This window comes from Streptomyces albidus (ex Kaewkla and Franco 2022) (genome assembly GCF_013870515.1).
GTDB classification, from domain to species: Bacteria; Actinomycetota; Actinomycetes; order Streptomycetales; family Streptomycetaceae; genus Streptomyces; species Streptomyces albidus.
Genome location: NZ_JACBXA010000010.1, coordinates 1 through 56,462 on the forward strand (window position 1 = coordinate 1; position 56,462 = coordinate 56,462).

55 protein-coding genes and 1 pseudogene (1 of these 56 running past the window's edge) are annotated in these 56,462 nt (G+C 66.7%); 29 read left to right on the forward strand and 27 right to left on the reverse strand.

Annotation, left to right across the window (positions count from 1 at the left end; translation table 11 throughout):
* The 3 genes from H5J26_RS03465 to H5J26_RS03475 form a co-directional block, all read left to right on the forward strand.
* The coding region (locus tag H5J26_RS03465) for a dihydrolipoamide acetyltransferase family protein (RefSeq protein ID WP_181764172.1) at positions 1–750 on the forward strand (750 nt) is incomplete at its 5' end.
* Between the two features lie 152 nt (positions 751–902).
* Positions 903–1,580: a GntR family transcriptional regulator gene (locus tag H5J26_RS03470; protein ID WP_181764173.1), complete on the forward strand. Its 678-nt coding sequence runs from the start codon at positions 903–905 to the stop codon at positions 1,578–1,580.
* Positions 1,577–2,884 (forward strand): MFS transporter, encoded by a 1,308-nt coding sequence (locus H5J26_RS03475; RefSeq protein ID WP_309237758.1) that lies wholly within the window; start codon positions 1,577–1,579, stop codon positions 2,882–2,884. The genes H5J26_RS03470 and H5J26_RS03475 overlap by 4 nt, the downstream gene beginning before the upstream one ends.
* A gap of 109 nt (positions 2,885–2,993) precedes the next feature.
* On the opposite strand, the gene H5J26_RS03480 is transcribed toward H5J26_RS03475, so the two are convergent.
* Together H5J26_RS03480 and H5J26_RS03485 are read right to left on the reverse strand one after the other, a co-directional pair.
* Positions 2,994–3,824: a maleylpyruvate isomerase family mycothiol-dependent enzyme gene (locus tag H5J26_RS03480; RefSeq protein ID WP_181764174.1), complete on the reverse strand. Its 831-nt coding sequence runs from the start codon at positions 3,822–3,824 to the stop codon at positions 2,994–2,996.
* 242 nt (positions 3,825–4,066) lie between these two features.
* Complete coding sequence (locus tag H5J26_RS03485; protein ID WP_181764175.1) at positions 4,067–4,549, reverse strand: LURP-one-related/scramblase family protein; 483 nt, start codon at positions 4,547–4,549, stop codon at positions 4,067–4,069.
* 63 nt (positions 4,550–4,612) lie between these two features.
* On the opposite strand from H5J26_RS03485, the gene H5J26_RS03490 reads away from it, so the two are divergent.
* A complete protein-coding gene (locus H5J26_RS03490; RefSeq protein WP_181764176.1) occupies positions 4,613–6,553 on the forward strand; it encodes an NHL domain-containing thioredoxin family protein in 1,941 nt (646 codons plus the stop codon).
* Positions 6,554–6,662: 109 nt separating this feature from the next.
* Here the strand turns inward: H5J26_RS03490 and H5J26_RS03495 are convergent, their stop codons facing one another.
* From H5J26_RS03495 to H5J26_RS03505, 3 genes are all read right to left on the reverse strand, one after another.
* Positions 6,663–6,887, reverse strand: coding sequence for a hypothetical protein (locus tag H5J26_RS03495; protein WP_181764177.1), 225 nt, complete (start codon positions 6,885–6,887; stop codon positions 6,663–6,665).
* A 113-nt stretch (positions 6,888–7,000) separates the two neighbouring features.
* Complete coding sequence (locus H5J26_RS03500) at positions 7,001–8,326, reverse strand: M18 family aminopeptidase (RefSeq protein WP_181764178.1); 1,326 nt, start codon at positions 8,324–8,326, stop codon at positions 7,001–7,003.
* 101 nt (positions 8,327–8,427) lie between these two features.
* Positions 8,428–10,269: an acyl-CoA dehydrogenase gene (locus H5J26_RS03505; RefSeq protein ID WP_181764179.1), complete on the reverse strand. Its 1,842-nt coding sequence runs from the start codon at positions 10,267–10,269 to the stop codon at positions 8,428–8,430.
* Between the two features lie 126 nt (positions 10,270–10,395).
* Here H5J26_RS03505 and H5J26_RS03510 point away from each other — a divergent pair, with 126 nt between their 5' ends.
* Positions 10,396–10,926 (forward strand): SseB family protein, encoded by a 531-nt coding sequence (locus H5J26_RS03510; RefSeq protein WP_181764180.1) that lies wholly within the window; start codon positions 10,396–10,398, stop codon positions 10,924–10,926.
* Between the two features lie 46 nt (positions 10,927–10,972).
* Here the strand turns inward: H5J26_RS03510 and H5J26_RS03515 are convergent, their stop codons facing one another.
* Positions 10,973–13,267 (reverse strand): ATP-binding SpoIIE family protein phosphatase, encoded by a 2,295-nt coding sequence (locus tag H5J26_RS03515; RefSeq protein WP_235980374.1) that lies wholly within the window; start codon positions 13,265–13,267, stop codon positions 10,973–10,975.
* Between the two features lie 138 nt (positions 13,268–13,405).
* On the opposite strand from H5J26_RS03515, the gene aspS reads away from it, so the two are divergent.
* A complete protein-coding gene (gene aspS / locus H5J26_RS03520) occupies positions 13,406–15,169 on the forward strand; it encodes an aspartate--tRNA ligase (RefSeq protein WP_181764226.1) in 1,764 nt (587 codons plus the stop codon).
* Positions 15,170–15,255: 86 nt separating this feature from the next.
* On the opposite strand, the gene metG is transcribed toward aspS, so the two are convergent.
* On the reverse strand, positions 15,256–16,863 hold the full coding sequence (gene metG / locus H5J26_RS03525) for a methionine--tRNA ligase (protein WP_181764181.1): 1,608 nt from the start codon (positions 16,861–16,863) through the stop codon (positions 15,256–15,258).
* Between the two features lie 131 nt (positions 16,864–16,994).
* Between metG and H5J26_RS03530 the strand changes: the two genes are divergently transcribed.
* Both H5J26_RS03530 and H5J26_RS03535 read left to right on the forward strand, forming a co-directional pair.
* Positions 16,995–17,975 (forward strand): endonuclease/exonuclease/phosphatase family protein, encoded by a 981-nt coding sequence (locus H5J26_RS03530; protein ID WP_181764182.1) that lies wholly within the window; start codon positions 16,995–16,997, stop codon positions 17,973–17,975.
* A 304-nt stretch (positions 17,976–18,279) separates the two neighbouring features.
* A complete protein-coding gene (locus tag H5J26_RS03535; RefSeq protein WP_181764183.1) occupies positions 18,280–18,504 on the forward strand; it encodes a type A2 lantipeptide in 225 nt (74 codons plus the stop codon).
* 98 nt (positions 18,505–18,602) lie between these two features.
* On the opposite strand, the gene H5J26_RS03540 is transcribed toward H5J26_RS03535, so the two are convergent.
* The 6 genes from H5J26_RS03540 to H5J26_RS03565 all read right to left on the reverse strand — a co-directional run bounded on the left by H5J26_RS03540 (position 18,603) and on the right by H5J26_RS03565 (position 25,670).
* Positions 18,603–20,672 carry a recombinase family protein gene (locus H5J26_RS03540; RefSeq protein ID WP_181764184.1) on the reverse strand — a complete coding sequence of 690 codons (2,070 nt, stop codon included), beginning with the start codon at positions 20,670–20,672 and terminating at the stop codon, positions 18,603–18,605.
* A 221-nt stretch (positions 20,673–20,893) separates the two neighbouring features.
* Positions 20,894–22,207: a replication initiator gene (locus tag H5J26_RS03545; RefSeq protein WP_235980375.1), complete on the reverse strand. Its 1,314-nt coding sequence runs from the start codon at positions 22,205–22,207 to the stop codon at positions 20,894–20,896.
* 263 nt (positions 22,208–22,470) lie between these two features.
* On the reverse strand, positions 22,471–22,842 hold the full coding sequence (locus tag H5J26_RS03550) for a hypothetical protein (protein ID WP_181764186.1): 372 nt from the start codon (positions 22,840–22,842) through the stop codon (positions 22,471–22,473).
* A 232-nt stretch (positions 22,843–23,074) separates the two neighbouring features.
* Positions 23,075–23,266: a hypothetical protein gene (locus H5J26_RS03555; protein ID WP_181764187.1), complete on the reverse strand. Its 192-nt coding sequence runs from the start codon at positions 23,264–23,266 to the stop codon at positions 23,075–23,077.
* The gene (locus H5J26_RS03560; RefSeq protein ID WP_181764188.1) at positions 23,263–24,594 is read right to left on the reverse strand and encodes an FtsK/SpoIIIE domain-containing protein; all 1,332 of its coding nucleotides are present in this window, start codon (positions 24,592–24,594) and stop codon (positions 23,263–23,265) included. The genes H5J26_RS03555 and H5J26_RS03560 overlap by 4 nt, the downstream gene beginning before the upstream one ends.
* Positions 24,595–25,253: 659 nt before the next feature.
* The gene (locus H5J26_RS03565) at positions 25,254–25,670 is read right to left on the reverse strand and encodes a hypothetical protein (RefSeq protein WP_181764189.1); all 417 of its coding nucleotides are present in this window, start codon (positions 25,668–25,670) and stop codon (positions 25,254–25,256) included.
* A 205-nt stretch (positions 25,671–25,875) separates the two neighbouring features.
* Here H5J26_RS03565 and H5J26_RS03570 point away from each other — a divergent pair, with 205 nt between their 5' ends.
* The 4 genes from H5J26_RS03570 (at position 25,876) to H5J26_RS03585 (ending at position 28,487) form a co-directional block, all read left to right on the forward strand.
* Positions 25,876–26,646, forward strand: a complete 771-nt coding sequence (locus H5J26_RS03570) for a GntR family transcriptional regulator (RefSeq protein ID WP_181764190.1) — start codon at positions 25,876–25,878, stop codon at positions 26,644–26,646.
* 130 nt (positions 26,647–26,776) lie between these two features.
* A complete protein-coding gene (locus H5J26_RS03575; protein WP_181764191.1) occupies positions 26,777–27,139 on the forward strand; it encodes a hypothetical protein in 363 nt (120 codons plus the stop codon).
* A 61-nt stretch (positions 27,140–27,200) separates the two neighbouring features.
* A complete protein-coding gene (locus tag H5J26_RS03580; protein WP_181764192.1) occupies positions 27,201–27,764 on the forward strand; it encodes a hypothetical protein in 564 nt (187 codons plus the stop codon).
* Positions 27,765–27,995: 231 nt separating this feature from the next.
* Complete coding sequence (locus H5J26_RS03585) at positions 27,996–28,487, forward strand: hypothetical protein (protein ID WP_181764193.1); 492 nt, start codon at positions 27,996–27,998, stop codon at positions 28,485–28,487.
* Between the two features lie 12 nt (positions 28,488–28,499).
* On the opposite strand, the gene H5J26_RS03590 is transcribed toward H5J26_RS03585, so the two are convergent.
* The gene (locus tag H5J26_RS03590; RefSeq protein WP_181764194.1) at positions 28,500–28,883 is read right to left on the reverse strand and encodes a hypothetical protein; all 384 of its coding nucleotides are present in this window, start codon (positions 28,881–28,883) and stop codon (positions 28,500–28,502) included.
* Positions 28,884–29,279: 396 nt separating this feature from the next.
* Entirely contained in the window at positions 29,280–29,531 is a 252-nt protein-coding gene (locus H5J26_RS31855; RefSeq protein ID WP_309237759.1) for an ANTAR domain-containing protein, read from the reverse strand.
* Between the two features lie 305 nt (positions 29,532–29,836).
* Between H5J26_RS31855 and H5J26_RS03600 the strand changes: the two genes are divergently transcribed.
* The 4 genes from H5J26_RS03600 to H5J26_RS03615 all read left to right on the forward strand — a co-directional run bounded on the left by H5J26_RS03600 (position 29,837) and on the right by H5J26_RS03615 (position 32,711).
* Positions 29,837–30,145 (forward strand): hypothetical protein, encoded by a 309-nt coding sequence (locus H5J26_RS03600; RefSeq protein WP_181764195.1) that lies wholly within the window; start codon positions 29,837–29,839, stop codon positions 30,143–30,145.
* Between the two features lie 837 nt (positions 30,146–30,982).
* The gene (locus tag H5J26_RS03605; protein ID WP_181764196.1) at positions 30,983–31,363 is read left to right on the forward strand and encodes a glycine cleavage system protein H; all 381 of its coding nucleotides are present in this window, start codon (positions 30,983–30,985) and stop codon (positions 31,361–31,363) included.
* Positions 31,364–31,576: 213 nt separating this feature from the next.
* Entirely contained in the window at positions 31,577–31,792 is a 216-nt protein-coding gene (locus H5J26_RS03610) for a Nif11-like leader peptide family natural product precursor (RefSeq protein ID WP_181764197.1), read from the forward strand.
* Positions 31,793–32,318: 526 nt separating this feature from the next.
* Positions 32,319–32,711: a glycine cleavage system protein H gene (locus H5J26_RS03615; RefSeq protein ID WP_181764198.1), complete on the forward strand. Its 393-nt coding sequence runs from the start codon at positions 32,319–32,321 to the stop codon at positions 32,709–32,711.
* 331 nt (positions 32,712–33,042) lie between these two features.
* On the opposite strand, the gene H5J26_RS03620 is transcribed toward H5J26_RS03615, so the two are convergent.
* From H5J26_RS03620 to H5J26_RS03630, 3 genes are all read right to left on the reverse strand, one after another.
* Positions 33,043–33,219, reverse strand: a complete 177-nt coding sequence (locus tag H5J26_RS03620; RefSeq protein WP_181764199.1) for a hypothetical protein — start codon at positions 33,217–33,219, stop codon at positions 33,043–33,045.
* Positions 33,220–34,667: 1,448 nt separating this feature from the next.
* Complete coding sequence (locus tag H5J26_RS03625; RefSeq protein ID WP_181764200.1) at positions 34,668–34,970, reverse strand: hypothetical protein; 303 nt, start codon at positions 34,968–34,970, stop codon at positions 34,668–34,670.
* Positions 34,971–35,201: 231 nt separating this feature from the next.
* Complete coding sequence (locus H5J26_RS03630; protein WP_181764201.1) at positions 35,202–35,510, reverse strand: hypothetical protein; 309 nt, start codon at positions 35,508–35,510, stop codon at positions 35,202–35,204.
* A 663-nt stretch (positions 35,511–36,173) separates the two neighbouring features.
* Between H5J26_RS03630 and H5J26_RS03635 the strand changes: the two genes are divergently transcribed.
* Positions 36,174–37,415, forward strand: a complete 1,242-nt coding sequence (locus tag H5J26_RS03635) for a right-handed parallel beta-helix repeat-containing protein (protein WP_181764202.1) — start codon at positions 36,174–36,176, stop codon at positions 37,413–37,415.
* A gap of 447 nt (positions 37,416–37,862) precedes the next feature.
* Here the strand turns inward: H5J26_RS03635 and H5J26_RS03640 are convergent, their stop codons facing one another.
* A complete protein-coding gene (locus tag H5J26_RS03640) occupies positions 37,863–38,168 on the reverse strand; it encodes a hypothetical protein (protein ID WP_181764203.1) in 306 nt (101 codons plus the stop codon).
* A 298-nt stretch (positions 38,169–38,466) separates the two neighbouring features.
* Between H5J26_RS03640 and H5J26_RS31860 the strand changes: the two genes are divergently transcribed.
* Positions 38,467–38,718: an ANTAR domain-containing protein gene (locus H5J26_RS31860; RefSeq protein ID WP_309237760.1), complete on the forward strand. Its 252-nt coding sequence runs from the start codon at positions 38,467–38,469 to the stop codon at positions 38,716–38,718.
* Positions 38,719–38,757: 39 nt separating this feature from the next.
* Here H5J26_RS31860 and H5J26_RS32375 read toward each other — a convergent pair whose 3' ends face one another.
* From H5J26_RS32375 to H5J26_RS03670, 5 genes are all read right to left on the reverse strand, one after another.
* A complete protein-coding gene (locus tag H5J26_RS32375) occupies positions 38,758–39,114 on the reverse strand; it encodes a helix-turn-helix domain-containing protein (protein WP_419183749.1) in 357 nt (118 codons plus the stop codon).
* Between the two features lie 247 nt (positions 39,115–39,361).
* Positions 39,362–39,721 carry an STAS domain-containing protein gene (locus tag H5J26_RS03655; protein ID WP_181764206.1) on the reverse strand — a complete coding sequence of 120 codons (360 nt, stop codon included), beginning with the start codon at positions 39,719–39,721 and terminating at the stop codon, positions 39,362–39,364.
* The gene (locus H5J26_RS03660; protein WP_181764207.1) at positions 39,718–40,989 is read right to left on the reverse strand and encodes a PP2C family protein-serine/threonine phosphatase; all 1,272 of its coding nucleotides are present in this window, start codon (positions 40,987–40,989) and stop codon (positions 39,718–39,720) included. Before H5J26_RS03660 ends, H5J26_RS03655 begins: the two co-directional genes overlap by 4 nt.
* Positions 40,989–41,798, reverse strand: a complete 810-nt coding sequence (locus H5J26_RS03665) for an alpha/beta fold hydrolase (RefSeq protein ID WP_181764208.1) — start codon at positions 41,796–41,798, stop codon at positions 40,989–40,991. Before H5J26_RS03665 ends, H5J26_RS03660 begins: the two co-directional genes overlap by 1 nt.
* Positions 41,799–41,937: 139 nt before the next feature.
* Positions 41,938–43,152 (reverse strand): phospholipase D-like domain-containing protein, encoded by a 1,215-nt coding sequence (locus H5J26_RS03670; protein ID WP_181764209.1) that lies wholly within the window; start codon positions 43,150–43,152, stop codon positions 41,938–41,940.
* Between the two features lie 218 nt (positions 43,153–43,370).
* On the opposite strand from H5J26_RS03670, the gene H5J26_RS03675 reads away from it, so the two are divergent.
* From H5J26_RS03675 to H5J26_RS31870, 4 genes and pseudogenes are all read left to right on the forward strand, one after another.
* Complete coding sequence (locus H5J26_RS03675) at positions 43,371–43,610, forward strand: DUF6411 family protein (RefSeq protein ID WP_181764210.1); 240 nt, start codon at positions 43,371–43,373, stop codon at positions 43,608–43,610.
* Positions 43,611–44,592: 982 nt separating this feature from the next.
* Positions 44,593–44,895 (forward strand): annotated as a pseudogene (gene gvpJ, locus H5J26_RS03680) (gas vesicle protein GvpJ); the annotation flags it as partial.
* A gap of 316 nt (positions 44,896–45,211) precedes the next feature.
* Positions 45,212–45,340, forward strand: coding sequence for an LPFR motif small protein (locus tag H5J26_RS31865; protein WP_268932977.1), 129 nt, complete (start codon positions 45,212–45,214; stop codon positions 45,338–45,340).
* A 496-nt stretch (positions 45,341–45,836) separates the two neighbouring features.
* Entirely contained in the window at positions 45,837–46,115 is a 279-nt protein-coding gene (locus H5J26_RS31870) for an ANTAR domain-containing protein (protein WP_309237761.1), read from the forward strand.
* A gap of 365 nt (positions 46,116–46,480) precedes the next feature.
* On the opposite strand, the gene H5J26_RS03690 is transcribed toward H5J26_RS31870, so the two are convergent.
* On the reverse strand, positions 46,481–48,280 hold the full coding sequence (locus H5J26_RS03690) for a hypothetical protein (RefSeq protein ID WP_181764213.1): 1,800 nt from the start codon (positions 48,278–48,280) through the stop codon (positions 46,481–46,483).
* A gap of 949 nt (positions 48,281–49,229) precedes the next feature.
* Positions 49,230–49,769 (reverse strand): flavoprotein, encoded by a 540-nt coding sequence (locus tag H5J26_RS03695; RefSeq protein ID WP_181764214.1) that lies wholly within the window; start codon positions 49,767–49,769, stop codon positions 49,230–49,232.
* A gap of 118 nt (positions 49,770–49,887) precedes the next feature.
* Between H5J26_RS03695 and H5J26_RS03700 the strand changes: the two genes are divergently transcribed.
* From H5J26_RS03700 to H5J26_RS03720, 5 genes are all read left to right on the forward strand, one after another.
* Positions 49,888–51,072: a helix-turn-helix domain-containing protein gene (locus tag H5J26_RS03700; RefSeq protein ID WP_181764215.1), complete on the forward strand. Its 1,185-nt coding sequence runs from the start codon at positions 49,888–49,890 to the stop codon at positions 51,070–51,072.
* A 90-nt stretch (positions 51,073–51,162) separates the two neighbouring features.
* Positions 51,163–51,567, forward strand: a complete 405-nt coding sequence (locus H5J26_RS03705; RefSeq protein WP_309237762.1) for a hypothetical protein — start codon at positions 51,163–51,165, stop codon at positions 51,565–51,567.
* A gap of 17 nt (positions 51,568–51,584) precedes the next feature.
* Positions 51,585–51,908: a hypothetical protein gene (locus H5J26_RS03710; RefSeq protein WP_181764216.1), complete on the forward strand. Its 324-nt coding sequence runs from the start codon at positions 51,585–51,587 to the stop codon at positions 51,906–51,908.
* 59 nt (positions 51,909–51,967) lie between these two features.
* Positions 51,968–52,123, forward strand: coding sequence for a hypothetical protein (locus H5J26_RS03715; RefSeq protein ID WP_181764217.1), 156 nt, complete (start codon positions 51,968–51,970; stop codon positions 52,121–52,123).
* A gap of 454 nt (positions 52,124–52,577) precedes the next feature.
* Complete coding sequence (locus H5J26_RS03720) at positions 52,578–53,690, forward strand: methyltransferase domain-containing protein (RefSeq protein ID WP_181764218.1); 1,113 nt, start codon at positions 52,578–52,580, stop codon at positions 53,688–53,690.
* Positions 53,691–53,806: 116 nt separating this feature from the next.
* Here the strand turns inward: H5J26_RS03720 and H5J26_RS03725 are convergent, their stop codons facing one another.
* A complete protein-coding gene (locus tag H5J26_RS03725; protein ID WP_181764219.1) occupies positions 53,807–54,241 on the reverse strand; it encodes a VOC family protein in 435 nt (144 codons plus the stop codon).
* Positions 54,242–54,482: 241 nt separating this feature from the next.
* On the opposite strand from H5J26_RS03725, the gene H5J26_RS03730 reads away from it, so the two are divergent.
* Entirely contained in the window at positions 54,483–55,151 is a 669-nt protein-coding gene (locus H5J26_RS03730) for a class I SAM-dependent methyltransferase (protein WP_181764220.1), read from the forward strand.
* Positions 55,152–55,243: 92 nt separating this feature from the next.
* On the forward strand, positions 55,244–56,462 hold the 5' portion of the coding sequence (locus H5J26_RS03735) for a PhoX family protein (protein WP_181764221.1). It continues 860 nt past the right edge of the window; 1,219 of the gene's 2,079 nt are visible here — the first part of the coding sequence; the start codon lies at positions 55,244–55,246; its stop codon lies off the right edge, out of view.

A 56,462-nucleotide genomic window follows, 5' to 3' on the forward strand; every position in this document is an offset into this window, starting at 1 on the left:
GAGAATCGGAGTCAGACTGCGGTTCTCGTGACGACCGGCGTCGCGGGAGCACGCGAGACCAGGATCCCGGTGCGCGGTGTCCGCAAGGCCACCGCGCAGGCCATGGTGAACAGTGCCTTCACGGCGCCGCACGTCACGGAGTTCGTGACCGTCGACGTGACGCGGACCATGAGGCTCGTACGGGAGCTGAAGCAGGACCCGGACATGCAGGGGCTGCGCGTCAACCCGCTGCTGCTGGTCGCCAAGGCGTTCCTGGTCGCGCTGCGACGTCACCCGGAGGCCAACGCCGCCTGGGACGAGGCGAATCAGGAGATCGTCCAGAAGCACTACGTCAACCTGGGCATCGCGGCGGCGACGCCGCGCGGCCTGATCGTCCCGAACATCAAGGACGCCCAGGCCAAGACCCTGCCCGAACTCGCCGCATCACTCGGCGAGTTGGTGGCCACCGCCCGCGAGGGCAGGAGCAGCCCGGCAGCGATGCAGGGCGGCACGGTGACGATCACCAACGTCGGCGTCTTCGGCGTCGACACCGGTACGCCCATCCTCAACCCCGGTGAATCCGCGATCCTCGCCTTCGGGCAGGTGCGGCAGCAGCCGTGGGTGCACAAGGGCAAGGTCAAGCCGCGTGACGTCACGACTCTTGCGCTCTCCTTCGACCACCGCCTGGTGGACGGGGAGTTGGGCTCGAGGCTGCTGGCGGACATCGCGGCGGTGCTGGAGCAGCCGAAGCGTCTGATGACCTGGACGTGATCTGACCCGGCTGCCCCGTCGGGCAGCCGGTCGAGCGCGTACGCAGCCGGGCACCTCCTCAGCGGAGGTGCCCGGTTCGCGTCTGCGGGGGTGACTCGTCCGTATCGCGGACAGCACAGCACACGCATCTTTGTTGTATCTAAGCTGTGCACATGTCCGTTTCCACCGACCTCGCAACAACCACTCCACTCCGGCAGCCGCCGGCCGCCGAGCGGGTCTACACGCACGTCAAGCAGGCTGTGCTGGACCGCCGTTACGAAGGCGGGATGCTGCTCACCGAGGGCGAACTCGCGGAGGCCGTCGGCGTCTCGCGTACGCCGGTGCGGGAAGCGCTGCTCCGTCTCGAGGTCGAAGGGCTGATCAAGCTCTACCCGAAGAAGGGCGCGCTCGTCCTGCCCGTGTCGGCGCAGGAGATCACGGACGTCGTGGAGACGCGGCTCCTGGTCGAGCAGCACGCGGTGCGCAAGTCCTCAGATCCCGTACGGGCAGGGCTGATCGCACGCCTGGAGGAGCTGCTGGCCGAGCAGCGGGCGCACGCCGACGCCGGGGACCTGACGGCGTTCGCGGTCAGCGACCGCTGCTTCCACGCGGAGATCGTCAGGAGCACCGGCAACGAGATCCTCACCCGGCTCTACGACCAACTCCGGGACAGGCAGCTGCGGATGGGCGTCGCGATGATGCACGCACAGCCCGACAGGATCGCCAAGAGCATCGCCGAGCACGCCGAGATCATGGAGACGGTGCGGGCCGGCGACGCCGACGCGGCAGCCGCAGCCGTACGCCGCCATGTCACGTGGGTGCGGGACCTGGTCCACGGTGAAGTGCGGTGAACGCAGCTCCCTCAGCGAGCGCCCCGATCCACAGCGATCCGCCCGGCGGTGCACGAGCCGCCGCGGTCTGGGGTCTGGGCGTCACCGTCTACTTCGTCGCCATCACCTACCGCACGAGCCTCGGGGTGGCCGCTCTCGACGCGACCGAGCGCTTCGACATCAACGCCTCGGCCCTGTCGACCTTCTCCATCCTCCAACTGCTCGTCTACGCGGGCATGCAGATACCGGTCGGGCTGCTGGTCGACAGGCTGGGCACGAAGAAGGTGCTGACGCTGGGCGTGGTGCTCTTCACCGCCGGCCAGTTCGGCTTCGCCTTCTCGGACTCCTACGTCGCCGCCCTGGCCTCCCGCGCGTTGCTGGGCTGCGGCGACGCCATGACGTTCATCAGCGTGCTGAGGCTGGGTTCGCGCTGGTTCCCGGCCAAGCGCGGCCCGATCATCGCCCAGGTCGCCGGTCTCATCGGCATGGCGGGCAACCTGGTGACCACGCTGGTGCTGGCCCGCGTGCTGGGCACCTTCGGCTGGACTCCGACGTTCGCGGGCAGTGCGCTGGGCGGCGTGCTGATCCTCGTGCTGGTCGTGATCTTCCTCAAGGACCACCCCGAGGGCTTCGAGGTCGGTACCTCGCCGCACATGGGGCGCACCTACGTACGCCATCAGATCCAGCGGGCCTGGCGTGAGCCGGGCACCCGGCTGGGGATGTGGGTGCACTTCACCACCCAGTTCCCCGGGATGGTCTTCCTGCTGCTGTGGGGGATGCCCTTCCTCGTCCAGGGGCAGGGTCTGAGCCGTTCGACCGCGGGTGAACTGCTCACGCTCGTCGTGCTGTCGAACATGGCCGTGGGCATGGTCTACGGGCAGGTCATAGCCAGGCACCACGCCGCTCGCGCGCCGCTGGCGCTCGGCACGGTGGCGGTCACAGCCGGCGTGTGGGCCACGGTTCTGCTCTGGCAGGGCCAGGCGCCGATGTGGCTGCTGGTGCTGCTGTGCTCGGTGCTCGGCGCCTGCGGGCCGGCGTCCATGATCGGCTTCGACTTCGCCCGTCCCGCCAACCCGCCCGAGCGCCAGGGGACGGCAGCGGGGATCGTCAACATGGGCGGCTTCACGGCCTCGATGACGACCCTGCTGGCGGTCGGAGTGCTGCTCGACGCGACCGGGGGCAGCTTCAGGATCGCCTTCGTCTGCATCTTCGTGCTGGAGGCGGTGGGCGTTCTGCAGATCCTGCGGCTGCGCCCGCGCGCGCACCGCCGCGAGCGTGAGCGAGTGGTGGCAAGCCGCGTGGAGGCGGTGCACGTACCGGTGTGACGCGCCGCCGGCGCGCCCCGTGAGGGCGCCGCGACGCGGGGCAGGCCACCGGCTGAGCCGTCACGGGGCGGCCCGAGGCCACCCCGTGACGGGTGGCTCGGGCGCCGCGTCACGGGGTGACGGTGAAGGACTCCAGGATCTTCTTGGCCAGCTTCGCGTCGCCCTCGACCTTCACCTGGTCCGAGACGGCCTCGGGCCGCACGCGCCCGGCTGCGAGCCGCACGTACGTCTCCCAGTCCAGGGACAGGGTGACCGCGGGGCCCAGGGACGGGCTGCCGTCGACGGTGCCCCTGCCGTCCGCGTCGACCCGGACCGTGCGCATGAACTCGAGCGGGCCGCTGACGTCGAAGACGACCGCGGTGTGGGGGCGGGCACCCGCCTTCTTGGCGACGACCTTCGGCAGCCCCAGGACCATCAGATCGCGCGCGACGTACGCCCCCGCCGAGTCGAGGTTCCCCGGCTTGCCCAGCGCCCGGCGGAGATCCTGCTCGTGCACCCAGACGTCGAACGCCCGCATCCGCAGCTGGTGTTCGAGCGTGACCTTCGAACCGCCCGGCATGATGTCCCGCACCTCGGCGTCCGGCTGGCGCTTCTCGTTCCGCAACTGCCGCGAGCGCCGGATGATCGTGTACTCCAGCTCGCCCGTCATCTCCGGGCCGGTGTGGTGCCGCCGCACGTCGACCTGGATCTCCATGTGACGGCTCGGCTCGTCGACGACGTGGTAGAGGTCGCGGGGCAGGGTGTGGATCGGCCGCGGGTCGCCCAGGAGCTCGCATTCCATGCCGATGATGTGCGAGACGACGTCCCTGACCGACCAGCCGGGGCAGGCGCTCCGCCGGTTCCACTCCCCCTCGACGAGGGGCCTCACCAGCTCGGATATGGCTTCGATGGATTCGGTCCAGGCGTCGACGTATGGCTGAAGGCTTGGGTGGTCGGTCACGAGACCCCTCGGGCGGTACGGACGTTCGCGGTCTGGGTGCGGTGCTCTCAAGTTACGCTGCGCGAGGGCACCCCGGCAGTGCTTTCGGGTGACGATGCTAGGCCCATTCGACCCGCTCCAAAGCATCGCCGGTGGTACGGTGCGCGGCTGTTCGAGTCGGATGCGGATGAACCCGGCAAACGTCCCGATTCGCCCCGTGTGCGAGTGCCCTCGTCCGTACGTCCGCGACCGGTGCGCGTATGTCAGTCGTCACCCGTCAGCGCATCGATGCACACCGCCACCGAGAGCAGCAACGGCACGTCCGCGTCCGGCTGTTCGATGTCCACGGCGTAGGTGTCCCGCACCCGGAACCACTTGCGCGAGATGCGCGCGGTGCGCCTGCCGCCGTGCTCGATGTCGTACTCCTTGTCGAGCACGTTCCCGTGCACCGACAGCGTCCCGCCGTCTGCCAGCCGCGCCCGGAACCGGTTGCGCAGCGGCGTGAACCGCTTCTTGCGCACGGTCACGAGCGGCTGCCCTCCGCGCTCCACCTCGATCGTCTGCCAGAAGCTGATCATCTTCCGGCGGATGACGGCGACGACCTCGCCCTGCACGTCCTTGAGCTGGAAGGTCTGCCGGACCCGCAGGGCCTTGCCGTCCACGAGGAAGGCGTGCCGACCGTGTTCGTCGTCGATCCAGAAGTCGTCGCCGATGCCGAAGATCCGTTCCCGCACGAGATACCTCATGCGGACACGTCTTCCCAGTCGGCGGAGGAATGCTCACCCGGGCCTCGGCTGTTGGTGCTGAACATGGCTGGAAATGCGCGCGTGCGGGCCCCCGAGCTGATCGGCGAGGGCGGCTGGCTGAACACCGGTGGAACAGACCTCGCCCTCGCCGACCTGCGAGGGCGGATCGTCCTGCTGGATTTTTGGACCTTCTGCTGTGTCAACTGCCTGCACGTGCTCGACGAGCTGCGTGAGCTGGAGGAGCGGCACCGCGACACCCTGGTGATCGTCGGTGTGCACTCGCCGAAGTTCGCGCACGAGGCGGAGCACCGTGCCGTCGTGGACGCCGTCGAGCGCTATCAGGTCGAGCACCCGGTGCTGGACGATCCGCAGCTGGCGACCTGGAAGCAGTACGCGGTACGTGCCTGGCCCACTCTCGTCGTCGTGGACCCCGAGGGGTACGTCGTCGCTCAGCACGCGGGTGAGGGGCACGGTCACGCCATCGCGACGCTCGTGGAGGAGTTGGAGCGCGAGCACGCGCGGAAGGGCACGCTGCGGCGCGGAGACGCCCCGTACGTGCCCCCGGAGCCCGTCCCCACCGATCTGCGCTTCCCGGGGAAGGCCCTGCGGCTGCCCGGTGGGGGCGCAGGCTCCGGGGGAGGCAACTTCCTCGTCTCGGACACCACCCGGCACCAGCTGGTCGAGCTGGCCCCGGACGGCGAGACGGTCCTGCGCCGCGTGGGCACCGGTGAGCGCGGGCTGACGGACGGGGCTTCCGAGCAGGCGCGGTTCAGCGAGCCGCAGGGTCTCGCCCTGCTTCCCGGCACGGGGACGGTCGTCGTGGCGGACACCGTCAATCACGCGCTGCGCGGGTTCGACCCCGTCAGCGGCGAGGTCGTCACGCTGGCCGGGACCGGAGCGCAGTGGTGGCAGGGCGCCGCGTCAGAGGGCCCCGCGCGGGAGGTCTCCCTCTCCTCGCCCTGGGACGTCGAGTGGTTCGACGGGCGGCTGTGGATCGCGATGGCCGGGGTGCACCAGCTGTGGACGTACGAGCCGCCCGAGGACGGCGCCCCGCACGGCACGGTGCGGGTCGAGGCGGGGACGACGAACGAGGGTCTGGTGGACGGGCCCGTCGCGCAGGCGTGGTTCGCGCAGCCGTCGGGCCTGTCGGCCTCGGACGACGGACAGCGGCTGTGGATCGCCGACTCGGAGACCAGCGCGGTCCGCTGGATCGAGAGGGCCGGCGAGGAGTCCGGCGGAGCCGGGGAGCTCGTCGTACGCACAGCTGTGGGCACGGGCCTCTTCGACTTCGGGCACCGCGACGGGAAGGCCGGAGAGGCCCTGCTCCAGCACCCGTTGGGCGTCACCGCGCTCCCCGGAGGGAGGGTCGCCGTCAGCGACACCTACAACCACGCGCTGCGCTGCTACGACCCGCAGACCGACGAAGTGACCACCCTCGCAACGGACTTGCGCGAGCCCTCCGACGCGGTGCTCGTGGACGACGCCGACGGGGCGGGACCCGCGATCGTGGTCGTGGAGTCGGCCCGGCACCGGCTGACCCGGCTGCGGCTGCCGGAGGAGGCGGTACGGGTGGAGCCCGTCGCGCACCGCACGCAGCGGTCGGCGACCGAAGTGGCCCCGGGCGAGCTGCTGTTGGACGTCGTCTTCCAGGCGCCCAAGGGCCAGAAGCTCGACGACCGCTACGGGCCCCCGACACGGCTGCTGGTCAGCTCGACGCCTCCGGAACTGCTGGCGGACGGCGCGGGAGGGGGCACGGACCTCGGCCGCACCCTGCGGCTCGCCGGCGGGGTGAGTGAGGGCGTGCTGCACGTGTCGGCGATGGCGGCGTCGTGCGACGAACCGGGCGCGGCCGGGGAGTCGAACGAGTTCCCGGCGTGCCACGTGCACCAGCAGGACTGGGGCGTGCCGGTGAGGGTCACGGATTCGGGCACGGCCCGCCTCGCGTTGGTACTCGCGGGCATGGACGACGGCAGCGCGGCCGGCACCGACGCGTCGCAGGCCTGAACGCACGAACGGCCTGCGGCGTCCGGGGACGCCGCAGGCCGTGGCCGGCTCGGGGTTTCTCGCTACCGGTTCACACCGGCCGGGCCGGTGCGTGCCGTCCGGCCGGAGGTCACCACTGGTGGCGCTCCTCCTCGACGACCACCGGCGCCGCCGGGTGCGGCGGCTGCGTCTTGCGGCGCTTGAAGATGCTCACGTAGACGGAGAGGCCGATCAGCCCGGCCGCGATCAGGACGAGACCCACCACATCCAGGTTGACGACGTCGGTGTTCACGTCGACGGCCAACGTGAGGATGGCCCCCACGGCCAGCATGCCGATGCAGATGACGATGCCCATGGATTCCCTGCCTCTGTTTGGCGTTTGTCCTGCTCTCCTACGCAGGGCCGGGTACCCGTGGTCGTGAACATCAATCAACTGCGGCCTTCGGGAGGGCCGTTCGGCGGGGCCGTTCAGCCCGCGAAGAAGCCGCCCATGCTCTCGGTGAGCAGGTACGGGTCCTCCACGCCGCACAGCTCCCGCGCGGAGTGCATGGACAGGATCGCCACACCGATGTCGACCGTGGAGATGCCGTGGCGGGCCGCGGTGATGGGGCCGATCGTCGTACCGCACGGCATCGCGTTGTTCGACACGAAGGACTGCCAGGGCACGCCGGCCCGCTCGCAGGCGGCGGCGAACACGGCACGTCCTGAACCGTCCGTGGCGTAGCGCTGGTTGACGTTGACCTTGAGGATCGGGCCGCCGTTGGGCATCGGGTGGTGGTCCGGGTCGTGCCGCTCGGTGTAGTTGGGGTGCACCGCGTGGCCCGTGTCGGAGGAGAGGCAGTAGCTTCCCGCGTACGCCCGTGCCCGGTCCTCGTACGAGCCGCCGCGCGCGAACACCGAGCGCTCCAGCACCGATCCGAGCAGCGGACCGTCCGCGCCGGTGTCCGACTGGCTGCCGTTCTCCTCGTGGTCGAACGCCGCCAGCACGGGGATCGAGCCGAGGCCGTCCTGCCCGGCCGCCGAAGCGAGGGCGACCGCCCCGGCGTGGACGGAGAGGAGGTTGTCCATGCGCGGCCCCGCCAACAGCTCCTGGTCCCGGCCCAGATACGCGGGCGGCTCCACGCTGTGCGCCATCAGGTCCCAGCCGGTGATCTCCTCGGCGCGCACGCCGGCCTCCTGGCCGACGAAGCGCATCAGGTCGCCCTCGTCCGGGGTGCCCAGCCCCCACACGGGGGTCATGTGGCGTTGACGGTCCAGCTTGAGGCCGTCGTTGGCCTCGCGGTCCAGGTGGATGGCGAGCTGGGGTACGCGCAGCAGCGGGCGGCTGATGTTCACCAGCCGCGTCGAGCCGTCGCGCAGGGTCAGCCGCCCGGCGAGACCGAGGTCCCGGTCGAGCCAGGTGTTGAGCAGCGTGCCGCCGTAGATCTCCATGGCGATCTGGCGCCAGCCGCCGCGGCCCGTGTCGGGCGTGGGCTTGACCCGCAGATTGGGGGAGTCGGTGTGGGCGCCGACGATGCGGTACGGCGTCTCCGGACCGGCGCCCTCGGGCACGTACCAGGCGATCAACGCGCCGCCGCGCAGCACGTAGTGGCCCTGTCCGCCGCCGCCCTGCCGGGCGTGCGCCGCGTCCCAGGAGTCCGTCTCAGCCAGCTGGCGGAAGCCTGCCTTCTCCAGCAACTCGGCGGCGTTGCGCACCGCGTGGTACGGCGTGGGCGAATCCGCGAGGAAGCCGATGAGGCTGTCGGCGTGTGCCCTGCCTGGCTGGTCCGCGGGGCGCTGGGAGCTAGGGGTCATGAGGCTCAGCATACGAACGCGGAACGTCCCTCTTCTCCCCGACGGGGGAGGAGAGGGACGTTCCGCATGGGTGGATCATCTCTGGGTGTTGCGGCCGGGCCTCAGAAGGCCGCTTCGTCCAGCTCCATCACGGACGCGTCCACGTTCTCGGCCAGTCCGCGTTCCACGGCGAGCGAAGGCAGCACCGTGGAGGTGAAGAACTTCGCGGCCGCGATCTTGCCCTGGTAGAACGCCGTGTCCTTGGCGGACAACGCCTTGCCGGAGGCGCCGTTCAGCTTCTCCGCGGCGACCGTCGCGCCGCGCAGCAGCAGGTAGCCGATGACGACGTCGCCGGAGGCGAGCAGGAAGCGGGTGGTGTTGAGGCCGACCTTGTAGATCGACTTCACGTCCTTCTCGGTGGCCGCGAGGTCGGTCAGCATGGCGCCGACGATGGCCTCCAGGTCCACGGCCGCCCGGGAGAGCTCCTCGCGGGCACCGGCCAGCTCCTCGCCGCCCTTCGCCTCGGCCAGGAACTTCTTGATCTCCTCCGACAGGGTCGTGAGTGCCTGACCCTGGTCGCGGACGACCTTGCGGAAGAAGAAGTCCTGACCCTGGATCGCGGTCGTGCCCTCGTAGAGGGTGTCGATCTTGGCGTCCCGGATGTACTGCTCGATCGGGTACTCCTGCAGGTACCCGGAGCCGCCGAGGGTCTGGAGCGACTGTGCGAGCTGCTCGTAGGACTTCTCCGAGCCGTAGCCCTTCACGATCGGCAGGAGCAGGTCGTTCAGGCGCTGGGCGGCGGAGGCGTCCTCACCGCGGAACTCCTTGACCAGGATCTCGTCCTGGACGGAAGCGGTGTAGAGGACGAGCGCGCGCATGCCCTCCGCGTACGCCTTCTGCGTCATCAGCGAGCGGCGCACGTCGGGGTGGTGCGTGATGGTGACGCGCGGCGCGCTCTTGTCGGTGAACTGGGCCAGGTCGGCGCCCTGTACGCGCTCCTTGGCGTACTCGAGTGCGTTCAGGTAGCCCGTGGAGAGCGTCGCGATGGCCTTCGTGCCGACCATCATCCGCGCGAACTCGATGATCTTGAACATCTGGCGGATGCCGTCGTGCTTCTCACCCAGCAGCCAGCCCTTCGCGGGCCGGTTGGCGCCGAAGGTCATCTCGCAGGTGTTGGAGACCCGCAGGCCCATCTTGTGCTCGACGTTGGTGGCGTAGACGCCGTTGCGCTCGCCCAGCTCGCCGGTGTCCCAGTCGAACTCGTACTTGGGGACGATGAAGAGCGAGAGGCCCTTCGTGCCGGGGCCGTGGCCCTCGGGGCGGGCGAGGACGAAGTGCACGATGTTCTCGGACATGTCGTGCTCACCGGAGGTGATGAAGCGCTTCACGCCGTCGATGTGCCAGGTGCCGTCGTCCTGCTGCACGGCCTTGGTGCGGCCGGCGCCGACGTCCGAGCCGGCGTCCGGCTCGGTGAGCACCATGGTGGAGCCCCACTGCTTGTCCGCCATCAACTTGGCGATCTTCAGCTGCTCTTCGGTGCCCTCGTCGTGGATGACGCCGGCGAAGGCCGGGCCCGAGGCGTACATCCAGACGGCCGGGTTGGCGCCCAGGATGCTCTCGGCGAAGCCCCAAAGGAGCGAGCGCGGCGCGGTGGTGCCGCCGATCTCCTCGGGGATGCCCAGACGCCACCACTCGGCGTCCATGTAGGCCTGGTAGCTCTTCTTGAACGACGCGGGAACAGGCGCGGTGTTGGTCTCGGGATCGAACACCGGCGGGTTGCGGTCGCTGTCCTCGTAGGACTCGGCGAGCTCGTTCTCGGCGAGACGCGAGATCTCCGCCAGAACGCTCTTCGCGGTGTCCACATCCATCTCCGCGAACGGTCCGGTGCCGTACACCGTGTCGCGATCGAGCACCTCGAAGAGGTTGAACTCGATGTCGCGGAGATTCGACTTGTAGTGCCCCATGGCAACGGCTCCGTGTGGTCTCGCAGACGGACAGGTAGTCAGCTGTGTCTACACACGATGATGCTACCCGTCGGTAATAAGAAGCAAGCCCTAACCGCCCATCTGTGACTCGTTACTCTTTCTTCCATGTACGGCTACGACCAGACCGCGTCCGCGGGGCACGGCTACCCGCATGCCGGGCAGCAGCACGTCCACCAGCAGCCTGGCCACCAGCAGTACGCAGCTCACCAGTCGGCTCCTCCCCACTACGGGCAGCAGGCGCCACCCGGAAACGGGCAGCCGCTCTACCCCGAGCAGGCGCCGCCCTCCCTCCGGGAGACCGTGCGCGCCTTCACGACCGGCACTCTGACCTCAGAGGACTTCCAGTCGATCTTCTCGACCTCGAAGGTCTACTGCCCCCGCGGTGAGACGCCCGGCTTCCTCGCCCTGCACAACACCCAGCAGCCGGTCATCCCCATGTTCACCACGCTCAAGGAGCTGCGCAGGTACGCGGGCAAGGAGTCCCGGTACTTCGTGATCACGGGCGCCGAGGTCCTCGACCTGCTTCCCTCCGGGTACGGCTTCGTGCTGGACATGGAGGGCGAGCACCGGGTGGTCTTCGACGCGAAGGCCGTCGAGGAGATGGTCGACTTCGCGATGCGCCGGATGTACGGCTGAGCCGCCGAGTACGGCTGAGTGGCCGCTGAGGCCTCGTCGAGGCCGTTCAGGCCCAGTTCGGGTTGCCGTCCTCGCGCATCTCGAACCAGATGGACTTGCCCTCGCCCCGCGGGTCCACGCCCCAGGCGCCCGCCAGCATCTCCATCATGACCAGCCCGCGCCCGGACGAGGCCAGCTCGCCCGGTGTACGGCGGAGCGGCAGGGCGTCGCTGGTGTCGCCGACCTCGACGCGCAGCAGGCGGTCCCCGCGGGTGCCGCTGCACTCGGCCACCACCCGGGCGTCGCCGTCCGTGTGCACGAGGACGTTCGTCAGCATCTCCGAGAGCATCAGCACCGCGGCGTCGATCTGGTCCTCGTTGGCCCAGTCGAAGAGCATCCCCTGAAGCTGGTGCCGGGCCTCGCCGATCCGGTCCGGCTCCGCCTGCGCGACGCTCAGGGTCGTACGCCGCGCGACGCCGGTGGCCGCGGCGGCCCGTTCGGCGGCGAAGGTCGGGTCGAGGGCGACCAGCAGGAGAGCCATGTCGTCCTCGCGCCGGTCCGTGAGGGGGCCCGCCTCCTCGCCCGAGAGCGGGATGTGCCCGGGATGGACCAGGGCGTCCGCGAACCGCTCCAGGTCCTCCGGCGCACGCGCACCCTCGGTCTGCTCCTCCGAGGTCTTCCGGATGCGCCGCCACCCCGAGTCCATGGTGTGGCCGCCCGCCTCGATCAGCCCGTCCGTGCAGACCAGAAGCGTCTCGCCCGGCTCCAGCACCAGCCGCGTCGTCGGGTACTCCGTGCCGGGCTCGATGCCCAGCGGCAGACCCCCCGCGGTGGGGCGGATCAGCATGGTCCCGTCGGCCAGCCACAGAGCCGGATCCGGGTGGCCGGCGCGGGCGATGTCGAGGGTGCCTGTGACCGGGTCGGCCTCCATGTAGAGGCAGGTGGCGAAGCGGTTGTCGCCGGCGAACCCCTCGGCGGCCACGTTCTCGCCCCTCGGCTCCAGGCGCCCCATCCCGGCCAGGAAGCGGGAGGTGCGGGCGAGGACGGCGTCCGGGCGGTGCCCCTCAGCCGCGTAGGCGCGAAGGGCGATGCGAAGCTGCGCCATGATGCCCGCGGCCCGCACGTCGTGCCCCTGCACGTCGCCGATGACCAGCGCCGTGCGCCCCGACGGCAGCGGGATCACGTCGTACCAGTCGCCGCCCACCTCCAGCCCACCGCCGGAGGGCACGTAGCGCGCGGCCAGCGCCATCCCCGCGATGCCCGGCCTGGTGGCCGGCCGCATCGTCCGCTGAAGGCCCGCGGACAGCTGGAGTTCCGTCTCGTGCATGGACGTACGGGCGATCGCCTGGGCGAGCATCCGGGCGACGTTCGTCAGCATGGACCGCTCGTCCGCGGTGAACTCGAGCGGATCGGCGAAGGCGATCATCCACGTGCCCAGCGTGCGGTTGGAGACGGAGAGCGGCAGGAACGCCCACGCCCGGTTCCCGACGCGTTCGACCTCCGGCCAGACGTCCGGGAACCTGCGCCGGTAGTCGGCCGGCTCGTGGAGGTAGATGGCGCGCCCCGTCCGTACGACGGCGGCCGCCGGGTGGTCCGCCTCGACGGACATCTCGATGAAGGGCAGCAGATGGTGCGGCACCGGTCTCTGACCGTGGCTGCCGACCAGAGTGAGCCGGTCCCCCTCCAGGTTGAAGACCGCGAGCGCCCTGGGCGTGAAGCCGGGCATGGCCAGCGATCCCGCCACCCGCAGCACGTCGGCGGTGGTGCGCGCCTCGGCCAGCGTCCGGCCCGTGTTCAGCATGAAGGCCTCGCGGCTGATCTGCTGGTCCCGGACCTGCGTGACGGGCCTGGCGGCGGGCGGGGAGGCGGGCTCCGGCACCTCGGAGATCGTGCCGATCAGGGCGAGGCTCTCGCCTTCCCCGGTCGGCATCATCCGCACGCGGACGGTCCGCACCATGGAGCCGTGCTCGTCGACGACGCGCATCACCGACTCCACCATGGTCCACTCGGTCAGGGAGAGGGTGGCGTTGGCCATCAGGTCCACGTAGTCGCTGACCTGGATGCGGGCGCGTACGACGGTCTCGGAGAGGGTGAGGGTCTCCGTGCCGGGGTCGGCACCGGGCTCGGGGCCCGAAGCGGAAGGAGCCTCCGGGGGGCCTTGCCGGGCGGATTCCTGCGCGGATTCCTGCGCGGAGTCGGAGCCCGGGCCCTCGACGGAGAGGGGCAGCGAGCCGCGGTCCGTCCGCCGGATCGGGACGCCCAGAAGGTGAGCGGTGAAGAGGTCGACGGTGGATGCGCCGGTCGCACTGTCCCAACGCCAGAGGCCGGTCCAGGTGGCCTTCAGCACGTCCTCAGTGCGCATTGCACCACTTTATGTGGGTTCTGGAATACGGGGCGAGTGGGGCTGAGCCAGGACGGTAGTCTGAGGGGCCGAACTTCAGGGGGGCCGACCTCCAAGCGACTGCCCCCGATGACTGCCGATCCGACGACTGGATGAATGATGCATCGGTACCGTTCCCACACCTGCGGTGAGCTTCGTGCTCCGGACGTCGGCACAGACGTCCGGCTGAGCGGATGGCTGCACAACAGGCGGAATCTGGGCGGCATCCTCTTCATCGATCTGCGCGACCACCACGGCATCGTCCAGCTGGTCGTGCGGCCCGAGCAGGCAGAGGTGCACGAGCGCCTCAGCTCGCTCTCGAAGGAGTCCGTCGTCCGCGTCGACGGCAAGGTCAGCGCGCGCGGTGCCGACAACGTCAACCCCGAGCTGCCCACGGGCGAGATCGAGGTCGAGGTCGGCGACGTGGAGGTGCTGGGCGGCGCCGAGCAGATCCCCTTCACGATCAACGCCGAGGACGGGGTCAACGAGGAGAGGCGCCTCGAGTACCGCTTCCTCGACCTGCGCCGCGAGCGCATGCACCGGAACATCATCCTGCGCTCGCAGGTCATCGCGAAGATCCGCGAGAAGATGGTCGCCCAGGGCTTCAACGAGCTGGCGACGCCGATCCTTTCGGCCACCTCGCCCGAGGGCGCCCGCGACTTCCTCGTACCCTCGCGGCTGCACCCCGGGAAGTTCTACGCGTTGCCGCAGGCACCGCAGCAGTTCAAGCAGCTGCTGATGATCGCGGGCTTCGACAGGTACTTCCAGATCGCCCCCTGCTTCCGGGACGAGGACGCCCGCGCGGACCGCTCGCCCGGCGAGTTCTACCAGCTCGACATGGAGATGAGCTTCGTCGAGCAGGAGGACGTCTTCGAGGTCATCGAGAAGGTGATGACCGACCTGTTCCTGGAGCTCGGCGACGGCCGTGACTGCACCTCGCCCTTCCCCCGCATCCCCTTCCGCGAGGCGATGCTCAAGTACGGCTCCGACAAGCCCGACCTGAGGGCCCAGCTCGAACTCGTCGACGTCTCGGACGTCTTCAAGGGGTCGGGGTTCAAGGCTTTCGCCGGCAAGCACGTACGCGCCCTCGCGGTGCCGGACACCGCGGGCCAGCCGCGCAAGTTCTTCGACCAGATGGGCGACTTCGCCGTCGAGCAGGGGGCCAAGGGCCTGGCGTGGGTCCGCGTCGGCGAGGACCGCACCCTCACCGGGCCGATCGCCAAGTTCCTCGAGGAGAGCGACGTCTCGCAGCTCCTGACGGCCCTGAAGGCCGAGCCCGGGACAGCGATCTTCTTCGGGGCGGGGGAGTTCGACGAGGTCTCGAAGATCATGGGCGCGGTCCGCGTCGAGGCCGCCAAGCGGACGGGCCACTTCGAGGAGGGCGTCTTCCGGTTCTGCTGGATCGTGGACTTCCCGATGTTCGAGAAGGACGAGGAGACCGGCCAGGTCGAGTTCTCCCACAACCCCTTCTCGATGCCGCAGGGGGGCCTGGAGGCGCTCCGGACCCAGGACCCGCTGGACATCCTGGCGTGGCAGTACGACATCGTCTGCAACGGGGTCGAGCTGTCCTCGGGCGCCATCCGTAACCACGAGCCCGAGATCATGTTCAAGGCGTTCGAGATCGCGGGCTACTCCAACGAGGACGTCGAGCGTGAATTCGGCGGCATGCTCCGGGCGTTCCGCTTCGGTGCGCCGCCGCACGGCGGCATCGCCCCGGGCATCGACCGCATCGTCATGCTCCTCGCGGACGAGCCCAACATCCGCGAGACGATCGCGTTCCCGCTCAACGGCAACGCGCAGGACCTGATGATGGGCGCCCCCAGCGAGGTGGACGCTGCACGCCTCAAGGAGCTGCACCTCGAGGTGCGCAAGCCCAAGCTGTGATCCGGCGCCGAGGCGCCGTCACGCCGTGACATGAGTGAACCCCCGGGCGCTGCCCGGGGGTTCACTCATGTGTGCTCGTCGGCTTCCTACTTCTGCTCCTCCAGGCGCGGGAAGAGCACCGCGCCCTTGGTGACCGTGGCCCCCACGGGGAGCTGGCCCCAGCGCGCGGCGTCGCCCACGCGCTGCTCGGACACCGGGCCCAGGTGCGGTTCGGCGCCCAGCGAGTCCCACAGCTTGCCCGACGTCTCCGGCATCACCGGGTTCAGCAGGACCGCGCACGCGCGCAGCGACTCGGCGGCGGTGTAGAGGATCGTCGCCAGCCGGGCCTGAGCCTCGGGGGATTCGTCCTTGGCCACCTTCCAGGGAGCCTGCTCGGTCAGATAGCCGTTGACCTGCTTGACGAAGTCGAAGACCGCCGCGATGCCGCCGGAGAAGTCCAGCTCCTCGCCGATCCGCCGGTCCGCTTCGTCGACCGCTTTCGCGAGCCCGTCGACGACGGCCTGCTCGGCCTCGCCCGCGGCCTTCGCCTCCGGCAGCGTGCCGCCGAAGTACTTGCCGACCATGGCCGCGACGCGGGAGGCGAGGTTGCCGTAGTCGTTGGCCAGCTCGCTCGTGTAGCGGGCGCTGAAGTCCTCCCAGGAGAAGGAGCCGTCCTGCCCGAAGGCGATGGCCCGGAGGAAGTACCAGCGGTACGCGTCCACGCCGAAGTGCTCGGTCAGCTGCTGAGGCGAGATGCCCGTCAGATTCGACTTGGACATCTTCTCGCCGCCGACCATCAGCCAGCCGTTGGCCGCGATCTTGCCGGGCAGCGGCAGGCCGTTGGCCATCAGCATCGCCGGCCAGATCACCGCGTGGAAGCGGAGGATGTCCTTGCCCACGAGGTGCACGTCCGCGGGGAAGGTCCGCTCGAAGCGCTCCTGGTCCGAGCCGTATCCCACGGCCGTGGCGTAGTTGAGCAGCGCGTCGATCCAGACGTAGATGACGTGCTTGTCGTCCCAGGGCACCTTCACGCCCCAGTCGAACGTCGAGCGGGAGATCGACAGGTCCTCCAGGCCCTGGCGGACGAAGTTCACGACCTCGTTGCGCGCCGACTCGGGCTGGATGAACTCCGGGTGCTGCTCGTAGTGTTCGAGGAGCTTCGGGCCGTACTCGGAGAGTTTGAAGAAGTAGTTCTCCTCCTGGAGCATCTCCACCGGCGCACGGTGGATGGGGCACAGCTTCTGCCCCGCGAACTCCCCTTCGCCCTCCAGCAGTTCGCCGTAGGTCTTGTACTCCTCGCAGCCCACGCAGTACGGACCCTCGTAGCCGCCCTGGTAGATCTCACCCTTGTCGTAAAGATCCTGGACGAACTCGCGGACGCGTTCGGTGTGCCGCTTCTCCGTTGTGCGGATGAAGTCGTCGTTCTTGATGTCCAGGTGTTCCCAGAGGGGCTTCCACGCCTCCTCGACGAGCTTGTCGCACCACTCGAGGGGGGAGACCCCGTTCGCCTCCGCGGTGCGCATGATCTTCTGACCGTGCTCGTCCGTGCCGGTGAGGTACCACACCTTCTCGCCGCGCTGGCGGTGCCAGCGGGTGAGGACGTCGCCTGCGACGGTCGTATAGGCGTGGCCCAGGTGGGGAGCGTCGTTGACGTAGTAAATGGGGGTCGTGACGTAGTACGCCTTCGATCCCTGCTCTGATCCAGTGGCCGCCATGCCAGAAATCCTAACGGTCCGGGCACGCCGGTTTCCGCCTGATAACTCTGAGTGACGGTCCGTGCGCTGTGTCGCGGTGCGGCTGCGGTGCGGCTGCGGACCGTTGACGCTCCTCGTCCGGCTCTGCATGCTTGCGCGCGTACAGAACAGAACCCCGCACCCCGGGGACCGGAACCAGGGAGGGCGTCATCCGCCGCGTATCCGCTCGGGTCTCCGGTGCCCTGATCGTCGCGGTCCTGATCGCCGCGGGCGCGCTGATCGCCACCGCGCTGGCTCCGGCGTCCGACTCTCCCGAGGGCGAGTACGTCATCGGTCAGTTCAACATGGCCGGCGGGACCACCGAGTTCGGGACGAAGCACAACGAGGTGCCCGACGACCTCGTCTCCGCTGTGAACGACCGCAGACCCGCGCTGTTGACGCTCCAGGAGACGTGCCGCGACTGGAACGAACGGCTGCGGAAGCAACTGCCCGACTACACCGTGGTGTTCGGGCCGGTCGACAACCTCGCCAAGGACCCGGGAAGCCCCGCGCGGTGCGCCCACCCCACGGACTTCGGCAACACGATCGTCTTCCGCAACGACCTGGGCTTCGAGAAGAGCACCGCGCGTAGCCATCTGCTGGGCTCCGAGGTGGGCGACGAGTACCGCGAGATGATCTGCGTACGCTCCGAGCGGCGGAAGCTGGCGGCGTGCTCGGCGCACCTCACCCCCAGCGACGGCCCTTATCTGGCGAGCCGGCGCGGCGAGGCCGCGGAAGCCGCGCGGATCCTGAAGACCCGGTACGCCGGATACACCGTGGTCCTCGGCGGTGACATCAACGATCTCCCGGGCTCCGGCGTCCTGGACAGCTTCTACCACCGCGACTACGGGCAGGGTGCCGGCGGCGCCTTCAAGGAGGCGGGCAGCCCCTGCGGCGACCGGATTCGCCGCGAGCACCGGGAGTCGGGGCTGCCGCGGGACCGCTACGAGGACTGCCGTTCCGGTGAACAGACCCACGGCAAGGGCAAGATCGACTACCTCTTCGTGTCGCCCTCCGTGCGGGTCAAGTGGGGCAACGTCAGCTTCTCGGAGCAGTCCGACCACAAGCAGCTGTGGGCCCGCGTCGTCCTCTGACGCGGTCACCCGGCCTTCACACGCGGTGCCGGATTCCGTCCCCGTCTGCCGCTCCGGCGGCATCCCCGCGCGTTGCTGTCACGTCAGCAACACCCCTGGTCAGCAAGGGTTTTCAGCACCCGGGTGCGTGGTCCTGTCCCGGCTGTGAACGGCTCGGGCCCAGTGCCGTGACGAATCCGAAGATCACGTGAGGGTCATGAGGGAGACGGGTGTGACGCGTAGCCGACCGGTCCACCGGGATGTTCTGATCCTTCGACCTCCGGATCCACCGGACAAATGTTCCCGCCCGTTGATTGGAAGCTTCATGGGAAACAGGATCGAGACCGCCGAGCTCTCTGACGCCGAACTCGACAACGTGTCCGGCGGCGTGGGCGCGTCCCTCCCCGGGGGCCTCGCAAGCGTCGACGTCACCCCCGACGAGAGCGGCGTCTCCGCCAGCGTGAGCGGCGGCGTCCCCGGTGTGGGCGGCGTCAGCGGCGGCCTGAGCGCCGGTCTTGGCGGCGTCGAGGGCGGCCTCACCCTGGGCTGACCCCCACTTCGCTACGAGGGCCCCGGAAGGCATGAGCCGCATGCGTTCCGGGGCCCTCGCCTGTGGTGGGCCGTGTGGCCCGGCCCGGTGCCGGTGCCTCAGTCCGTGGCGAAGACCTGGGCGTCGTGCGCGAAGGCCTTGAACTCCAGCGCGTTGCCTGCGGTGTTGGGATCTGACAGTTCATGTACGGCGAAGAGGCGAGGGTCGATCCCGCCTTGGATGTGGAGCGGAGGAACGGCCGTCTCAGGCTCCGGGAGGGGCTGCGTGGACTCTTCCTCCAGCCCTTCCATGACACGAGCCCACAGCCCACTTTTGAGCCACTGAGTACAGCGCGTGTGGATGGTCTGAGGGTTCCCGTAGACGGCGGGCAGCTCGGTCCAACGAGCACCTGTCCTTACTTTGTGGAGCATGCCGTCAATGAGCGTTCGATACGGGGTGCCTTTGCTCTTCGGCGGCATGAGCGCCGAGACCCGTTCCCACGCCTCGTCACTCAGTGGCTCCGGAACGTCCTTGCGCTGCTTAACGAACCACTCCCTCAACGTGCACGGCCGTCCCTTTCGTTTGGCGACTGGTACACCGGTGACGAACACTTTGATATCGAGGAGGAGTAGATATTCCCTCTGTTCCTCTGGTGTGCAGGAGTGCAGTCGATGCATTGCCGTGCTTGCAAGCGCCCGTAGCCGGTCCCCGAACTCATCAGCTGCTGCTGAGTCCTTCTGCCATTCCACGGCTTCACGGTGCTGGCTGCGCATCTGGTTCAGTTCCTCGTTAAGAGGTGCAACCGCAGCCCTTACGGCTTCCTCGATCTCCGCTGTGTCTTTTCCTGTCAGTGCCGCTTCTTTGGCACTGACGCCCATGACGGCGGAGACCACTCTTTCCTGTCGGGTGATTTGCTCGGACAGCACCTCAATTCGTGTGTCATGGTCCGGCGTGGCGCCCTTGTGGTTGTCAATCCATTCCTGAGCAAGCGCTTCTAGCTTCTCAGGGCTACCCAAGAGGTCAGTGACCTTTTCCCAGACAACACGTTCGATGGAGGCGGCATCCAAGACCGGGCACTGGCACTTGTCGGAAGCTCCGGCGTACTTCTCCGTTTTTCCGGAGCAGCTATACCACCTGTATTGCTTGCCGCTGGTACGCCCGAATCCCGCAGCGTGCGCGCCGCACGGATTTACAATCAATCCGGTCAGCGGATAGATGTTCCGCGTGGAATACTTTCCACGCGAGATCAGTGTCAGTGCCTGTTGCAATGCGGCAAGTTCGGGCGGAGTGAATATTGGATCGAGCGGGATGCTGACCGTTTCCCCATTGATGGGTGTGCCGTCCTTGCGAAGCTGGGTGTTGGCCGACCTCTTTCCCGTCCGGGTTATGCGGCCCGGGTGCCTGAACACACTCACCGAACGCATAACCGCGTCCGATGTTATCCGTGCTCGGAGGTTCGATTGCCGCCATGGCTTGCCGCTTCGCGTATAGTGCCCTTGCGAGTTCAGCCAGACAGCGGCTTCCCTTGTATTCATTCTGTCCTTGACGATTTTGGTCCATGCAAGGCGCAGAATTTTTGCTTCCTCGTCATCAATAACGAGGCGGGAGAGCTTCTTTTGACCCTGGAAGGCAATCTTGTAGCCGTATGGTGGGGGGCCACCGATCCAGCCGCCTTCCTCCGCTTTTTCTTGCAAGCCGTCTTGCGTACGTTCGCGAATCGTTGTCCATTCTGATTCCGCGTAGTCCGCTTGGCGACGCATCTCCTTTTGTCCCGCAGGGGTCGTGTTGTCGGTTCCAGTGCTGGCGATGGCCACATAGATGCCCATGTCTTCAAGCATCCAGACCCAGCGCCAAAAGGCCCGGCCGGTCCGGCCGATGGCGCGGCCTTCTTTGACCACGACGACGTCAAAGTGGTTCTTTTGGGCATCCTGCATGAGCCGCATCAGGGAAGGGCGTTCATGCATTTCCAGACTGCCGCTAAAGCCCTCGTCCGCGTAGGACCCGGCATGCTCCCAGCCCTGAGAAGCGATATGACGCGATGTCTTCTTTTGCTGACTCGCGATTCCGTACCCCTGCTTCTGCTCTCTCGTGGAAACCCTCAGATACTCCACTGCACGCAGGGGGCGGCTAGAGATGGCCTGCGCAGCAGCGCTTGCCGCAGACTGTTGGAGCATGCTTATATGCGTCACGTCGACTCCCTAGTAAGTCGGCCACGCCCCGGGACGGTTGCCGCCGTCGCCGGGGTCTTGTCGCTGAGCACACTAACCCACGTCCTCGGTGCTTCGCAGGTGTTCAGTGTTTTTCCCTGAACTACCCGCACGTGGACCGAAGAGAAGCCTCAATAGGCGAGCCCTGTCCTCCGGTGGCATCCTTTGATCAGTGCGCCATTCCACTGATATTCGCGTCACGACTAGCCACCCCCGTACCTGTCAATATTGCGGACGCGCTCCACGGCTATTCCCGCAGAGATTTCAGCTTCAGCAGGAGTGTGACCCGAGCGCACGTATCGCCATGCGGCTTCGGTCTCGGTCTCCGCACCGCGTGGAGGGTCGGTTCTTGCATGTGCGGTTCGGTCGGCTCTGAGTGCGGTGTATGTGGTGGAGTAGCGGCGTGACTTGCTGAGGATGTGGCCTCGGAAGCCGAGGGTGTGTGTCCATCGGTGCAGGTTCAGGTGTTGGAGTTCGGGCAGTTCGCCGAGGCGCCAGCAGGTGTGCATGAGGGTGCGTAGGTGTCTGTTGACGTTGCGTCGGTCGATCTGGCCGGGAGCGGTCACGGGCCGGTCGGTGCCGCCTGTGTCGGTGACGCTCTTGGAGACGTATTTCCCGATGTAGGCGGCGACGGCATCGGGGGTGGTGAGTGCGGAGTCTTTGATGGGGTGTGCGTCGAGCTGTGCGCCCCAGCGGAAGAGGTGTTCACCGACGCCGGAGACGTGGGGCAGGCGGACGCTGACAGCGGCAACGGCACCGCGGATTACCTCGTCCAGGAGGGTCGCCGTGGCCCATGCCGGCGGTTTGGTGTCGGGGCCGTCCGGGCCGTCGAGACGAACGACGGCATGGAAGTGGACTGCGCCGCGTCTTTGGTATTCAGCGACCTTGGCGAAGCTCACGCGCAGGTGCCTGCCGAGCGCGGTTTGCGTGAGGCCCCCGGCAGTGGCCAGGTGTCGCCGGATGGTGCGTGTGGTGCGGTCCCACAGTGCACCGGCATGGGCGTGCCACAGGACGTGCGCGGGGTAGTCGTAGCAGGCCGCGCAGAGCGGCTGTCCGAGAGCAGTGTCTGTTTCTGCGTGCCGCAGGCCGCAGCCCAGGGGCCGCCCGTGCTCGCAGGTTCCGCCGTGCCGTCGAGGGTGGCAGCGGCTTCCGTCGGGGGTGGTGTGGTGGACGGGGCCGAAGGAGGGTGCGGTGAGGGTGACGAACAGCCGGGGGTGGTCGGTGACTCGGCCTGGTGTGCCTTTGCCCCCGACGAGGCCCGCGCGGACGAGTTGGAAGGTGTCGCCGGAGTGCAGGCGGGAGCAGGGGGCGCACTGTGTCTCGCGCCGGTTTCGGCAGCGCACCGCCAGCACGCCCTGGGGCTCGTTGTGGGTGGTGTAGTGCCGCAGAACTTCGCCGCTGTGTGCGTCGCGCACGATCGAGTGGCCCGCAAGGTAGATGGGATGCGCGCAGCCGCCAACGGCGTGCATCTGCTCCAGCCAGCGCCCGAATCCGTCGGTGTTCGCGAGGCGGATCATGTCGTGTTCTGTCTCGGATAGAGAGCGCAAGCGCTCCGCACTGTGAAGTACGGAGCGCCGCGCCGTCGAAGCAGCCTCCATTTACGGGGGTGCCCTTTCTCGACTGGCAGCCGAGCAGGCTGCCTCACGGGCAATTGACATTTCGTGGTCTCTTTCTCGAATCAGGAAAGGTGCACGTTGAAAGATGTGAACTGAATAATCTAGAGGAGGGTTTTAGTATCGAGTGATTCGTATGGGTAGGTAAGGATTGTGGGTGTGCGTGTTCAGCAGTATTCGGGAATGCAGGTGTGGCCGGAGAGGTACTTTTCCTTGACCCAGCCGACCCGGTTGGCGTTGGGGCCGGAATCCACGGTGACCTTGACCCACTTCCGGGTCTTGTCGACGCAGTGGGTTTCCACGTAGATGCCGCCCTTGATCAGACCGAGGCTTGTGGACTTGGCACTTGAACGGGAACGCAGGTGAACTGTCGTGTCTACGGTGGTCTGGTCGTTGGGGATGTTGTAGCTGCACTTGCTCTGTCCGGGCGCGCCTGCCGGTGTTGCGGCGTGTGCGGTCGGGGCGACGAAGAACACGCCTCCGCCGGCAAGAGCGAGTCCGCCGAGGAGGGATGCCGCTGTGCGCGATATCGAGCGCATGTTGTCCTTCTTTCTTTTAGGTGTCGGTCCCGATTCCCGGAACCTCCGGTCGGAGCATGTCCGGCCGGTTGGCCGGTCGGAGTAGGGGCGTGCGGCCGACCGTCCAACGGGCCGGACCTCCTTTCTCGACTGGCGGTCGCAATGACTGCCGGGAGCATGTGAGAAGGCATCACGAATCTCTCTCGCTGAACAAAAGGAAAAGGAGTAAGGAAGGTAAGGCTATTGATTGGTGTTAGCCAGCGAATCGGCTGGCGAGCCATTGCACGAGGTTGGTGACCATGAATACCGCCGGAGTCAGCGCGGTGTAGACACCGAAGAGGAAGATGAAAATCGCTGCCCACCAGGAGACTTCACGGGACCGCACAAGAATCACGGTGATAATCCCGAATACGAGAACGAGGGGCAGCACTTCCGCGTAGCTCACGCTGCGTCGCCCCCTTTCGCCGTGGACAGGCCCAGATCCGCAACGGCCGGGGTGATGCCTGCATGCCGGGTAGCGATCTCGCGTGCTTCGCCGGTTGAGGTGAGGTGCGAGCGTGCCCGCATCCACCGGCCGCCGGCAGCGGTGACCGCCACGCCCTGTTCGTCCTCGGTGATGGCTTGGGCGACGGTGACAGCATCGGGCGACAGATCCCCGAGGGTCATCTGGGCGGTTTCTTCGTCGTGGACGCGGTGGCAGATGCGTCCGCCGAGCTGCGCGCGAAGGGCGGTGACCCGGGCGCCCAGGTCGGAGCCGACTCGTTGTCCCGCGATGACGAGATGCACGCCCAGGGCCGCGCCGAGCTGCGCCAGCCGCAGCAACGACGTACCGCAGGAAGCGACTTCATCCTTGGATTCGCGTGTGCCGTCGCTGAGGTACAGCTCTGCCAGCTCATCCACCAGGACCACGACGGGAACCGGGCGGTCAGGTTCGGGCAGTTCCCAGATGGAGCGCACACCCGCCGCACGGCAATCGCTCATGCGTGCTTCTGTCTCCTCCACCAGGCGGGACAGGAGCCGCACAGCAGCCGTGCGGGAATCGGCAAGGGCCGTCAACCGCCGCTGAAACAACGACAGTTCCAGTCCGCCCTTGCAGTCGACTCCGACCAGAGCCACAGCTTGAGGCGCCAACTCGCAGACCAGCGATGCCATCAGAGTCGATTTCCCGGACTGCGTAGCACCCGTGATCAGCCAATGCGGCTCACGGCGCAGATCCAATATCCAGGGCCCGCCGTCCTCATTCCTGCCGACCCGGGCTGTCAGTAGCCGTGCCGGGCGCGGGGAGAATGCGCCCGCACTGGCCGCCAAGGGATCGCGAGCGGTCACGGTCACCAGCACGATGCCGCGCCGGGGACTGGTCACCCGGGCCGCGTGGACCCGCCAGGCGTGCGCAATGGCATCTGCCGCTGCCATGAAGAGGGCGGGTGTCTGGCCCGGATGCAGCCGCACCCGCACCGTCAGCCCGGTACGCGTGGGACGTGGCAGACCCAGCCATGCCGGGATCGGCCGCAACGCCATGCCCCGCATCGCCTGATCCCCGATGACCCGGAACTTAGGGCGCTTGACCACGCTCAGCCCCGCCGTGTTCGACAGCCGCCGCCACGTGACACGCATCCGCACGACCGTGAGCGGATAGCCCAACAGCGGCCAGAACCACGACCAGGCCGCCAACCATGCCCACCAGCCCGGCAGACGCGGCTCCCACAGACGCTGCGTGACCACCAGCCCAACGAACACCAGGGTGATCAGCCACACGACCAGTTCAGCCGGCATCAGGTACCACCCCCTGGCGCCAAGTGAGTCCGGGGAAGGTCGCGAGCGCGTTCCCTCTGGCGTGCCTCTTCGATCAGCAGCCGGGCATGGTCCGCTGCCGATTCGGCATGACAAGCCGTCAGCATCAAAGCTTCGGTCGCGGCCTGTTCACCTTCGAAGGAGCGCAGCAGAGCCTCAGCGCCGATGAGAACCCGCAGATCCTCCATCAGCCGCTGTGCCACGTGGTCACTGCGGTAATGGCCCATCACGAGCCCTCACCCGAACCCGAGCCGCGCACCTGATCAGCAAGGCGCCGGGCAAGGTCGAAAGCCTCACCGGTGCTTATGGCCAGAGAGTTGAAGCAGAACAACCGGAGACCGTCAGTGGAGTGCTCTGAGGTCACCATCAGGTCGGCGACCTCAGCCTCATCCCCCAAACGCTGAAGACGCTGCCGCAGGTCTTCCCAGGAACCGGCCGCCATCAGTACCAGCCCCCACGACGCGCACGACGCTCCACACCGGCCATCCGCCAAGACAGCCGCGCCAGGCTCAGCGCATCCCGCGTCACGGAGCGGAACAAAAGTTCTCGCGTCTTGGATGTAGGCGGCAGACCAGCGCCGGCCCGCGAATGCAATGCCGCCGTGCGCATCCGCAGTTCCTCGAACTCCACACGCTCGCCCATCACGCGTCACCCCCCTGCGTCTTGCCACGGCCGCCCGCGCTGCCCGACGAAGAAGCCGAGGCGGACACAGCCGGGGAGGCAGGTGAGGACTCTGGCGTGACGGACGAGGCCCGGAAGTTGATCCCTTCCCGGTCTCCCATCTGCCAATAGTTCGCCGTCAGACCGGTGACTATGACGCGGCTTCCCTCAGTGATCCCCTGGGGTTCGCCAGCCAAGATCACATCCAGTACCGAGGCGCCTTGTCCGTCTTCGTGTTGCACGGACACCGAGACCACGTACAGGGGCCGCCCCTCGCGGTCGGTGCGTATCTCCCCGGTATCGCGGTTGACCCGGGGGTGCGGCGCCACCACGCACATGACGGTCTTGAATCGCGACGCGTCCAGCGGCAGCGAGCGTATGGGCATCTGGATTGGCATGAGCTTCCACCTCTCGATAGACAGGCACTCGTAATGATGAGTTACAGAAGCGAGTATGCGCGGCTTGACGGATGCACGCAAGCTCTTATGCTGACGAGTGCGTAGTTCGCGCGAACATCGCGAACTTCGCGCAACTGCGCACCCACCTCGATCGCCACATGGACCTGATGCCGTGTTACCTGTCCTGGAAACGGAGCCACGCCCCATGCCCGAGAAGCTGCAACGCCAGACAGCCATGTACCAGCAGCTCGCAGACCGCCTGGCCGAGGAGATTGCGAACGGCGAGTATGCACCGGGCAGCAAGCTCCCCAGCGAAACCGAACTCATCGAGGGCTACGGCGTATCGCGCCCCACCGTCCGCGCCGCAGTAGCCGAGCTGCGGAAGATGGGCGTCGTCGTCTCTTGGCACGGCAAAGGCAGCTTCGTACGCCAACAAGCCACACCCACCGCCGCCCTTGAGCGCACCATCTACCGGTCAGGCAAGGGCTACATCAACGGCGAGACCTTCAGCGACGCCGAGGCACCCACTGTCTCCCGCAGCAACATCACCGGCCAGACCGCCGCGCTGCTGCAACGCGAAGACCCCACCGCCGCCTTCATCGTCGACCGGCTCCTACGCGACGAAGGCACCAGCGCCCGCGCCGCCCATCGGTTGATCATCCCGTTCGATGTGGTCGAGCAGGCCCCGGAGTTGGAAGACGCACCGGACGCCGCACCGGCCAAGATCTACGGCCACTTGGCAGCCGCCGGACACACCCTGGAGTGGACCGAGACCGTCACCGCCCGCAGCCCCCTGCCGGACGAACGCACCACCCTGCACATGTCCGAGTCCACATCACTGCTGCTGACCTACCGAACCACCCTCAATGCCGAAACCGGCCACCCCCTGGTCCTGGAAGAGCTGCGCGCCAGCGCCGACAACACCGCCCTCACCTTCCGCATCACCGCCACCAAGCCCCCCAAGGCCCCCAAGTAACCGAGATCCAACCCGGTCATGACCATGCAGACCCCGCATGGCGTAGCTAGCGACAACGACAGCGCGGTACGACCTTCCCTGCTTCATCAAGACCCCGCCCGATGGGCGGGGAGGGGTGGGGTGCGCTGCAGTGGGGACCGGAAGTCGAACAGGGATAGCCGGCGCCGGTCAGCCGCACGGCAGTGAGAGGGGAAGCGGAGAAGCGCTCGTACGGGATCCCGCATCTCGACAGGCCGGCCGGAAGACTCCGTTCGACTCGGCAACCATCGTCGTGCTCCTTGAGGGGCCACAACCGATCTCGGAGCAGGCGTTCGAGGTCGGTCATGCCGTAAGAGCCTGGGGAGCCACGCTAGACGCCTTCGCGAGCGCTGTTCTGAATCAGGAGGCCGGCAAAGACGAGAAGGACGAAGAGGAACAGCAGGTCAGCCTCATCGCGGGCGAAGTCGTCGGCACCTTCATTGACATGGCCCGCAAGCACTTGGATCGAGCCTAGATTGCACGAAACGGCCTGAACATATATTCATGTCCGAGATGCCCAGTTCTACTCTCAGGCCATGAGCAACCTCATAGCTGGCCTTGCCGTGGTCATCAGCATTGCCGCCCTGGTGTACACGCGACTTCAAGTGGTCTACAGCAGGCAGCAGTTGGCGCTAGGTGAACGAGTCCGCAAAGAAGCCACCGAGCCGTACGTCGTCCCGGATATCCAACCCCGGGCTGGCGGATCCGGGCTCCTGGTCTTCACGGTCGAGAACACCGGACCAACCATCGCCCGGGATGTAGAGCTGGATGTCAGCCCTCCCCTTCAGGGTGGCGAGCGCACCGACTGGGACGAGAAGCTGGCTCAAGTTGTGGGGCGGAAGATCCCTCACCTACCGCCACGTCGACGACTTGAGTGGTACTTCGCCTTCGGACCTCGGCTCTTTGACAATCCTGAACTGCCGCGTCAGTACACGGTCACCGTCAGGGCAACCGGCCCCGGGGGGCCTGTCGAACCACTGACCTATGTGATTGACCTCGATGTCATGCAAACCATGGCACTCGACCGGGAGACCGTCGTAGCCAAGCTCGACACCATCGCCGACAACACCAAGGCGCTGAAGAAGCTTCCCTCGAAGTGACCAAGCCGGGGCCAGAACTGGAATTGGTCGACAAGACCAAGCACAAGAGGAGGTAACCCGAGTGGGGGGCAGTCAAAGAGCCCCCACTCCGGGCCTGAACGCATGGATGCAGGCATCGCAGCCATTCTCGGGGCGGCAGTTGGAGCGTGCGGAACCGCCGTGGCGGCCGGAGTGACCGGGTTTTTGACTCGGTCTCAGACGAAGCTTCAACTGGCCTCGCAGGAGAGGCAGATGGAAAGACAGATACGATCCGAGCACATCGCCCAACTACGAGAACCTCGGCGAAAGGCCTACGCTGACTTCGCTGCAGAGACGTCGGCCAGCCTGAGAGCACTGGATAAAATGCATCTCGCCTTATCCAAAGATCCACCTCTACACGATGAAGTTGTTGAACAGCTGGTGAGCATTGAACCACCCACTAGCATTGCGTATGAACGGGTCTCAATGGAAGGACCGGAAGACGTAGCCTGGGCAGCCGCGAAAGTGGGCATGGCGATCACCGACGCGTACGAGGCTGCCTTTGATGTCATCGATCCGGTGGACACCCCAGCACCGAGCGCGCAAGACGCTGCGGGGCGACTGGCCGAAGCCGTTGGGACCGCCAAGCAAGCCAAGCGGGACTTCCAGCTACTGGTACTGCAAGCGGTCCGAGCAGATGGCGCGGAGCCTGAGCTGGATCAGGCTAGACATCGGCTTGCCGCGATCAAGAACACACAACCATAGTCGACGCGATTCTCACCCCTTGAATATTGGCACAATGGCAGCCGTCATAGCTGAGATCAATCCGCCCACAGCCAAGAACGCGTTGAACTTCTCTTTGGGGCTCGGGAAGATCGCCTTGACGATATTCCCTGCCTTGGTTCGATAGAAGATGAGCTGCATTTTTTGCCACCGGTGTTGCTTCTTGGCACAGCCACGCAAAAGACCACGCGCATTTTGTCGGCAATAGGTGACGCCGTCTCGATTTGCCGCACCGCACCAGCCCGGGGCCTGGAATGAAGCGTAGGAAAATACAGCCAACGACAACACCAACAACATTGGAAAGGCCACTCCTCGTTCCCATGCAACAACTAGGCCGGCCAGTGCCAAGTAGCCCCAATAGGCGCGAAATGATTTCATGAGCCCAACAATATGAGCCTGCCCTGCATCGTCCTAGAGCCATAGTGAGCCATTTTTTGGGACACCAGGCCCACGCCCTCCGGAGCTGTGTGCGCCCAGCCCAAAGCCGCTACACCGACCTCACGCGAGCCATCACCGGTCTGGCGTCAGACACTGCCGCAGGGACCTTGCATCACCCTCGGAGGGACACAGCGCTGAATGCGCCTAACCCGATCGGGGGAATCGGGGCCATCTATACCGGCGGGAATGCGTATAATTTGGCTGCCCGTCCGCCGCAGGCTCGCAGGGACCTCGGACGAATCTGTGTTGCCTGAGCGGGGATTGGCACCTGAGTCCGCGGGCTGACGGTGGTTCGCGACTTGCGGCCCTCGACTCGCTCCCCGATGAGTCGAGGGCCTACTCAGCTTTCAGCTCCTCCAAGGCGCTCTCTATCAATCGCGGGAAGGACCCGTGTACGTCGCCGCCCGGGGCGTTCGCCACGATGTCCACAGCCACGGTGCGGAGCTTGATGTTGCTGTGCTGGGAGACGCTCACCAGGATTTTCCACGCATCCTCTGAAGTGAGCCTGTGCGCCGCCATGAGTACGCCCCGGGCGTGATCGATGACAGGCCGTCTCTCTATCGCGGCTCGTAGCTGTTCGATTGCCACTCGCACATCCTGCGGGTCATCGTTCACGACGGTCCTCGCTCTGTAGCGCGCTGAAGGCACCCCCGAGTCTGCCCGGAGGGGGCGCAGCCAATCCCCGCCTCTTCCTGGCTAGGCATGGACGATCACCGGGCGCCTGTGGCCGTGTGGGGATGGGCAATGGTGACTCTGCCGATCGCGGGCACAAAGAGAGTCGAATTGGGCAAAGCAGCGTGTTGCATTACTTAATGGGTGTTTCTTGCCCATAGCTTCTGTGTATCTGTGCGCGATCTTTGTTGATCGCGCAGCCTCATGGAAGTGGAGAAGTAATGCGCAAGCTTCGCGAAGCAGCCGTTGTAGCCGCCATGGTCGGAAGCGTCAGCATGTTCGGTGCCGGCATCGCATCCGCTCAGGTTGAGGAGCTCCCGACGGTCAACTGCGAACAGGAAGCCGACAGCAACACCCTGGTGTTCTCCCTCGCGGGCACGAGCACCCCGGTGACCACCGGCGCTGCGGGCGACGCCGACTCCAGCGCCACCCAGCAGATCTGCGGCATCGGCAACGATGACAACGAGAACACCGCTGGTGACGCCACCGGCGGCACCGGGACCGCGGCGCTGGCCGCCGACGGCGCCTAGTCACTACCACCGGCTCTGCCGGTGCCGATTCAGGGGCCGAGCCCCCAAAGCTCGGCCCCTGAGTCATGCCGTACGTCCTTCGAGCAGGCTGCCGGATCGACAGCCGCCCCCGGCATGCACCAAGCCCCCAGTGAGGTAGACAGGCAAGGCCCCCCACCGGAGCAACAGTCCGGCGAGGGGCCCACATGCTTCGCGAAGCGGTTCCTCAGCCGGAATCCTAGCCCGCGAGCCTTCGCGATCCTGTGAACACGCTGCGTACGGCGCGTCCTTCCACGTCTCTCGGTAACCACGGCTCAACCTGATGGACGTGGGGCCCGGTCAGAGGCATACGTTGAGGAACCGCGCAGATGCGTCAGATCAAGCCGATCGGTGCAATCCCGCCTCAACGTATACAGAGCCTGCGACACTCCACGCAGGCTGCCCAACAGGGCAGCCCTGATCCCCGGTGAGGGGACGCTATGGAGACTTACCCGGACTGGGACCCCGACACGGTCTATACGAAAGGCGACCGCACCGTTCACGACGGTCGGCTGTACGTGGCCGCAGAATCCGTGACCGCCGTCAGACCCAACCCGGGCAGCGGCTTTGACCACTGGCCATGGGTGTACCTCGGCCGGCACTCACTACGGTAGCCACCGCGCGCAGAGCGCTTCCTTGGACACCGTGGTCAGCTCGCCCCGGCGAGGAATTCACCGCGCGAAGGTGTCACGTCGATGGCGTATCCAGCTTCGGCCTGTGCGGTGGATTGCAGCGACGCCCGCGCGCCGCTCTAACCGCACCATCTGTCAGGAGACACAGTGCAGTGATCTTGGCGGAGAAAGAGAAGGCAGGTGCGTCATGGCGATCGCCCCAGGGGACCGGAAGTATACGAAGGATCACCAGTGGATCCAGCTCACGAGCAATGAGGCGACGATCGGCATCACGGACTTCGCACAGCGGGCGCTCGGTCACATCGTGCACGTCGAGCTGCCACGACCCGGCGCCACCTTCGAGGCGGGACTGCCGGGCGGATCGATCGAGTCCAAGACCAAGGTGATCGAGTTCTACATGCCAGTGACGGGCACGGTGACAGGCACCAACAAGGAACTCCGGGACCGCCCCGATACCGTCAACACCGACTGCTACGGCACGGGCTGGCTGATCAAGATTCGTGTGGCCCACTTCGATGACCTGCTCAGCGCACCGGCATACGAGGACTACATCAGTGCTGAGATGTAGCGATCAGGCATCTGCCGATGACTCTGGCTGCTAGCGACGTAGCCGGGTCGACGGTGATTGATGGACAGAATCTCACTCCGGGTTAGGGGGTCACCCGGGCCGTCTCCGGGCCGTGCAGGAGGCGACCGTGACAGATCCCGACAACTGATCAGGAGGTCATCCCAGGGCAAGGGAGGAGGTGCGGCTCGCCGCCATGTAGGGCACGGTTGAAGTGTGCCCGCACCAATAGTCGTGCATGAGCCGGCCCCGGCCGGGGGGCGCCTGATCACGCTCGATGAGTGCGACAGTGCGTCGGTCCTCGGCATCGCACGGGACTGGACGGAGCTGATCGCGATCCTGAGCGCGGCAGGTTACGAATTCACAAGGCGCGATCTGCGCAACCCCGCGCTGGTCGAATGGCGCGGCGGCGACCAAGAGGTGTGGAGCTGAAGCGTGCCCAGATCGCGCCCAACCCAGCGGGTGAGAGCCCAGCACAGCAATTGCAGGCAGCGTGACATCAGCCCTTGACATCAACAGTGGGGGGACTCAGCCAGACGCCCAGACACTTCGGCAGCCATCGAACGGTGGCGGCCACCGGCTTGAGCCTCCCTGCCGTACAACAGCGGGGACAGCTTCGGTCGAAGGAGCTCCAAGACATCAGTTCGTTCTGGGTGAGCGTCCGCATGCCCCTGGCAACTGCCTGATCACGGCCCACAGCACGGTCCAAGTAGCCGGATCAATCGAGAGGTAAGGCCCCCACCGGAGCAACAGTCCGGCGAGGGCCCACATGCTTCGCGAAGCAGTTCCTTGCTCAGGACCCTAGCCCCGCAAGCCTTCACTCATCCTCCGGACATGCTGCTCAAGACACGCCTCCGTCGGTCGAGTAACGGGCGTGAAGCTGTCAGCGTTGGACGTCCAACGGTGCTCATTCACCGGACTGAAGTGACCTCGCGGCGAAAGCAAAGGTAGGCGTGCTGTGGCGATCGTCCCAGGGGACCGGAAATACACGCAGGAGCACCAGTGGATCCAGCTCGCGAACGACGAGGCGACGATCGGCATGACGGATTTCGCACAAACGGTGCTCGGTCACATCGTCCACGTCGAGCTGCCGTCAACCGGCACAAGCTTCAAAGCGGGAGTGCCCATCGGATCGATCGAGTCCCACTCCAAGGTAATCGAGTTCTACATGCCGGTGGCGGGCACAGTGACAAGCATCAACGAAGAGCTTTGGGAACGCCCGGTCAAGCTCAACGTCGACTGTTACGGCACGGGCTGGCTGATCAAGGCCCGTGTTTCCCACCTCGGCAACCTGCTCAGCGCACCGGCATACAAGGAATACCTCAATGACGAGCTCCTCAAATGGATGTGATAAGGATGAGGCTGGCCCCTGGGTGAGCGTGGCCGCATGCCCCTGGTAACTGCCTGATCACGGCCCACAGCACGGTCCAAGTAGCCGGATCGGTCGAGACTTTCTCTACTTCCTCAAGGGCACGCGCCTACGGCGCGTGCCGGGCGTCCCTGCCGCCCTCGGGCGAGCTGCGGCCTCCGGCCGGTCTCGCCCTAGCGGCAGCCGCCCGACGAGCACGAGACGCAAGCCTTCAGACCGAGCAAGGCCCCCCGCCCGGCATCACGCCGAACGAGGGGCCTTCACCTTCATGCGCATCTCATCGCGTACCTCACGCGCAATGCACGTTATCCCGTCAGCGCTCGCAGCGCCGTGCATGCACACGCTGGGCCCGCCGCGCGTCGCCCCATGGGCGCTCTGCCGTCCTGCACCCCGTGCACGTCACCCAGATCTTGCCGTTCGTCTCCTCCACGAAGACCTTGCCGCGCCCACGGGTGCGCTCCGCGCGCCCAACTTGCTTGCCCTTGCGCATGCTTCCCCTCTCCCGTGTTCGTCTTTCCCATCATGGCGTGCCGCTCACTTCTCTGGGGCTGGCGGACGGCCTCCGGTTGATTTTTAGGCAGCCACCACGGGCCGAGCCTCTAAGAGCAGGGGGCCACATCGGGCCATTGCGGGCAGGCTAGGAGCCAGCCCGATTCGCTGCGCGAGCGTAAGGCCCCCTGCTCTCTCGGCCCGTGGCAGCTCCAGCCCAAAAATCCTCCTGCGGCCGGCAGGCGTGCCCACAGCACAGCACCAGGCACAGCAACGCCACCCCGTAGTCTCAGCACGCTTCTCGGCCACGCGCAGCCTCCGCACCACGCGTCACCAGCTCAGCCACCCACCGCATCTGTTCCGGAGTGGCCCACACCTGGACCTCACCGCCCCCGCACGCACCCGTACACGGCCGCACCCGCAGCCCCTCCACGTCCATGCCGGAAGCCTCCAGGGCGCTCATCCATTGCTTAGCCGCATCCCGCGCGTCAAGCCACCCAGTGAAATACGGGTCGCCACACACGTACAGAGATTCCTCCTGGTCGCTATCCGCTGCCATAGCTGTCACTCCTGTTCTCCGTAGGACTGACCAGGACGGTAAGAGCCAGGCAGGCCCGTCCGGCACCGTGCACCGCGTCGAAACGCAGTAGGCATCGCGACGAATCTTTGGCGAGCACCGTGCACCGTGACGATCAGACCCCATTCGACCGTGCACCATGATGAAAATGGGGTATCGACCTGGAGTGGCAGAGAAGGTCGATACTCCTGCCGGAGGCTGGCGAGTCAGCGCGAAGGCAGACGACGAATACCGACTCAACGCTCTCCGGCACAGGTCAGGCCCCGTCGATGGAGACACCGAAGCTGCCCGGTGCCGTCAGGACGCAGCGTTCACGCAGTGGCTCAATTGCCCCTGGAGTGTGTTGCCTCCGGTGCGTAGGTCGGACGGGCCGATCATGCTTTCCAACGAAGGGCTCTGCGCCGATGCAGTTGCTAGCTACCGGCTACGCAACGGCGCGAAGTAGGTGCTGTAGGGGCACAGCAGGTTGTTGGGGTTGCTGTACGCCGCTTTACAACAAGCAGTCCGAAGAACATGCCCGCAGGGTTGGCTATCAGCTCCTTGCCGTGGGCCTCTGACGTGGCCGCCCCCGCAAGGTCGAACGTGAGTACTGAGACATGGAACGGACGCGCCGTGTGCAGTTTGTTCACGGGATGGTGAGGATCGCGGGCTACTGTTCTGCGTGAGGAGCTGTTAGGCGAAGCGAAGCGCAAAGAAGGCCCCTCGCCGGGGGGAGTTACCCCGGCGAGGGGCCTTCCTTGTGTGCATTGAAGAGACTGGAGCATGCCGAGGGCGGTTGTGCATCCGGCAGTCCGCTTGGAGGAGCACATGATTCAGGGGCCGAGCCTTGCGGGGTCGGCCCCTGAATCATGGAATGAGACTGGCCTCAGTGGTTAGAGGGCCTCGGTGCCGGTGCCGCCGGTGGCGGTGCCAGCGGTGTTCTCGTTGTCGTCGTTGCCGATGCCGCAGATCTGCTGGGTGGCGCTGGCGTCAGCGTCGCCGCCGTCACCGGTGGTCACCGGGGTGGAAGTGCCGGCGATGGTGACCGTGATGTTGTTGCTGTCAGCGTCTTGCTCGCAGTTGACGGTCGGGAGCTCCTGGGGCTCCCACCCGCCGGCGAACGCGGCGTTGGCACCGAACATGCTGACGCCGGCGACCATGGCGGCTACTACTGCTGCTTCGCGAAGCTTGCGCATTACTTCTCCAGTTCCATGAAGGCTAGATCGCGATCAGCAACGATCGCGTAGGCATAGCCGAAGCTATTCAAGAGAGAAGTCGCATCCGACTCGCAACACGCCTCTTGACCTGATTGGCCGTCAGGTTCCCTTTTGAGGATGACCCTTTCGCCTAGTCACATCACGTGTTGACATGCTTCAGGGACCGAGCTGGTGGGCTCGGTCCCTGAATTGGGGGCGCAGCCGTAGTGACTACGGGGTGATGACCGGCGGGGCGAGGGCTGAGGTGCCGGTGCCGCCGATCGCGGTGCCAGCGGTGTTCTCGTTGTCGTCGTTGCCGATGCCGCAGATCTGCTGGGTGGCGCTGGCGTCAGCGTCGCCGCCGCCACCGGTGAGAACAGGAACAACAGTGCCGCCGACGGTGAAGTTCACCTCATTGCTGCTGGCGTCCTGCTCGCAGTTGACGGTCGGGAGTTCCTGGGCGGTCGCCATACCGGCGCCGAGCATGCCGATGCTGCCGACCATGGCGGCCACGACTGCTGCTTCGCGAAGCTTGCGCATTACTTCTCCACTTCCATGAGAGCTGGATCGCGATCAGCAAAGATCGCGCACAGTGCCACAGAAGCTATTGGCCTGAACATCTACCAAGTACGCAACACGCCGCTATATCTGATTCGGTGTCTGGTGATCGCGGCGCGCGACCGACCTTGGACGGGGTCGTGCCAAACACCGCGATCGGCCATCCTTCCAAGGCGTACTCAGTTCATCTGGAAACGATGTGGCAGTCGGCTGACTTGCAGAAGGGCGAGCGAGCAACAGCATGACCTGCGCGTTGACAATCAGCCTCTGTTGTCGTCTGTCAGCCGGACGGTGACGCGACGCCCAGAGGCTGTCCAGCCGAACCGCCGGAGAGGCGGACAGTCCGGCGTCGCGCCGGTCCTCACGCGGGCTCAGAGGCGCATTAACGCCTCAATTCGTGCGCGCGCTCACCTGTCCCGTTCCGCGCGCTCCGTCGTTCGGGGGGTTGGTTCCCCCGGCTCTTGTTGCAGCTGTTCAGTGACCGCATTACTTGAGGGACTCGTGCCTGTTCCGCTGTCCCCTTTCCGGTGCTCACCGGTGCTGAGGCGTGCACTGCGGTGCCTTCTCCATCCGAGGCCGGCCGACGGCAAGGCGGGCAGCAGGGGCGACACGAGCCGGTTCAGACTCCTACGGAAGAGAAGACGAATGGCCTCGACCAGATCCATCGTCAAGTCGCTCCTCAGTACCGGCATGGCCGTCCTCCTCTGGGCGACCGGTCTCGCCGTATCGCCACCGGCCGCCGCGCTGGCGGTGATCGTCGTGGGAGCCCCGAGCGCAACATGTCAGAACCCCCAGCACGCGACGATTCAAGCCGCGGTCGACGCCGCGTCGGCGGGGGACACCATCCGCGTCTGCGCCGGCACGTACAACGAAGCAGTAGCAGTGGACAAGCCCTTGGTCTTCCGCGGAGCGCAGGCGGGTGTGGACGCGCGCTTCGGCCGCACGAATGCCGCGCAGGAATCCATCGTCCAGCCCCCGGCAGGGTCCACGGGCTTCACCGTCACCGGCGGAGTGAGCGGCGTCACCATCGACGGCTTCACCGTCCGCAACTCCACGGCTGACGGGATCGACACGCTGTCAGGCGGCAGCGGCTTCACGATCGTCAACAACATCATTACGGGGAACCGGATCGGCATCAACTTCCGTTCCCCCGGCACGAGTTCCAGTCGGTCGGTGATTCGTCAGAACCGGCTGGTGGACAACAACAACAGCCTGCCGCAAGGCGGAACCGGAATCTTCCTGGGCGGCGGCCAGGGCACGAATTTCACTTCGATCACCCAGAACCGTTTCAGCGGTCACGTCAACGCGGACGTCAACACACAGGGAGTCCTGGACGGTAGCGACCCCGCGGAAGAGCTGAGCATCACCGACAACGCAAGTGTGGACAGCTCCACATTCCTTGTACTGGTCAACGCTGACGGTCCTGCGGTGACGTCGAACCAGATCACGAAGAACTCCGCCCTTCCCTCCGGCAGCGCCATGCTCGTCGATTCGGAAACCGATCACGCGCAGATCCAGAGAAACATCATCACGGGCGGCGCAGGCACAGGCATCAACGTGACGGCGCAATTCGGATCACTGGACCCCAGCACCAGCCTGAACGTCACCGGAAACGTCATCACTTCCCGCACCAACGGCGTCAGCATCAGCGAACTGGACTCCGGAACATTCTCCGGCAACGTCATCAGAAGCAGCAGCAACAACGGGATTCAGGTGAACTCGTCGGTGACGCCGATCATCCCGCTGGTATTCAACGGCAACGTCGCCACAGGCAGCACCGTATGGGACGCCAACGACGACACCAGCGGCAGCGGCACGGTCGGCACAGCCAACACCTGGACAGGGAACGTGTGCCCCAAGGACGACCCCAACGGGATCTGCGTCTGAGACCGGGGCGGACTCGCCCCGCATAGCCGGTGCCGGCGGGCCTGCTCCAGGTCCGCCGGCACCGGTCCAGATCCGAACTCGACCCCAGAAGCCCCGAGGTAGTACCCCGGGGGCGTGGACACCGAGTTTCAAGCCGATGATCAACGCTGGCAGCATCCCGCCCGCTATTCGACCGACGGCGGCGCGCCGTGAGCAGCGTGTTCACATGACGGTGACGGCTCGCGCGCTAAGGTACGGAATTGGAACTGCTTCGCGAAGCACATAGGCCCCCCGCCGGATATTGCTCCGGCGGGGGGCCTATGCCTGTCTACTTTTCTGGCGGCTTGGTGCATGCCGGGGCGGCTGTCGATCTGGCAGTTCGCTCGAAGGGGTGGACGGCATGATTCAGGGGCCGAGCTTTGGGGGCTCGGCCCCTGAATTCGTACCGACGAAGGTCGGTCTCAGCGACTACGCGAGGGCTGAGGTTCCGGTGCCGCCGGTGGCGTCACCCGCGGTGTTCTCGTTGTCGTCGTTGCCGATGCCGCAGACCTGCTGCGTGGCGCTGGCGTCAGCGTCGCCGCCGTCACCGGTGGTCACCGGAGCCAGAGTGCCGGCCAGGGTGAAGTCCACGCTGTCACTGCTGGCGTCCTGCTCGCAGTTGACGGTCGGGAGCTCGGTGGGCTCCCCGCCGCCGGCGTACGCGGCACCGGCACCGAGCATGCTGACGCCGGCGACCATGGCGGCCACAACTGCTGCTTCGCGAAGCTTGCGCATTACTTCTCCACTTCCATGAGACTGCGCGACCAACAAAGATCGCGCACAGATACACAGAAGCTATTGGCAGGAAACATCCGTTAAGGCGCGCAACACGCCGCTTTGCCTGATTCGACGTCTCCTCTGCCGCATTCGACCCGCCATCGTGGACCATCCCGCGCGATCAGACGTGGCCCGGTGATCGTCCACGCCTAGCCAAGAAGAGGCAGGGATGGGCTGCCTCCGCGTGGGCAGGCATGAAGGCCTTCAGCGCGGAAGGGCGTGGACCGTCGTGAACGATGACCCGCAGGATGTGCGAGTGGCGATCGAACAGCTACGTACCGCAGTGGAGAGACGGCCTGTCATCGATCACGCCCGGGGCGTACTCATGGCGGCGCACAGACTCACGTCAGAGGATGCGTGGAAAGTCCTGGTGAGCGTCTCCCAGCACAGCAACATCAAACTCCGCACCGTGGCTGTGGACATCGTGGCGAACGCCCCGGGCGGCGACGTGAATGGGTCTTACCCTCGATTGATCGAAAACGCCTTGGCGAAGCTGAAAGCCGAGTAGGCCCTGGGCTGACGTGCGGTGAGCGGAGCGAGGCCGTGGTCAGGTCCACCAGTCCGTTGACGAGAGCGGTACTCGTCCCGTCACGTGCAGCGCCCAGACGGCTTCATGTTGCTTGCCTGGCCTGTCTTTCGACAGCGGCAATCTCACGTACCCAGACGCCTCGCGTAGCCACTCGCTCAAGGTGTTCCGGGAGATGTCCAACTCCCGTGCGGCGTGCTGAATGTTCAGCCCGCTACGGGCCCACGCGACGAGAGCGTTCAGCAACCGGGGAGGCAGATCCGCGAGGACCGTCTGGCCCCAGACACGAGCGGCCTCCTGGTCCAGCGCATCAGCCATTCCGGCCCCGGGCACCATGCACTGTGCACTGTGGTGATCGGACCCCTGCCTGTCGTGCATCGTGACGAAAATCGTTCGCTCCGGCCCCGGCCGATGGGGAGTGCCGTCACTCTGTCGCACTCATCGAGCGTGACCATGCGCCCGCCGACAAGGAACGGTTCATGCACCACGATCGGTGCTTGCACGCTTCTGCCGTGTGGCACGTGGTTCCGGGGCGAATTCCGAAGGCCTTGACGTCGCTTCGTGCCCCGAACCGTTTCAGTGAGCGTTCGGTGGCAGACAGCCTCAGGCTTGGTTCGTCGGCCGCTCAGCTTGACGGGGGTCGCCAAGCTGCCTCGGCGGCCTGGGCAGTGGGGTGGGTTGTGAAGACCTGTTCCAGGCCGACCCTGCGGAAGATTCGGCTTACGCAGTTGGGGACTGAGGCCAGAGCGATGCTCGCGTCGGCTGCTCGGGCGTGGTTGCGGGCTGCGATCAGCACGGTGACGCCGCTGGAGTCGAAGAGGGTGATGCCGTCGAGGTCGAGGACGAGTTGCTGGCCCGAGTGCAGGTCGAGGCCGGGTAGCGCGGCGCGGACCTGGTCGGCGGTGTGGTGGTCGAGTTCTCCGGCGAGTTCGATGACCGCTCCGGCGGGGGTGGTGCGGGTGCGGAGGGTCAGATCTGGGGTCACTGGTGCTCATCACTGGGAGGTTGGGGCACGTGGATGGCCAGGACAGCGGTGTCGTCGTCGACGCCGCTGCCCAGTTTGTCGAGCAGGTCTCGGATCGCGCTGATGGTGTCCGAGGCGGTGGTGGGCGCGAGGGCGTCGGCGAAGTCGAGCAGGGCATCGTCGCCGTAGCGCTCCCCGTCCTCGGCGTCGCTGTTGATGTGGGCTTCGGTGAGCCCGTCGGTGTGCAGCAGCAGGGTGTCGCCGGGGGCCAGGCGGACGGTGGTGGTGGCGATGTCGACGTCGGGCAGGACGCCGATGAGTTGTCCGCCGGGTGTAGTGAGGTAGTCGGCGGTGCCGTCGGCGCGCATCAGCAGAGCAGGGGGATGGCCGCCGCTGGCCAGCGTGACGCGGAAGCCGCCCTCGTCGTGATCGGGGGTGAGGAGCCCGAAGACAACCGTGCAGAACCGGGGGTCGGTGCCGTTGTACTCGTGGTTGAGGACCGTGTTCAGATTGTCCAGGACGGCGGCCGGGTCGGGATCGTAGACGGCTGCGGCGCGCAGGGTATAGCGGGCCAGGGATGTGACTGCCGCGGCCATGGCGCCCTTGCCGCACACGTCCCCCAGGAACAGCCCCCAGGTGCCGGCGGCCAGGGGGAACAGGTCGTAGAAATCGCCGCCGACCTCGTCGGTCGAGGCGATGTGGTAGTGCGCGGAGACGTCCAGGCCGGGCACGTTCGCCAGGGCCGGGGGCAGCAGCGTCTTCTGCAAAGTGGTGTTCAGGCGTTGGAGGCGTGCGCGTTCCTCTTCAGCTTGCTGACGGGCGCGCAGCAGCTCGGTCTCGTACGCGCGGCGGTCGCGGGCGTCGAAGACGGTGGTGCGGATCAGCAGGGGCTGCCCGTCGCTGCTGGTCTTGACCGTTGAGGTGACCAGGACGGGCAGGCGGGCACCGTTGGCTGCTTTGAGTTCGAGGGCGATTCCGCTGATCTCGCCCTGCATTCTGAGCAGTGGGGCGAAGTGGGTCTCGTGGTAGAGGCGTCCGCCGACGGTGAGCAGGTCGGAGAAGTGCTTGTGGCCCACCAACTCGCCGGGCTCGTAGCCGAGCCAGTCCAGCAGGGTGGTGTTGACCTTGGCGATCCGGCCGTCGAGCTGGGTGGAGAGGTAGCCGCAGGGCGCGCGTTCGTAGAGGTCCTCGGCGCTGTCCTCCAGCAGGGCGGAGAACTGCGCTTGCTCGTCCGCCGACGCCTCGTCTCTCTCCGGGCTGCCCCCTTCTTCGTCGCTGGTCCTGCTCATCACCTGGCGGCTCCCGCGAACGCGGTGATGGCCGCGGTGGTCTCCTCCGGTGCGGCGAGCTGGGGGCAGTGTCCCGTGGCGTTCAGCGTGACCAGTTGGCTTCCCTGAATCTGGGCGTGGACGAACGCGCCCACCTCCGGCGGTGCGATGGCGTCGCTGGAACACTGGGCGATGAGAGTGGGCACGTCTACTGCCGGGAGGTCGGCGCGGTTGTCGGACAGGAACGTCACCCGGGCGAAGACGCGAGCGATGTCAGGGTCGGTGCGGCAGAAGCTGTTGGTCAGCTCCTGACCCAGCTCCGGCCGTTCCGGGTTGCCCATGATGACCGGCGCCATCGCACCTGACCATCCCAGGTAGTTCGCCTCCAGGGACTCCAGCAGCTCATCGATGTCTTCGGCGCTGAAGCCGCCCCGGTAACCCGACTCGGGGTCGTCGATGAAACACGGTGAGGGAGCGAGAAGCACCAGCCCGGCGAAGGCTTCGGGCGCCCGCGCGGCTGCCAGTACACCCATCATCGCGCTCACTGAGTGCCCCACGAACGTCACCGGGCCGAGGGCCAGTTCGCGGCAGATCTCCAGCACGTCATCGGCATACCTGTCCAGCGTCGAATAATGCTCCGGGCTCCACGCCGACAGATCCGAGTGCCCGGCACCCACGTGGTCGAAGAGCACGACGGTGAAATCGCGCTCCAAGGCAGGCACCACCAGGCGCCACATGTTCTGGTCACAGCCGAACCCGTGCGCGAGCATCACCACCGGGCCCCCGGTCCGCCCGGTCACGGTCACGTGGTTCCTGCTTCGCACATCCATGCGGCACACCCTCCAAGTCGGGGTCTTCCCGGAGCGTCCCGCTCCAACGGATGTGCCTTCTTGCCGAAGCACGTGGAGATCCATCTGCCCCCGCGGTTCGGAGGCAAACACCGGCGCGAGCCCGCCCGCAGGGGCGAGTTCACAGGAAGCGGCGGATGGGAGCGACAGCGGCCTCCTTGATGCGCTGTGCGCCAGAACGCCTCTTCCAACGGCCTTCCTTCATGCGTTCGCTCACCGCCAGGTCCTGCTCGAAGTCTGCGTCCAAACGGGCGGTGAAGGCCTCGTCCAGCACGGCGAGCATGACCTCTTCGTCGTGGTCGAGGGAGCGCCGGTTGAAGTTGGTGGAGCCGATGAGGGAGGCGACCTGATCGACGGTGACGACCTTGGCGTGCATCATCGTCGGCTGGTACTGCCAGATCCGCACCCCGCAGGAGAGAAGCTCCTCGTAGTGCTGCTGGCCCGCCAGCAGGGAGACCCGCTTGTCGGCATGCGGACCGGGCAGCAAGATCTCCACCTCGACTCCGCGCCGAGCGGCCTGGCAGAGCATCTCGATGAAGTACGGATCGGGCGCGAAGTAGGCAGTGGCGATGCGTACACGCTCCTGGGCCGATTCCAGAAGTACACGGATGAGAGTCTGCATGTCCTGCCAGCCGAAGCTGGCCGAGCCGCGAACCACCTGGACCACGGAGTCTCCCTGCTGGGCGACTTCGATGAAGCGGTCGCGGTCGTCGAAGAGCTCGTCATGGCACTCAGCCCAGTTCTGCGAGAAGGCGGCGGCGATACCGTCCACAGCCGGGCCACGGACCTCGACATGCGTGTCGCGCCACTCGTGCTCGTTGCGAGCGTCCCCGCACCATTCCTCGGCGATGCCCACCCCGCCGGTGAAGGCGATCTGCTCGTCCACGACCAGGACCTTGCGATGGCAGCGGTGATTCTGCTTGAACGGAGAGGCCCACAACGGCTTGCGGAACCAGGCCACTTGGGCGCCGGCCCGGTCCATCATCTCCAGCAGTTCCTTCTCGATGAGCCTGCTGCCGAAGCCGTCCAGCAGCAGCCGCACCCGCACGCCCTGACGGGCACGGTCGGCCAGTGCCTCGGCGAACTGACGGGCGATGTCCCCCCGCCAGTAGACGAAGGTCATCATGTCCACCGTGTGCTCCGCTGCCCGGATCCGGGCCAGCATCGCAGCGAAGATCTCGTCCCCGTTGCGCAGCGGAACAAGGGCATTGCCCTCCGTCGCTGCGATCCCGATCAGGCGTTCCAGCCGGCGCCGTATGCGCTGACTCTTGCCGCCGGTATCCGACGCCCGCCGCACGAACTGCTCGGGCTTGGGCTGGTCCTCAACAGTCGTCATGGTCACCTGCCGGTTGAAGGCGGTACAGGGCAAACGCACCCCGAATCGTCCGGCGCAAGGAGCCCGGCGGTGGATGACTGTACCCACCCCAGGCGAACCAAACAGAACGCGGACCAGTCGCCCACCTCACATCGCTGCTGGTCGTCGACCACTTTCGAGCATGAGATGACACCCCGGGGGCAGGCAGACGGTACGAACCCGACTTAAGGAGCGATCCCGTGATCATCGGTATCGTCGTGGTCTGCGTAGCCCTGGCCGTACTGGCCTTCCTGCTCCCCCGCCTCTCCTACCGTCCTCAGCGAGGAGCCCAGCGTTCCATGGGAGCCGGGTCCCAGGTGGCCGGCAAGGCACCAGGCAAGGCCGGCCGCTTCCTCAGCAAGCCCTTCCGCAGCAGCTCCCGCGCTCTCGGCAAGAGCGGTGCCGCTGGCCGCCGCACTCGCCGCCGCATGCCTTTCTAACCGAGGGCAGTACAGGGAACGCCACTTGCTGACCCCTGCCACGTCGACTGGTTGATGCGGCTCGGAGGGCTTGGGAGCCCTCTCCGGGCCGCCTGCGTCCCATGTGCACGAGCATGATGTCCTTGCCCCACTGTCTCCACTACGCGCACTACGTGCACGCTGCCGTTCCCGATTCGCCCAACAAGAACGCAGAGTGGATGACGTCCCAGCGCGGCTGAAGTAGCAATTAAGGGAAAGGGCCTCATGAAGGTCTTCATCATCGCCGCCCTCGTACTGCTCGTCTGCGTATACGTCGCCATCCGCATGCGGAGAAAGTGAAGCGCGGAAGCCCCTCAGCTACGCAGGAGTTTCAAATCGCCGATCCGCTCGGTGAATTTCTTCACTGACGCCAGCGCAGATGCCGCAGGCGAACAACTCAGGTGTGAACTCACGCTGGTGGGCAACCCAGAGGAGACGCTGTTGCCTGGTCCCGGGCCACGTGACGGCGAAAGACCCCAGCCGGTTCGGAACGGAGCCGGTGGGGTCGCCTCCCCTCAGACACTCGCGTTTCCGGGGGGCGTCGTTGACAACCTGACGGACCAACATCGCAGGTGTATAAGAAGTCGCCCATCGGCGGAGTGCCCCGCGTCTCGCCCGCCGAGGCGAGCGGACATCGAGCTCGAAGACCCCTATTCGTTCATGGGCCAAGCTACCGATGCGCAGTTCGGGCCGGACCAGTTCGGCACCGTGCAGATGCTTGGCCTGGCCATCGAGAGCGGGCAGCTGCAATAGGTCAACGCCGGCCACGCTTCGGAGCGTAGGGCCGCGCGCAGAGGGCACCCAACACCTCACGCAGACACACAGACAAGGGCAATGGGCTCGGCACGAGCCCGTTGCGGCAGGCGCACTTGGCCAGGTCGATCAGTGGATCGAACCACTAAGGGTGATTGACCTAACCAGCTCGGTGGACCCTGAGCCATGTCACCTCGAAGGGAAGATCAGCGTGAGCGTGATACCGCAGACCAGCACCTCCTCCAACGGCGGAGGCAGTGGTGGAGGAAATCTCTACGACATCCTCGAGCTGATCCTGGACAGGGGGCTCGTCATCGACGCATTCATACGGGTCTCTGTGGTCGGCATCGAGCTGCTCAAGATCGACGTGCGAGTGGTCGTGGCAAGCGTCGACACCTATCTGCGCTTCGCCGAGGCGTGCAACAGGCTGGACCTCGAATCAGGTCGCAAAGCGCCAACCGGACTGACCGACTTGCTCGGTGACACCACGGAAGACGAAGCGAAAGACAAGTCCTAGGGTGCGCTCGCCAGAGCCGTCGAGACATTCAGCGAGCGGGGCGCACCGTCCGGCCTCCGCACGCTTCACCATCTCAGGCAAGGAGGATGCGCGGTCCAACTGGCGGCCGGCGCCGAGGACATGTCTCTGCCCGACGACATGTGCGCGCTGGTAGCGCACGCGTTGAAGGCCAAGCCGTTTGATGGGCAACAGTCCGTCCTCCTCGCAACTCCGTGTTTCCACTGATCGATGAGGGGCACCTGACACTGCGCAGTCGCACCTGCGGCTCGGCAGCGCCTGACCCCCGGTCAGGGGATCACCCTGGAGGCCCCTCATGTTCAAGGCAATCGCGGATATTCTGCGGACAATCGGCGGGGCCATCGCCACCATCGTCACCCTGCCGTTTCGCCTTGTAGCCAGGCTCTTCGGCGGAGCCTCGGACTCAGCGCATGGTCGCCATTGACGAACCGCTGAACCGGCACCAAGCAAGGCAGCCGACGCACCTCGTTGATGCCAGCCCACCTTGGTGACGGCGTGTAGCCATTGCGACCGGCTCTGGTGGTACCCAATTCAGGGGCCGAGCCCTCAAAGCTCAGCCCCTGAGTCATGCCACCAGACGGCAAGCCGCAAAATGGGCCAGACCCGACTCTCCCGACCTCTGAACAACCTGCGTAGCGGCTTGGGCTGGAGTCTCAATGAGCGAGTCAAGCTGCAACGCTCAGGTCAGAGTTTCTGGAAGTGGCCGCAGAGTCTGCCGCCTGCGCCCCTTCCTCAGCTCATCGTTTCGACTTGGGCTGATCCCTCGGTCAGATGTCGGCGTCAGTCACCGTTGGTCGCCTCCGCACTGCCCAGAGACGGTCCAGCATGGTCCGTCCACCCGGGCTGAAATCCAGAGCATAGGCTCTGTGCGACGGGGCAGTGTTCGGATGGCTCTACGGGCACAGAGAGTGGGGGTGGCCGTGAGCGGTGATGCCCAGGATGAGTCTGCGGAGCTAGAGCAGCTGCGCAAGGCCATGAAGACTCGTCCCATTATCGACAAGGCCATGGGCGTGCTCATGGCTGCCTACAGCCTGGCTTCGGATGACGCATGGAAGACTCTGGTGAACGTGTCCCAGAAGACCAACACCAAGCTCCACACCGTGGCTGAGGAGATCGTCGCCACCACACAAGAAGACGTCGTGGACGGACGCTTGCGCCGACTGATCGAAGCCGCCATGAGCGACCTCAAGAGCAAATAGGCCCTCGACTCATTCGGGGCATCAAGTCGAGGGCCGCAAGTCGCGAACCACCGTCAGCTCACGGACTCAAGTGCCGTTCCCCGCTCAGACAACGCAGATACGTCCGAGGTCCCTGCGATCCTGCGGCGGACGGGCAGCCTAATCATAGGCATTTCCCTGATGTAGATGGTTCTGACGCACCTGATCGTTGGCCCGAAGCGAGGCTCTGATCTTCGAGGCTCGTCTCAGTGTGAGTCTTGTGGCCTGATCGTCTTTGGCGCAAGGTCGCTCGCAGTCGGCGGGTGGCTGGGGCCCGGCCGGAGCAGGGCGGAGTCAGGGCGCCGACTCGGCGGCAAGTCGGCGCGGTGAGCGGAGCGAGGCCGTGGTCAGGTCCACCAGTCCGTTGACGAGAGTGGTACTCGTCCCGTGACGTGCAGCGCCCAGACGGCCTCATGTTGCTTGCCTGGCCTGTCCTTCGACAGCGGCAATTTCACGTACCCCGACGCCTCGCGTAGCCACTCGCTCAAGGTGTTCCGGGAGATGTCCAACTCCCGTGCGGCGTGCTGGATATTCAGCCCGCTACGGGCCCACGCGACGAGAGCGTTCAGCAGCCGGGGAGGCAAATCCGCGAGGACCGTCTGGCCCCACACTCTCGCGGCCTCCTGGTCCAGCGCGTCCGTCATCCCGGCCGCGGGCACCGTGCCTGGAGCGGGTGCGTCAAGGTCCGCCAGCCGCAGCGCAAGGTCCAGTGTCATCCTGTCCGCCAGCCACGTGCGGTCCAGGCCGACGAGCCTGGTCAGGTCATCCAGGCGACTGGCAATCGTCTGCCGGTGCCGACCAAGGAGGTTGGCCGTGCCCGTCGCTCCGATCATGATCGCGGTACGGCACACCGTGAAGAACTGCTTCCGCTCCAACGCATCGGGCAACTCCACCTCAACGGGAGCAAGAAGCTGCCGCGCCCATGCCCGCGCGGACGGGTCCAACAGTTTTTCGAGCGCGGGCCGACCGTCGTGCACGGCAACGCTGGTGGGCATCCGGCGGGCTGCCGGCACACTCGCAGCCGCCGTCTCGTAGAGCATGGGCGTCCGCTCCAGCGACCCCCGGCCGCTCACCCCCACGGCCCGGCCCTGTGCACCCTGCGCTACCGGCTCCAGCACGCTCTGGACCAGTCCCTGCGAGGCGTCCCACAGGACGATCACTTGCCCGTCCTCTACCGGGCAGAGCACCGGCATCGCGCGAGCCTCGCCCAACGCCGTCTCGACCTCCGCCGCGAGTGTTGTCCGCGCCTCGCCAGGCGCGGTTTCCGCGATGGCAATCTGTATCGCCTCCGCGCCCAGCAGGCCGGGTGCCAGCGGCCCTATCGTCCGCTGCGCCGTGTACACATCGCCCACTACCAGGAACTGAAAAGCCGAGGTGCGTGCCGCCTCCACGGCCGTCTTAAGCCGCACCTCGCGAGTGGTGATGCTCTCCTCCCGCAGCAGACCAGCGACCACCATCGCCACCTGTCCCATGGTGACTTGCGTCTGAGCACTCCACGGCCGTGCCCGCGAGGCCATGAGCAGCCGAAACGGGGCTTCCGCACCCACGGGCCACACCTGCACATGCCCGCCCCGCGTCGTCAGCCGCACCGGCGCCGAGGCCAACCCGCGCACCAGGGGGCGCAGTTGCTGCACACCCTCCGCACCGCGCACCTCTTCCGGCCACGCCTCCTCATCGAAGCCATCGTGCACAGTCACCCGGGCGTCGTGACGCCGAGCCACCCACGACAGCAGCCGGCCCGGCCCTGACCCGTCCACGAGGCTCCGCGCCGTGAGATCCGCGTACTGCCCCGCATCCCGCAGCTGCTCCCGCATGGACTCCGTCAGCACCCGCAACAGCCGCTCACTCACGTCCTCCGACGTACCCGGCGCTACAGGCGTCAGCACCGGCAGCGGGAAACCAGGTTCCACAGCGACCAGGCCCCCGCAAACCACCACGCCCGCAGCATCCCGAGCCCGCTCACGCACCCAGCCCAACCCAGCAACGTCCGGGAGGACCAGCAGCGCCCGCGCGGTCCGCTCAGCCGCAGGCGGACCTTCCGCATCGCACCGGATCACATCCTCAAAACCGCGCGCCGAATCTGGCGAACCATCAACAACCCACCGGAGTATGGTTTCGCCGTCAGTTATCTGACCCAGCGTCAACACGAGCAATCCATCCGGTCTTGCGCAATAGAAGCGCACATAAGATCAACCCCGTACAGATTTCTATCGGCCATCGAACATATGCCCCTGGCGCATTCTAGGCCACCAAGAAATTCGTGGGAATACTGAAAAGATCCACTCACTCCCACGCGACCCAACCCGACAAAGATGCTGGTCAAGAGTGGTCACGGGATGCTCATCACTCACAATTGATTCGCTACCGGCAGGCGGCCTTCCCTCCCCGAGAGAAGACAAGGCCGCCCTTCACGCAGTGAATATCAGGATGACTCAATCAATGATCTTTACTCGCCGTACAGGTAAGATTTGTGGACGTAGCCAAAAGTCTTGTACGGCAAGCCTCCTGACGAGTCCTCAGTCAATTTCACCCCCACCCAATCCGGGTTATACGAGGGAGCGAAGCGCTCCTTGATGAAGACCCGGTCACCACTGAAGAGCAGTCCACGTACAGCCCCGCCGTACCCCGGAGCCGACCGCAGCCGCAAACCATCCACCGTCACGCTCGTCTCAGGCACGCCCGGAGGAACCCCGGCGGCAGTCGTAGTGACCATGCCGCCCGCAGGCGCAGGCCGCCCGCCCGACGCGGCATCAGCGTCCTGCGAGTGCAGGAACCCGATCAACAACGCCACGAGCAACGCCCCCACCGCGTACTTCAACCGACTACGAATCACTGGCATCTCAAACCTTTCCAACTCAGCAGGAGACGAGCACAAGACAAGAGACAGGCACTCGTCCTAATGAGTCATGAGCATGCCTCACGCGGATACAGCCAGGCAAGCACTCGTCATGATGAGTGTGCTTCTGGTGATTGCGCCGAGCGCCGCCTATCGGAGCGGAAGGTCAGCCGGCACGACCGCATGCAGCGGCTTCATGCCCTCCCCTGGAGTGCCGACGCCGTCCGGACGAGCGGCAATGATCAGCGTGGAAGAGATGTCTACCCCGCGAGGGACCGGGCAGCGTCCAGCACCAAATGCCACGGGTACTTGCTCCGGTCGCCCTGCCCTGGCGGATTCGGCTCGTAGCCGCCCTCCCCGAGCAGGACCCGAACGCCGGCACCTCGCAGGACGTCGATACCGCGCTCGAACGCGGGGTGCGTGGCGTACGCCGAGTTGACGCACGGCATCACCACCAGCGGCCAGCGCTTCGCGATGGCCTCGGCGAGGTAACCCGTCACGAAGTTCGGTGTCAGGCCGGCCGCCGCGGTGTTGACGGTGTTCAGTGTGGCCGGGGCGAGGATCGTGACGTCGGCGCGGGGCCACACCTCGCCACCGCCGAAGCCACGCGGTTTGGTGCGCACGGGGTGCCCGGTCTGCCCTTCCAGGGCGGGAAGTTGGTCGTCGAGCCATTCGGCAGCCGTCGGTGTCAGGCCGACGCACACGTTCCAGCCGTCGGCCCGCGCTCGCCACACGACGTCGACGAGGTCGACTGCGGGCGGGGCGGCGGATGCGAGGAGGTGCAGCACGCGAGAAGCCATGCAGGGCATCCCACCACAGCACTCCGCCCCCGAACCGACGGGTAGCGGGGGCGGATTGCTATCTCGCACGTGGCTGCGCGAGTACGGTTCCGAGTGGCTGCACGGAACGGAGACAGGTATGCCTGCATTCGATGATCAACACACCGGTGCCCGTATTGCGGAGCAGCGGAAACTGGCCGGGCTCACGCAGCGCGGGCTCGCCGATCGGCTCCCCTACTCCTACAGCCTGCTGAGGCATGTGGAGACGGGCCACAAGAACGCCGCCCCAGACTTCGTGTCGGCCGTCGCGCGCGAACTGCGCATTGACGTCACCGCACTGACAGGACAGCCGTACGTGACCGAACTCCAGCAGGACCGGCTGGCCGAACTGATCCGGCCCATCCGTGAATCGCTCGACCTGTACGACCTGGGGGACAACCCCGACCTGGCCGTCCGCACAGACCGCGAACTGACGACCGCTGCTGATGAGTTGTGCCAGCAGGTGCGGGCTACGCATTTGAACGCCGCTGCCCGTACTCTCCCCCGTTTGATCGCGGAGGTGACAACGGCCGCACACCGGGCCCCGTCGTCCGAGGTGTGGCGGGCACTGGGATCGACGTACCGCACCGCGCACGACGTCTCAACGAAGCTGGGATTCTTCGACCTCTCGACGATCGCCCTCGACCGCATGGCGTGGGCCGCTGACCGCGCCTCGGACCCGCTGCTCGCCGCCGTACGCCAGTACATGCGGGCGTTGGTGTACTTCCGCGAGGGTGAGCACACGATCGGCCTGCGCCTCATCGGCCGCGGGCACAGCATCGCCGCGCAGGCGGAGGAGAGCAGGGCGTCTCTGGCTGTGGCCGGGCAACTGCACCTTGGGGCAACGGTCATCGCCGCGCGAGCACGGGACACGGAGGCGGTGACGGCACATCTCGCCGAGGCCGAACGGCACGCACAGCGTACGGGCGAGGCCGGCCATGTGCACTGGCTGTCATTCGGCCCGGCGAACGTGGCCGCGCACGAGGTGTCCGCAAACGTCGAACTCCGCCGATACGGGAAGGCGCTGGAGAAGGCCCGGAAGGTGCAACTGCCAGCGGACTGGGCGATGTCTCGGCGGGCGCACGTCTACATCGACCGGGCCCGCAGCGAGATGGAGACAGGCCGTACGGACGCGGCAATCGGGTCGCTAGTCGAGGCTCGTCGCATGGCGCCGCAGCAGACCCGGTATCACCCGGGAGCGCGGGAGACCATCAAGGGTCTGGTGCATCAGCGGCGTCGCACGCCCGACACCTTGGACAACATGGCCGCTTGGATCGGCCTGTAACACACGGAGTGTCACCGAAGAGTGACACTTAGCGGCTTCCGTTCTCGTCACGCTGGCTTCAATCGACCAGCGAAGAGACCAGGAGCCGTTGTGAGTACCCCTCACCTTGCACGAGGCGCGCTGTGGGACCCACCGGTCCGAGACGTCAAGCTGGTGCAGTGCGGCGTGGGCTGGAGTGCCGTGCGGGTGCCCGAGTCCGTCGCCGAGCTGGTCCTGTTCTTCCTCGGCGACAGCACAGGCGCGGTCATCCACGACCCGTTCACCCGCTGCGCGTACTGGCTCGTTCCCCTCGGCTCCGCCGACGGATGGGAACTGCCCGCCGTTCACGTCCTCGGCAAGTCCAGTTGGGTTGCGGTCCCGCCTGGCGATTGGGTGGGAGTGCCCGGCCTGCGGTGGGCCCGGTCCACCTCCGTCGGTCTCGTCACCGATGCCGACCAGCTACGCGACGCTCTGGCGTCAGCGGTCGCCTGCACCAAGGCGGTGTCATCGCTGTGACAGTGCCGGCAGCGCGAATGCGGCTCACGTTGGAGCGTGGCGGTGACCGGTGGGACGCCGTCCGCGTTTCCGTCGTCATCGGCGAGGCGGTCATGGTGCGGCTCGGCGCCGCCTGCGGCTCCGTCGTCTCCGACGGCATGAGCATGTGGTTCTTCGCCGACCCTGGTGACGGGTGGGAGTTGGAGATGCCCGGCGTCATCGTGATCAATCGGTCCGGACACGTCCTCATGCCTGCCGAGGGCATCGTCTCCCTGCCCGGCCCGCACTGGGCACGCGTCTCTCACCAGCTGAACACCAACACATCCCGGCTGCTGACGGCGTTGAAGCGGGTGCTGTCGTGAGCGGGGCAGCTCCGGCTGTGTGCTGCCTGCATGAGGGCTGGGCAGAGGACACCGCCCTCATGCGCGCGGAGGACCACGGCAGCAGCTTCGGCAGCGAGCGACGCGGCTGCCTGCCCTGCGTGCTGCCCCTCGCCGAGCACCCACACGCCTCGCCCCGCCTGCGGGGGGAGATCCGCGCGCTGGTGGCACGCGACGCAGAGAGGCGAGCGCCGTGAAGCAGAACCTCATGTTGCTGGGCATCTGGATAGCCGTTGCGGCGGTGCTGATCCCGCTGCTGTACGCGGCCAGCCCCTCACACCCATAGACCCCTCCCCGGGGTGCCGCTCATCCCCCGGGGAGGACGAACCAACGGAGGAACCCATGTCAGCGCCTCGGCACTGCGGGCAACCCATGAAGCGCGTACCCGTTGACGGCGGCGGCGTCCTCTACAAGTGCCAAAAGTGCCCACGCATCAGCGCCGGGAAGTGAGCCGGCCCCAAGTCCCCTGCCTCACTGGGTCGATGGCGACCCGGCCGGGCAGGTAAGAAAGCGCCAACCAACTGGGAGGAAGCATGACCACCGGCACGAACGCCGCAGACAGCGGCAAGCACGGGAGCGGCCCGTCCGACACGCCGTGGGAGCCGCCGCCCGAGCCGCCATCCCCCGACGGCGACGGCCCCAACGCCTGATATGACCAGCACAGCCCAGGATCACCCGGGGCACGCCGCGCTCGTCCGCCTGCTGGGCGGGCGCGGCCTCCTGACCCCGGAGTGGCGAAGAGCGTGGGAAGCGGTGCCGCGCGAGGACTTCGTCCCGCCGACGATTTGGCGGCAGGGTCCGCAGACGTGCACGCCGGTCCGGTACAGCTCGGATCGGCAAGCGCTGATCTACAGCGACCGGCCCGTGGTGACGCAGGTTGATGACGGGCGCGATGGCGGGCCCGGCATCGCAACGTCGTCCAACAGCATGCCGTCGATGGTCGCGAAGATGCTCGGCCTGCTCGACGTGCGCGACGATAACCGCGTGTTGGAGATCGGCACCGCCACCGGGTACGTGTCGGCGCTGCTGTGCGAACGCCTCAGCGACGAGCAGGTGTTCACGATCGAGGTAGACCCGACCCTGGCCACGCTGGCGCGTACGGCCCTGGACGCAGCCGGGTACGCACCCACGGTGATCTGCGGCGACGGCGAACAGGGATGGCCGGACGCTGCTCCGTACGACCGGCTGATTTCGACGTGCGCGCTGCGGCACGTGCCCTGGCCACTGGTGCAGCAGGTCAAGCCGGGCGGCGTCATCGTCGCGCCCATGGTCAGGGACTTTTGGTCGGGCGCCGTGGTGCAGCTGATCGTGCAGGACGACGGAACAGCGGCAGGGTTCTTCCGGGGCGGGGCCTCCTACATGCCGATGCGGTCCCACCGACTACCGCCCACCGCCGACGTCGACCAGGACACGGCGCGAAGCTCGACGAGCGACCTAGACCCACGACAGCTGTTGACGCTGGGCTTCGCCATGTACGGCGGGGCGCGGCTCCCGGACGTCAAAGTTGTCCACGCCCAGGGCGAGAACGACGACACCGTGCGCGTGTGGCTGATGGACCGTGACGGGTCTGCGGCCATCGCCGATGTGGGCAAGCCCGTCACCGAGTTCGGATCGCGCGATCTATGGACCGAGGTGGAGGCGGCGTACGCCGAATACGTCGACCTCGGACGGCCCGACGCGGATGAGTTCGGCCTGATGGTCGATCCGAAGGGGCAGGCCGTATGGCTGCACTCCCCTGATGCGGTGATTACTTCCGTCCGGTGAGACCAGTCCGGCCGCCTGACCGTAAGGTCCTCAGCCCGCTAACCAGAGGTGAGTTCCGCCCGGTGACAGATGCCGGGCGGAACTCTTTGCGTGAGAGCACCAGACATCACCCGAGGTCAAGCGGCTACGTCCAAGCTGAACTTAATGACAGGTCCATCCACTGTCCCGTTGCCCGCCGGATCGCGCAGGAACATCGTCCACTGCTCCCCCGGCTGCCCCTCGAATCGCAGGTACGGCTCGATGACGAACTCCGTGCCGGCGGCCCGCAGCCGGCCGGCCAGTTCATGGAACCCGGGGACGGTGAGGAGCAGCCCGAAGTGCGGGACGGGCACGTCGTGGCCGTCGACGGGGTTGTGCGCACCGCCCCCGCTGTGACCGGGTGCGAGATGGGTGACGAACTGGTGGCCGTGGAGATTCCAGTCGGTCCAGCTCTCCGCGCTGCGGCCCTGCTCCAGGCCCAGCACCTCTCCGTAGAAGTGGCGCGCGGCGTCCAAGTCGTCGACGGGCACGGCCAGATGGAACCGGGGGACGGGAGAGCCGGGGGTGCTCATGCTGCTCACAGCCTTTCTGACGGTGTCTGACGGATGTCTGACGGGTGCCCCCGAAGGGGAGGGGAGAAGTGGGCGGAGGGACCGCGACCGGTTGTACATGACGCTCCGGCCGCGGCTGCCGCCCGTAGGGGCGCGGAGCACGTTCGGGTGAACCGTCCTCGTACCCGTCCGTCAGTCTGCGGGTGACGCATACCGTGCCGAGCGTGGTGAAATCCCCGCATCGCACGCACTGAGGAATCGCATGCCGCTCACGTCCAAGAGCCTCCCCGAGTACTGGGACACGTACAAGCCGCACAAGGGCAAGGGCAAGCCCCCGCCACCGCCGGTCGACTCCTTCGAATGGACTCAGCACCCCGCGCACGGCCCCGGCGAACGATTCCTGGGCCGGCCCCGCACCGCTCTCGAACTGGGCTGCGCCGAGGGCAAGGAGGCCGTCTACCTCGCCCGCAGCGGCGTCGAGGTGACCGCGCTCGACCTCTCGCCCGCGCAGATCGCCCGAGCCCGCCTGTGGTGGGAGGGCACTCCCGGCGTCTCGTTCGTGAACGCGGAGGCCTGCGACTTCCTGGCGAACACGCCCTCCACTTTCGACGCGGTCTTCTCCAGATGGGGTGCGGTCTGGTTCACCGACCCCGCGGACCTCGTCCCGCTGGTGCGTCAACGGCTCAACCCCGGCGGGGTCTTCGCCGTCTCACAGGCGGAGCCGATCGAGGGCTTCTACGGCCCGCAGGCGATGTACGGCAACGGGCTCAGCGGCCGGAGGCTCACGGTGCTGCGCTGGTCCTACTCCCCCGAGATGTGGAGCGACGTGCTCGGGAGCAACGGCTTCGTGGACGTCGACGCCCACATCCTCCCCGCGCCGGACCCGGAGAACGTCGGCACGCTGATGGTGCGTGCGCACGTGCCGAAGTAGGACGGGTTCACCCCCGGTTCACTCCACGGTCGCCCCCTGGCGGATCGACGCCCATAGCGTCCTCGCAGGAATGCTGAGACCCGGAGGGGACCATGCGCAAGCTGTTGCCGATACTCGGCTCGCACCCGGGCGGAAGGTCGGCCATGACGTGCCGCTACCGCTGCGGGGACGCCTGCTTCCACGAGGCGCCCAACACCAGCGGCAACGAGTACGCGGGTGACATCATCGCCGGCGCCCTCTCGCGCCGGACGATGCTGCGGGCGGGGGCCGTTGCCGGAGTCGTGGCGGTCGCCGGCACGGGGGCGTGCAGCGGTGACAGCGCCGGTGCGGTGACGGCGGGCGCCGGCTCCGCCAAGGGCAAGCCCGCCAAGGGCCTGCGGTTCACGCCCGTCGAGCCGAACACGGCGGACAAGGTCACCGTTCCCGAGGGCTACAAGCAGAACGTCGTGATCCGCTGGGGAGAGCCGATCCTGCGCGGCGCCCCCGCCTTCGACCCGAAGAAGCAGACGGCGAAGGCCCAGGAAGGGCAGTTCGGATACAACAACGACTTCCTCTCGCTGCTTCCGCTCGACGGTGGGGACGGTGAACGCGGCGGCGCACGGCGCCAGTTGCTGGTCGCCAATCACGAGTACACCGACGAGGTGCTGATGTTCGCGGGCTACGACGCGGACGACCCCACCCGCGAGCAGGCCGAGATCGGCTGGGCCGCGCACGGGCTCTCCGTCGTCGTGGTCGAGGGGGAGAGCAAGTCGGGCGCTCTGAAGGCCGTGCCGCGCCACCGGCTCAACCGCCGGGTCACCGCGACCACGCCGTTCGAGGTCACCGGCCCCGCGGCGGGCAGCCGATGGCTGCGCACCTCCGCCGATCCGGAGGGCCGCACCGTCCTGGGGACGCTCAACAACTGCGCCGGCGGGACGACCCCGTGGGGCACGACGCTGCACGGCGAGGAGAACGTCGACCAGTACTTCGCCAACACCGAGAAGGTGAAGGACGAGAAGCACCGCAAGCGGCTCGAACGCTACGCGCTCAAGGGCACCGACACCGAGCGCAAGTGGGAGCGCTTCGACGACCGCTTCGACGTCCTCAAGGAGCCCTACGAGCCGCACCGGTTCGGCTGGGTCGTCGAACTCGACCCGTACGACCCGGACTCCGCGCCCCGCAAGCGCACCGCGCTGGGCCGCTTCAAGCACGAGGCCGCGCAGCCCCGTCTCACGCGCGACGGCCACGCCGTGGTCTACATGGGCGACGACGAACGCTTCGAGTACCTCTACAAGTTCGTGTCCTCGAAGCGGATGCGGCGCGGCGAGAGCC

Excerpts from the sequence above, each read along its gene's own strand:
- H5J26_RS03495 (WP_181764177.1), bottom strand. The coding sequence starts at position 6,887 with ATGGGCATCGTCATCTGCATCGGCATGCTGGCCGTGGGGGCCATCCTC.
- H5J26_RS03665 (WP_181764208.1), bottom strand. The coding sequence starts at position 41,798 with ATGGATGTGCGAAGCAGGAACCACGTGACCGTGACCGGGCGGACCGGG.
- H5J26_RS03660 (WP_181764207.1), bottom strand. The coding sequence starts at position 40,989 with ATGAGCAGGACCAGCGACGAAGAAGGGGGCAGCCCGGAGAGAGACGAG.
- H5J26_RS03485 (WP_181764175.1), bottom strand. The coding sequence starts at position 4,549 with ATGAGGTATCTCGTGCGGGAACGGATCTTCGGCATCGGCGACGACTTC.
- H5J26_RS03670 (WP_181764209.1), bottom strand. The coding sequence starts at position 43,152 with ATGACGACTGTTGAGGACCAGCCCAAGCCCGAGCAGTTCGTGCGGCGG.
- H5J26_RS31865 (WP_268932977.1), top strand. The coding sequence starts at position 45,212 with ATGTTCAAGGCAATCGCGGATATTCTGCGGACAATCGGCGGGGCCATC.
- H5J26_RS03700 (WP_181764215.1), top strand. The coding sequence starts at position 49,888 with ATGCCTGCATTCGATGATCAACACACCGGTGCCCGTATTGCGGAGCAG.
- H5J26_RS03550 (WP_181764186.1), bottom strand. The coding sequence starts at position 22,842 with ATGCGCTCGATATCGCGCACAGCGGCATCCCTCCTCGGCGGACTCGCT.
- H5J26_RS03635 (WP_181764202.1), top strand. The coding sequence starts at position 36,174 with ATGGCCTCGACCAGATCCATCGTCAAGTCGCTCCTCAGTACCGGCATG.
- H5J26_RS03590 (WP_181764194.1), bottom strand. The coding sequence starts at position 28,883 with ATGAAATCATTTCGCGCCTATTGGGGCTACTTGGCACTGGCCGGCCTA.
- aspS (WP_181764226.1), top strand. The coding sequence starts at position 13,406 with ATGCATCGGTACCGTTCCCACACCTGCGGTGAGCTTCGTGCTCCGGAC.
- metG (WP_181764181.1), bottom strand. The coding sequence starts at position 16,863 with ATGGCGGCCACTGGATCAGAGCAGGGATCGAAGGCGTACTACGTCACG.
- H5J26_RS32375 (WP_419183749.1), bottom strand. The coding sequence starts at position 39,114 with ATGCACGACAGGCAGGGGTCCGATCACCACAGTGCACAGTGCATGGTG.
- H5J26_RS03470 (WP_181764173.1), top strand. The coding sequence starts at position 903 with ATGTCCGTTTCCACCGACCTCGCAACAACCACTCCACTCCGGCAGCCG.
- H5J26_RS03515 (WP_235980374.1), bottom strand. The coding sequence starts at position 13,267 with ATGCGCACTGAGGACGTGCTGAAGGCCACCTGGACCGGCCTCTGGCGT.
- H5J26_RS03585 (WP_181764193.1), top strand. The coding sequence starts at position 27,996 with ATGGAAAGACAGATACGATCCGAGCACATCGCCCAACTACGAGAACCT.
- H5J26_RS03535 (WP_181764183.1), top strand. The coding sequence starts at position 18,280 with ATGGGAAACAGGATCGAGACCGCCGAGCTCTCTGACGCCGAACTCGAC.
- H5J26_RS03715 (WP_181764217.1), top strand. The coding sequence starts at position 51,968 with ATGCGCGCGGAGGACCACGGCAGCAGCTTCGGCAGCGAGCGACGCGGC.
- H5J26_RS03490 (WP_181764176.1), top strand. The coding sequence starts at position 4,613 with ATGGCTGGAAATGCGCGCGTGCGGGCCCCCGAGCTGATCGGCGAGGGC.
- H5J26_RS03640 (WP_181764203.1), bottom strand. The coding sequence starts at position 38,168 with ATGCGCAAGCTTCGCGAAGCAGCAGTTGTGGCCGCCATGGTCGCCGGC.
- H5J26_RS03565 (WP_181764189.1), bottom strand. The coding sequence starts at position 25,670 with ATGCCAATCCAGATGCCCATACGCTCGCTGCCGCTGGACGCGTCGCGA.
- H5J26_RS03730 (WP_181764220.1), top strand. The coding sequence starts at position 54,483 with ATGCCGCTCACGTCCAAGAGCCTCCCCGAGTACTGGGACACGTACAAG.
- H5J26_RS03560 (WP_181764188.1), bottom strand. The coding sequence starts at position 24,594 with ATGCCGGCTGAACTGGTCGTGTGGCTGATCACCCTGGTGTTCGTTGGG.
- H5J26_RS03620 (WP_181764199.1), bottom strand. The coding sequence starts at position 33,219 with ATGCGCAAGGGCAAGCAAGTTGGGCGCGCGGAGCGCACCCGTGGGCGC.
- H5J26_RS03580 (WP_181764192.1), top strand. The coding sequence starts at position 27,201 with ATGAGCAACCTCATAGCTGGCCTTGCCGTGGTCATCAGCATTGCCGCC.
- H5J26_RS03625 (WP_181764200.1), bottom strand. The coding sequence starts at position 34,970 with ATGCGCAAGCTTCGCGAAGCAGCAGTAGTAGCCGCCATGGTCGCCGGC.
- H5J26_RS03505 (WP_181764179.1), bottom strand. The coding sequence starts at position 10,269 with ATGGGGCACTACAAGTCGAATCTCCGCGACATCGAGTTCAACCTCTTC.
- H5J26_RS03510 (WP_181764180.1), top strand. The coding sequence starts at position 10,396 with ATGTACGGCTACGACCAGACCGCGTCCGCGGGGCACGGCTACCCGCAT.
- H5J26_RS03570 (WP_181764190.1), top strand. The coding sequence starts at position 25,876 with ATGCCCGAGAAGCTGCAACGCCAGACAGCCATGTACCAGCAGCTCGCA.
- H5J26_RS03710 (WP_181764216.1), top strand. The coding sequence starts at position 51,585 with ATGCGGCTCACGTTGGAGCGTGGCGGTGACCGGTGGGACGCCGTCCGC.
- H5J26_RS03720 (WP_181764218.1), top strand. The coding sequence starts at position 52,578 with ATGACCAGCACAGCCCAGGATCACCCGGGGCACGCCGCGCTCGTCCGC.
- H5J26_RS03605 (WP_181764196.1), top strand. The coding sequence starts at position 30,983 with ATGGCGATCGCCCCAGGGGACCGGAAGTATACGAAGGATCACCAGTGG.
- H5J26_RS03600 (WP_181764195.1), top strand. The coding sequence starts at position 29,837 with ATGCGCAAGCTTCGCGAAGCAGCCGTTGTAGCCGCCATGGTCGGAAGC.
- H5J26_RS03695 (WP_181764214.1), bottom strand. The coding sequence starts at position 49,769 with ATGGCTTCTCGCGTGCTGCACCTCCTCGCATCCGCCGCCCCGCCCGCA.
- H5J26_RS03500 (WP_181764178.1), bottom strand. The coding sequence starts at position 8,326 with ATGACCCCTAGCTCCCAGCGCCCCGCGGACCAGCCAGGCAGGGCACAC.
- H5J26_RS03545 (WP_235980375.1), bottom strand. The coding sequence starts at position 22,207 with ATGATCCGCCTCGCGAACACCGACGGATTCGGGCGCTGGCTGGAGCAG.
- H5J26_RS03630 (WP_181764201.1), bottom strand. The coding sequence starts at position 35,510 with ATGCGCAAGCTTCGCGAAGCAGCAGTCGTGGCCGCCATGGTCGGCAGC.
- H5J26_RS03725 (WP_181764219.1), bottom strand. The coding sequence starts at position 54,241 with ATGAGCACCCCCGGCTCTCCCGTCCCCCGGTTCCATCTGGCCGTGCCC.